This is a genomic window from Mesorhizobium sp. M0830 (assembly GCF_040319965.1).
Lineage (GTDB): Bacteria > Pseudomonadota > Alphaproteobacteria > Rhizobiales > Rhizobiaceae > Mesorhizobium.
On the sequence record NZ_JAMYOR010000001.1, the window covers coordinates 115,343 to 171,001 of the forward strand.

Here is a 55,659-nt window from a genome sequence, read left to right on the forward strand (position 1 = left end):
GATCAAGCTCTACAAGGCCTCGCTCGGCATGTAGGTTGGCTTATAAACCGTGGTTCGGCGGCGCAAAGCCGCCGGACCTGACCGGCCGGCAAAGGGCCTTCTGTGAACGGACGGGACGCGTGGCTAACCAGACTTTGCCCACCAATGCGTGGCCGGCAGACGCCGCCCCTTACGATCTGATTTCACCGAGCCGCAAACGCCTGGGCTGGGCTTTGATGGCTGCTGCAACTCTCGGTCTGCTGGCGGTGATCGCGCTGGAGATCCTGTACAAGACCGAAGCCGACACCGTCGGCTTCGAAACCTGGCGCCCGGTCGTCTACGCCTATGTGCTGTGGGGCGTGGCTATCGGCATCGGCCAGGTGCTGACGCGCGGCGAAGACGGCCAGCGTGCGCTGTTCCTGCTGCCGGCGCTGCTGTTCACCATCGCCATGGTGATCTTCCCGACGCTGTTCGGTTTCTACATCGCGCTCACCGACTGGAATCTCAGCTCCTTCAGTGGACGCAGGTTCAACGGGCTCGCCAATTTCTGGCAGATGCTGGGCGATCCCTACTACCGCAATGCGCTGTTCAACATGGTGCTCTATGTGCTGGCGGTGGCGGTCGAATATGTCATTGCCTTCGGCCTGGCGCTGCTGCTTAACGCGCAGATCCGGGCACGAAAATTCTTCCGCGTCGTCTTCCTCTTACCCTTGATGTTGTCGCCGGTCGCGGTGTCGTGGATGATCGGCAAATCGCTGATGGAATACCGGTTCGGACCGGCAGCGACGCTGGCGCGCCATCTCGGCTGGGAGAATCCAGCCTTCTTCAGCGATCCGATCATCGCGCGCATCGCAATCATGGTGCTGGATGCCTGGACGTTCATTCCGTTCATGATGATCATGCTGCTGGCCGGGCTGCAGGCGATGTCGCGCGAGGTGCTCGAAGCCGCCCGCGTGGACGGCGCCAATGTGTGGCAGACCTTCTGGCAGGTCACCTTCCCGCTGATGCTGCCGGTGTCGGTGACGGCGGTGATCCTGCGCATCATCTTCAAGCTGAAGCTTGCCGACATCATCATCACGGTGACATCGGGAGGCCCGGGCGGCGCCACCGATTCCGTGTCGAGCTTCATCTATCGCGAATACCGCGACCGCTCGAATGTCGGCTACGGAACCATGCTGGCGATGGCCTACCTAGTGATCATCATCGTGTTCGTCACGTGGCTGTTGAAATTTGCCAACCGTTTCGTGCGCAATGTGAATTGAAGCAGGGCGGGTCAATTGAAGCAAGATCGGGTGAATTGAAGCAAGATGAGCGTACTCACCACCGAATATGTAGCCTCGGAGATCCGCTCGCCGGCGAGCTTCCTCGCCAGCCGCTTCTTCATCTACGCGGCGCTGGCGTTCTGGGCGTTCGTCTGCCTGTTCCCGATCTACTGGACGATCACGACCTCGTTCAAAACCGCGGTCGACGTCACCCAAGGCCATCTGATCCCCTTCGTCGACTTCCAGCCGGACTGGAAGGGCTGGCGCTCGCTCGGCCTGTCGCCGGACTCGATCTTCCAGACCTCGACGGTGCGCGAGGAGTTCCTCAAGCGCTTCATGAATTCGGTGATCACCTCGGTCGGCGCATCGAGCCTGGCCATCGTCATCGGCAGCCTCGCCGCCTACGGGCTCACCCGCTATCGCTACCATTTCGCCTGGTTCAAGAACGAGGACATCTCGTTCTTCTTCCTGTCGCAGCTGATCCTGCCTCCGGTGGTGCTGGCACTGCCCTTCCTGGTGCTCTACCGTGAAGTCGGCCTGCTCGACACGCGCGTCGGGCTGATCCTGCTCTACACGCTGATGGTGCTGCCGATCGTCATCTGGATCATGCGCGACCAGTTCAACTCCATCCCGGTCGAGCTCGAGGAAGCAGCGCTCGTTGACGGGTTGTCGATCTGGGGAGCCTTCTTCCGCATTGTCATGCCGATCGCGCTGCCCGGCATGGTCGCCGCCTTCATCCTGGCAATGGTTTTGTGCTGGAATGAATATTTCTTCGCGGCCCTTTTGACATCGACCGATGCCAAGACCATCCCCGTCATGGTGGCGAGCCAGACCGGCTCGCAAGGCATCAACTGGTGGTCGATGGCAGCGCTTGCCACGGCGGCCATCGCCCCGCTTGCGGTCATAGGCATTGCGCTTGAGCGCTATCTGATCATGGGCATGACCGCGGGAGCGGTGAAGTAGGCATGGCGATGCCGGCCAGCGCCCTGATCGGCTGTTGATCGCCGAGTACAGTGTTGATAGGCGTGGGGCGAGCATGCCCCGAGTTTGTTTGCGCCTACATCGCCTCCGACGGCGCAAAGAAGCAATTTTCGTGCTCCTCTGTCGGATGCAGGCAGATGTGGAAGTTGTCGTCTCCTGACGGAATGACACTGTCGTAGGGAACGAAGTATCGGTTCTGGTGGGTGACTTTCTGATGGTCACCTGGCCGCAGAATGATCACATAGCCGTCGGCCTGCGGTGTTACGGTCATGCTGGGAATCCTGCCGCACTCTCCTGTCGTTGGATTGCCGTGACAGCAGGCTGGCGGATAAGTCCAGCCGCTATCGGCATTGTGCGCAAACACAGAAACATTCTGAACTGCTGCAGCCGTGACGATCACGCCTGCCAAGCTTGCCATACGTCGTTTTCCGACCTCGTGCACCGAGCGGCTCCAGGGCCTAAAGGCATTGCCGGAGCGATAGTATACCATTACCGATTGCTAATATATAAGAAGCGGTCTCCTGATAGTCCCGTTCGAAAGGAGCCCGCTAGCTTGAAAGCGTGGCGCGCAGGTGGTCGAGGATCATGGCGACACCCTTTCGTCCCAACTCCGCCGAAGCATCCTTGGCGCTCGCCGTGTACCAGCCGGTATTGTCGGCGTAATGGCTGGCATCCACCGTTTCAGGACATAGCGCCAGCATCAGCGAGGTCTCGCCAATGCCGGCATGGTCGAACGGGTACTTGCCGTTCATAGGCACCGGCATCAGTGGATGCACCTGCACCCAGTTGAAGAAATTGGCGCCTTCGGCGTGCTCGGCATAGTAGTCGGCCATCGCCTCGGAGCCCCACCAGCCTTCGCCGCGTTCCTTCTCGAGAAAGCGGAAGATCGCCTGGCGGCCGGCGGTCTTGAACGCCAGATCGGTCGGCATGCCGGCGGTGAAATTCTCGGTCTGGTGGTGGATGATGGCGTGGATGTTGCGAAAGCCGATGCGCAGCAGGCTGTAGAACAGCTCCTCGCCGAACGGTGCCAGCGCATTGCCGCCGACCTGCACCGAGCCGCTGCCCTCCGGCGGCGCCACAGCGTAGCTCGCAGCACCGTAGTAGAAGGGTGGCAGGATGACGACGTCCCTCTCCTTTTCGAACAGCTCCAGCGTCTTGATGACGGCCAGCGTGTCCATGCCGACCGCCATGTGCTCGCCATGGTATTCGAGCACGCCGAGCGGCAGGGCGAGCGGCCAGTTCTCGGCGATCGCCCTGCGGATCTGGTGAGGCAGCATCAGTTCGTAGCGCATGATCTATTCCATGTTGGTGTGGCGGGCGCGCATGGCGTCCGGCGACGCGCCGATCAAGTCCTTGAGCTTCAGCACCATCACCTCTAACAGCAGGAACAATGCGCCTTCAAAGACCGAACCCATCGGCAGCACCGACGTCTTCCGCGCTCCCTGGTCGCTGGCCATGGTCTGCGCGGGCATGAGCAGCGTGAAATCGGCGCGCTTTGCCGCGCTGCCATCGTCCTGGGCCGTCAGCAGCAGGTTGGTCGCGCCTGCATCGTGCGCGACCTGCATGAGGGTTAGCACGGTCGAGGTTTCTCCGGGTCCGGAACTGACCAGGAAGACATCGCCTGATCCCAAGGGCGGCGTGGTCATGTCGCCGACGACGGCGACCGGGAGACCCAAATGGTAGAGCCGCATGGCAAAACCCTTGACCTGCAAGGCCTCGCGGCCACAGCCATAGACGACGATCTGCCTGGCGCCGGCCAGCATCTTGCAGGCAGCATCGATCCGGCGCTCATCGACGCGCGCCAGCACGCTGCCGAGTTCGTCAAGCGCGGTCCCGAACAGGCCTTTGCTCTTGTCGGTCACGGCAAACCTGCCATTGAAAATCATCCTGGGAGTTGCGCTCTTGCTGCCACGAACAGCTTGATTTCGTTCATGCTAGCAATCGCGAAAATGCGTGTCCAACGCTGCGCGGCGCTTTTGCCTGATCACAGGCATGATAATGTCATGCAGACAAATCAAGTGAGGCAAACGGCAGGATATGAAGACACGGCATTTCGACCGCATCGGCAATGGCGGCATCAGCTTCACCGAACTCGGCTTCGGCACGGCGCCGCTTGGCAATCTCTACCGTGCCGTCTCGGACGAGGATGCCAACGCCACGCTGGAGGCCGCCTGGGCGACTGGCTGCCGCTACTACGACACTGCGCCGCTCTACGGGCTTGGACTGTCGGAAACGCGGCTCAACCCTTTCCTGCGCGGCAAGAAGCGCGACGACTATGTGCTGTCGAGCAAGGTCGGCCGCATCATGCGCGTCTGCCCTCCGGAAGAGCGCACCGGCATCGGCAAGTTCTTCGACACGCCTTCGCGCCGCGAGGTGTACGACTACAGCTATGACGGCGTCATGCGCTCGTTCGAAGCCTCGCTGGAGCGCCTCGGCGTCGACCGTATCGACATCCTCTTCGTACACGATGTCGACATCTTCACCCATGGCAGCAAGGAAGCGTCCGACCGGCGCATCGAAGAATTCATGCGCTCCGGCTATTACGGTTTGCTCTCGCTGCGCGACCAGGGCGTGATCAAGGCATTCGGCGGAGGCATCAATGAGTGGCAGGTTGCGCAGACGCTGGCCGAGCGCGGCGATTTCGACCTGTTCCTGCTTGCCGGGCGCTACACGCTGCTGGAACAGGAGGCGCTGACATCCTTCCTGCCGCTTTGCCAGGCGCGCGGCATCGGCATCGTTCTGGGCGGGCCCTACAACTCCGGCATCCTGGCGACGGGACCGAAGCCCGGCGCGTACTACAACTATTCCGAAGCGCCGAAGGACATCCTCGACCGGGTCGCCGCCATCGAAAGCGTCTGCAAGCGCCACGGCGTGCGCCTGATCGAGGCCGCGCTGCAATTCCCGCTGCTGCACCCCTCGGTCGTCTCGGTGATCCCCGGTGGCCAGCGGCCGAGCGAAGTCGAGAGCAACCGTTCGCTGCTCGATGCAAAACTGCCCGCAGCGCTTTGGGCCGATCTCAAGAAGGAAGGCCTCATGCGCACCGAGGCGCCGACCGCATAACCCAGTCGCCATGCGCATCGGCGTCGGGCACAAAAATGAAAAGCCGGGCAAGCCCGGCTTTTCTGGTCTCTGAAAAGAAAAAAGGCGCTTAGTTGACTGCGTCCTTGAGGGCTTTGCCGGCCGAGAACTTCGGCACGGTGCGTGCCGGGATCTTCACTTCGGCGCCGGTCTGAGGATTGCGGCCGGTCGACGCCGCACGCTTTGACACGGTGAAATTGCCAAAGCCGACAAGCCGGACATCGCCGCCCTTCTTCAGTTCGCCGCTGATCACGGAAAATACGGCATCGACCGCCGACTGCGCGTCACCTTTCGAAATGCTCGCGGCGTCGGCGACAGCGGACACCAGTTCGTTCTTGTTCATAAAAATTCCCTTCCATGAGAACACCGGAACTTACGACTCATCCGGCAGGAAACGGACTTTAGAAAGAAGCGTTGCCGCAACCAAGTCGCAAAGCCGTGAAAAAAGCGGAAAAAGCCCGGAATTCCGGGGTTTTTCACATGAAAAAGCCGGGCGCGAAGCCCGGCTCTCTGTTTGTGCATTGCAACCTTGGCGAAAACCAACGCATGGCTCCGAAAAACGCAGCCGGTTTTCGGAAAGGGCCATGCGCAAGTCCAAGTCCTAGAGCGTCCTTTGCTCGTCCAAGCGGACGCGCACCGCTCTAGTGCGCAAGCGTCTTCCCGGCATCGTCCGTGGTGTCGGTCGCGGCCGGAGGATTCACCGGCTCGATCCATTCGATCGCCTCCGGCATACGCACCAGCGCGTGGCGCAACACTTCACCGACCCGTGCGACCGGAATGATCTCCATGCCGTTCTTCACGTTGTCCGGAATGTCCGCCAGATCCTTGGCGTTGTCTTCCGGGATCAGCACCTTCTTGATGCCGCCGCGCAATGCGGCAAGCAGCTTCTCCTTCAGGCCGCCGATCGGCAGAACCCTGCCGCGCAGCGTGATCTCGCCGGTCATCGCCACATCCGCCTTGACCGGAATGCCGGTCAGAACGGAGACGATTGCGGTCGCCATCGCCACGCCGGCCGACGGTCCGTCCTTGGGCGTCGCACCTTCCGGAACGTGCACGTGGATGTCGCGCTTGTCGAACAGCGGCGGCTCGACGCCGAAATCGATGGCACGGGAGCGGACATAGGAAGCCGCCGCCGATATCGATTCCTTCATCACGTCGCGCAGATTGCCGGTCACCGTCATGCGGCCTTTGCCGGGCATCATGACGCCTTCGATCGTCAGCAACTCGCCGCCGACTTCCGTCCAGGCGAGCCCGGTAACGACACCGACCTGATCGTCAGCCTCGACCTGGCCGAAGCGGAAGCGCGGAACACCGAGGTAGTCGGCGAGGTTCGCCGCCGTGATGTCCACCGTCTTCTTCTTCGTCTTCAGGATCTCGGTCACCGCCTTGCGGCCGAGCTTCATCAGCTCGCGCTCCAGGCTTCTGACGCCCGCTTCACGGGTGTAGGTCTGGATGATGGCGCGGATCGCGTCCTCGCCGACGGAGAACTCCTTCGGCTGCAGGGCATGGTCGCGCACCACCTTCGGCATCAGGTGCCGCTTGGCGATCTCGATCTTCTCGTCCTCGGTATAGCCGGCGATACGGATGATCTCCATGCGGTCCATCAAGGGCGCAGGGATGTTCAGCGTGTTCGCCGTCGTCACGAACATCACGCTCGACAGGTCGTATTCGACCTCGAGGTAATGGTCCATGAACGTCGAGTTCTGTTCGGGATCGAGGACCTCGAGCAGAGCCGATGACGGATCGCCACGGAAGTCCTGGCCCATCTTGTCGATCTCGTCGAGCAGGAAGAGCGGGTTGGACTTCTTCGCCTTCTTCATCGACTGGATGACCTTGCCGGGCATCGAGCCGATGTAGGTGCGGCGGTGGCCACGGATCTCGGCCTCGTCACGCACGCCGCCTAGCGCCATGCGGATGAATTCGCGACCGGTCGCCTTGGCGATAGACTTGCCGAGCGAGGTCTTGCCGACGCCGGGAGGGCCGACGAGGCACAGGATCGGCCCCTTCAGCTTCTTCTGACGGCTTTGCACGGCAAGGTACTCGACGATGCGGTCCTTGACCTTGTCGAGGCCGAAATGGTCGGTGTCGAGCACGTTCTGCGCGAAAGCCAGATCCTGCTTGACCTTGGAGTTCTTGCCCCACGGGATCGACAGGATCCAGTCGAGATAATTGCGCACGACCGTCGATTCGGCCGACATGGGCGACATCGTCCTGAGCTTCTTCAACTCGGCTTCCGCCTTTTCGCGGGCCTCCTTGGAGAGCTTGGTTTTCTTGATGCGAGCCTCGATCTCGGCGGCTTCGTCGCGGCCGTCCTCGCCCTCGCCGAGTTCCTTCTGAATCGCCTTCATCTGCTCGTTGAGGTAGTATTCGCGCTGCGTCTTCTCCATCTGGCGCTTGACGCGCGAGCGGATGCGCTTCTCCACCTGCAGGACCGAGATTTCGGCCTCCATGAAGCCCATCGCCTTTTCCAGACGCTCCTTCACCGAGAGCGTGGCCAGCATTTCCTGCTTTTCAGGGATCTTGATGGCGAGATGCGAAGCGACCGTGTCGGCGAGCTTGGAATAGTCGTCGATCTGGCTGGCGGCACCCACCACTTCGGGCGAGATCTTCTTGTTCAGCTTGACGTAGTTTTCGAAGTCGGTGACGACGGAACGAGCCAGCGCCTCGACCTCGACCTCTTCCTCCTCCGGCTCGACCAGTGCCGAGGCGCGGGCCTCATGGAAGTCGGGACGGTCGGTGAACGAAACGATTTTCGCGCGCGAGGCGCCTTCGACCAGAACCTTGACGGTGCCGTCGGGCAGCTTCAGCAATTGCAGCACATTGGCGAGCGTGCCGATGTCGAAGATGGCATCGGGCTCGGGATCGTCGTCTGCGGCATTCATCTGGGTGGCAAGCAGGATCTGTTTTTCCTGACCCATCACCTCTTCCAGCGCCTTGATCGACTTCTCACGCCCGACGAAGAGCGGAACGATCATATGCGGGAATACCACGATGTCGCGCAGTGGGAGGACTGCGAAGACGCCGTCGCTGGGTGCCTTGGATATTTTGGCCATTGTCCAACCTTTCATGTCGCGGTCGCCAATCAGCCAACCGCGAATCTTATATTAACGACCGGGGATCGTTCCGCCTACCATCGTTTGTGACGGGATTTTTACAGCACAGAAATCGGGCACCTCGGCCTTCTCCATTTAGTTGGATGCACGATCCCCAAAGATCAAGGGGCGAGTCCAAATCCGTAGCTCCAGCGTGCCTGCAAGTGACACATTTGCGACGACCACACCGAACGTCCTGCAAAAAACCTGCGCGACAGCAAAACGGCGCCTTGCGGCGCCGTTTCAGAACTTCGCTGCGGGCTCATGTCAGGCGCTGACATTGCCCTTCTTTTCCTTCTGCTCGGAGTAGATATAGAGCGGCCGGGCGCTGCCGGTCACCACCTCCTCCGAAATTACCACCTCGCGCACGCCCTCGAGCGCCGGGAGTTCGAACATCGTGTCGAGCAGGATCGCTTCCATGATCGAACGCAGGCCGCGCGCGCCGGTCTTGCGCTCGATGGCGCGCTTGGCGATCGCCGACAGCGCGTTCTCGTGGAAGGTCAGGTCGACATTCTCCATCTCGAACAGCCGCTGATACTGCTTGACCAGCGCGTTCTTCGGCTCGGTCAGGATCTGGATCAGCGCCGGCTCGTCGAGATCTTCCAGCGTCGCCAGGACCGGCAGACGGCCGACAAACTCGGGGATGAGACCGAATTTCAGCAAATCCTCGGGCTCGACCAGGCGGAAGACATCGCCGGTGCGGCGATCCTCGGGCGAGGCGACAATGGCACCGAAGCCGATCGACGTCTTGCGGCCGCGATCCGAGATGATCTTGTCCAGCCCGGCGAAGGCGCCGCCGCAGATGAACAGGATGTTGGCGGTGTCAACCTGCAGGAACTCCTGCTGCGGATGCTTCCTGCCGCCCTGCGGCGGCACGGAGGCGACGGTGCCTTCCATGATCTTCAACAGCGCCTGCTGCACGCCCTCGCCCGACACGTCGCGGGTGATCGAAGGGTTGTCCGACTTGCGCGAAATCTTGTCGATTTCGTCGATGTAGACGATGCCGCGCTGGGCCCGCTCGACATTGTAGTCGGCCGACTGCAACAGCTTGAGGATGATGTTTTCGACGTCCTCGCCGACATAACCGGCTTCGGTCAGCGTCGTCGCATCAGCCATGGTGAAGGGCACGTCGATGATGCGGGCGAGCGTCTGCGCAAGCAGCGTCTTGCCGCAACCGGTCGGGCCGATCAGCAGGATGTTGGACTTCGCCAGTTCGACATCGTTGTTCTTGCCGGCATGCGCGAGGCGCTTGTAGTGGTTGTGGACCGCCACCGACAGCACGCGCTTGGCGTAGGGCTGGCCGATGACATAGTCATCGAGAACCTTGAGGATCTCCTGCGGTGTCGGCACGCCTTCGCGCGACTTCACCATCGAGGTCTTGTTCTCCTCCCGGATGATATCCATGCAAAGCTCGACGCACTCGTCGCAGATGAAGACCGTCGGACCGGCGATCAGCTTGCGCACTTCGTGCTGGCTTTTGCCGCAAAACGAGCAGTAAAGCGTGTTCTTGGAATCGCCGCTGTTGTTGCCGACCTTGCTCATTTTCATGTCCTTTCATGGCCGCCCGCCGATGGTCTGGCTGAAAGGGCGCATTCTCTATCTATCGCGGGAATCCGCCGCCGCCAGTGTGTCCCGGCTCCCGCAACGCTTCCCTACGAAACACAAATCAGAAAACGTGGCAATGATTCGCGACAACCCCGCATAAAGCTAAGCCGCCGAAACTCAACATAGGCTTAACGTAGGCAATCCTGTCCCCCGAGGGAACAGCCAATTGTGGCCGAAATGCCGCAAGACACGCCAAAAGCGCGTGATGGCGCCATCCAGCTGCCAATAAGCCCTTATACCAGAGCGACTTCTGCCGCCTCGCGCGACGAAATGACCTTGTCGATGAGACCGAAGTCCCTGGCCTCGTCGGCGGTCATGAAATGGTCGCGGTCGAGCGTCCTTTCAATCTCTTCGTAGCTTTTGCCGGTGTGCTTGACATAGACCTCATTGAGGCGGCGCTTCAGCTTGATGATGTCCTGCGCATGGCGTTCGATGTCGGACGCCTGGCCCTGGAAACCACCGGAAGGCTGGTGAACCATGATGCGGGCGTTCGGCGTGGCAAAGCGCATGTCCTTGTGGCCGGCGGTCAGGAGCAGCGAGCCCATCGAGGCCGCCTGGCCGATGCAGAGCGTCGACACGGCCGGCTTGATGAACTGCATTGTGTCGTAGATCGCCATGCCCGAGGTGACGACGCCGCCGGGCGAGTTGATGTAGAGATTGATTTCCTTCTTCGGATTCTCGGCTTCGAGGAACAGCAGCTGCGCGCAGACCAGCGTCGCCATGCCGTCCTCGACCGGACCGGTGATGAAAATGATGCGCTCCTTGAGGAGACGCGAGAAAATGTCATAGGCCCGCTCGCCGCGATTGGTCTGTTCGACCACCATCGGAACGAGGTTCATGTAGGTTTCGACGGGGTTTTTCATCAGATATCTCTTATCTCGCGGTGGGATTCCGGCGCCGGCAGTGCTGGCAGATCGGGCAGAATCGGTTCTGGATCGGTATTCCGTAAATAGGATGCCGGCTCATCCTTGTGCAAGGCCGACCCCTCCTAGCCATCTGGGTAAGTCGAATCAAGCTTCCTGACCAAGGATTCGCAGGGACAGGTGCTCCTGCGAGCCTATAGCCGTACCGCCATTACCGCAGGGTAGCTGTTTCTTGACCGCGTCCGAGGCATTGCCAGGACTAGGTTGGCCGCCGGCGGCGTTCAGGCCACCTCCGCCCGCAGCCAGCGCTTCAGGCCGGCGACATCGCGATTGCCGACGGCGGCGGCAACGCGCCGGCCAACCGCCGCGCCGAACTTGTAGCCATGGCCGGAGCAGGCCGAAACGATCAGGCATTTTCCTCGCTCATGGGCGAAGAACTTCTCGTCTGATGTGAAGGTGTAGGCGCAGGTGACGACCTTGGTCACCCTGTATTCCTCGATCCGGGCGATCGGCGGCGAGAACAGGTTACGGATCGCCTCGCCTTCGCCCGCCACCGGCTGACGGTTCCAATCGGCATCGCTGGTCGGCACCCTGTGCAGCCCGGAACCGAATTTCATACCGGCGCCGCCGGAGGGCGGGATCACATAGCCGTCGACCGCGCCGCCGATATCGAGGACAACCGGTGAAACCTGCCAGGCCGCTCTCAAGTCGGCCGGCGGTTCGACATAGGCGAGCGCGGTTCGATAGGTCTTCAGTTCGCCGTCCAGCTCCGGGAATAGTTTCAACACCCACGCTCCTGCCGTGACGATGATGCGGTCGGCCTGCATCGTGTCGCCGCTTTCGAGCACGAGGCGGCCGGCTTCGGCATCGATTGCCGTCACTTTGCTGTGCTCGTACACATTGGCGCCGTTGGCACGCAGCCAGGCGGCAAGGCCGGAAGCTATCTTGCGGCAGTGGAGCGCGCCGCCTTCCGGCGAATAATAGGCATAGCGGAACGTGCCTGGCTCGAGAAACGGCCAGCGTTTCACCGCCGCGTCCGGCTCCAGCAATTCGAAAGGAAAATTGCCCTCTTCGAGGCCCTCGCGGTATTCCTCGGCCTCGTCGCCCGGCTCGCGCGAAATGCAGACAAATCCGCGCGCATCGAGATGGCTTTCGCCGAGATCGGCCCACAAATCGTCCCAGGCCTGATAGGCTTCGGTGATCAGCCGGCCGTAGCCGGTTCCGGCGCGGTAGGCGCGGCGGATGATGCGATGATGGTCGCCCGACGCGGCCAGCGGATTGGGGATCGGTCCCTGCTCGACGATCGACACGCTGTGGCCGGCCTTGACCAGCGACCACGCGGTGGAGAGACCGGCAATACCCGCGCCGACAACGATCACATTCATCAAATCAGACTTTCCGCAGCGGTATCGGCTGGCTCAACGCATTGGGTTGCGGGCGCCAACATACGGTCTGGAAACAGGCTGGCAAGCCGCGCTATTGGTCTGGCATGAGCAAATTGGCGCCGCCCTCCCTGGCCTTTGATCCAGCCACTCGCCGCCTGCGGCTTGACCCGCACGAGCCGGCCTTTTTTCAGAACCCGTACGAGGCCTATGCCTTTCTGCACGGCGCATCGAATGCATTCTTCTGGGAGGAATTCGGCTTCTGGTGCTTTGGTGGCTTCGACGACGTCAACCGGCTGCTGCGCGACCGGCGCTTCGGCCGCCAGAACCCGGCCGGCATTCCAGACAGCCGCGGCATCGGCGAGGACCGCAGCCATCTCAGGGCATTCGACGGCATCGAAGCCAATTCGATGCTGGAACTGGAGCCGCCGGTGCACACGCGGCTCAGAACACTGGTCAACCGCGCCTTCGTCTCGCGGCAGGTCGAACGGCTGCGGCCGCGAGTCGAAGCGCTCGCCAACGAGTTGATCGACCGTTTCCAACCGGGCAAGACCGTCGACTTGTTGCCGGCCTTCGCGGCGCCGCTGCCGATCACCATCATTGCTGAAATGCTCGGGGTGCCGGTCGAGATGGGGCCGCAACTGCTCGACTGGTCGCACCGAATGGTTGCCATGTACATGCATGGCCGCACGCGCGAAACCGAGGAGACGGCCAACCGCGCGGCGGGCGAATTCGCCGATTTCCTGCGCGGTTGCGTCAACGAGCGGCGCAAGAACCCCGGCGACGACCTGCTGTCGCTGCTGATCTCGGCGCAGGAGGACGGCCAAAAACTGTCGGAGGACGAAATGGTGTCCTCGGCGATCCTGCTGCTTAATGCCGGTCACGAAGCGACGGTGCACCAGACCGGCAATGCCATCCGCTCGATCCTGGCGCAAGGCGGCGATGTCAGCCGCTTCTTCGGTTCACCCGAAGCGACCGCGGCCACGGTCGAGGAATGCCTGCGCTTCGACGCGCCGCTGCACATGTTCACGCGCTACGCCTACCAGGAGATCGAAGTTGCCCCCGGCATCGTCGTGCAGCCGGGCCAGACGATCGGGCTGCTGCTGGGCATGGCCAATCATGACCCGCGCGCCTTTGCCGAACCGCAAGCCTTCCGGCCCGGCCGTTCGGACCAGAAGAACGTGTCCTTCGGCGCCGGCATTCATTTCTGCATCGGTGCGCCGCTGGCCCGGCTCGAATTGCAGGTGTCCCTGAAAACCCTGTTCGAACGCCACCCAAAGCTCCATCTTGCCGAAAGCCCAAGCTTCCGCGACACTTACCACTTCTATGGGCTGGAAACGCTCGCCGTCGGCTTTTGACGATCGCGGGTTGGCCGCCGGCCTATTTCAACCATGGCGCCCTGTGCGGCTGCCTTGCCCGCGAAATGCTGGCCCAGGGCATCGGCCAGGAAGGGCTCGATCTCCTGGCGCAGTATTATTGCGACGAGATCTCCGATGCGGCCTGCCTCAGCCAGTTTCCAGTGAAATAGTCATACCCAGGCAGTGCAAGCTTGGCTCGATCCTCGCGGGGGAGCCTGAAAGCCGTTGCTGGCAGGCCCCTGTTGATCCATGCCAAATCGCAAGATCGGTCGAGCGCGATATATCCCGAAAGGCCTAACTGGTGTCGTCACGGAGGAAGAGACGTTGAAGGCCGCACTTGAAAACTACCAGGCCCGAATGCAGCGAGTGCTGGACCATATAGACCAGCATCTGGATGACGATCTGAGCCTGGAGGCGTTGAGCGGTGTCGCGGCGTTCTCGAAATACCATTTCCACCGGCAGTTCACGTCCACCTTCGGGGTGTCCGTGCATCGCTATGTCCAGCTCGCCCGCATGAAGCGTGCTTCGTACAGGCTTGCCGAGAGTGACGCCCAAAGCGTCACCGACATAGCCATGGATGCCGGCTACGACGCGCCGGATGCCTTCGCCCGCGCCTTTCGGCAACGGTTCGGACAATCGCCCTCGTCGTTCCGGAAGTCTCCGGACTGGGGGCCGTGGCTCATGGCCTTCGGGCCCCTCGAAAAAGCAAGGAACACGCTCATGCAGATAATCTTTGAACACGACGACGTGACGATCCGCGATGTGCCCCCGACGCCGGTGGCGATCATGGAGCACCGTGGAGACCGGGCGACGCTCCAGGACACCATCCAGCGGTTCATCGCCTGGCGGAAGGCCGCGGGCTTGTCGCCCGATACAAGCCCGACCTTCAACGTCTTCCGTTCCGAAAGGGAGCCCGCGGTCCCGGCTGACTATAGCATGGACATTTGTGCCGGGACCGACCAGCCGATCGAGGCGAATGACGCGCAGATGAAGGCTGGCGTGATCCCCGGCGGGCGCTGCGCGGTGCTGCGCTACCCCGGCAATACCAACAATCTCGAACCCGCAGCACTTTACCTTTATCGGGAATGGCTTCCGGCGAGCGGCGAGGAAGCACGCGACTTTCCGATCTATTGCCAACGGCATCTGTCCCATTTCCCGGAGGGGCCGCTACGCGAAGTGGTCGTTGAACTCTTTCTGCCTTTGAAATAACTTGGCAGGACAGCGGCTTGTCCCTTCCGCTCGCGAGAAGCGGACAGGTTGCTGTCCGTCGCTCCCGTCATGCCGCATTGATGAGTTCACGGCCCGCGCGGTCGGCAGGCCGCCAATGTCTGCTGTACCGCCGCGCGGAACCGCACCGGCATTTCGCCAGAATCGTTGCGACGCGAGATCAAAGCTTGATCACGTATTCCTTGCGAGTCGTTTCAAGCACTTCCCAGCTGCCATTGAAGCCGGGCCTCAGCACAAAGCTGTCGCCAGTCTTGACGGTGCGCGCTTGCCCACCGTCCTCCGCGATCACCGAAACGCCGGACAAGATGTGGCAGAACTCCCACTCGTCATAGACGATGCGCCACTTGCCGGGGGTCGATTCCCAGATGCCGGCATAGAGCCCGCCGTCGCGCTCCTCGACGTTCCAGGTGCGGAATTTGGGATCGCCCGAGATCAGCCGATCCGGTGCCGGCGCGCCAGATTCAGGCTCGACGCTGTCCGTCGATATTGTCAGGTAATGCGCCGACAAGACTTGCCTCCATGAAAAGAGCCGGCGCTGCGCCCGGCTCACCCCCACCCCGGCGCTGCGCGCCGACCCTCCCCACAAGGGGGAGGGTAAAAAGATCAGACCTTGGCGAGCGCCTGTTCGAGGTCGGCGACGATGTCGTTGACGTCCTCGATGCCGATCGACAGCCGCACCGTGTCCGGTCCCGCGCCGGCCTTGACCTTCTGCTCGTCGGAAAGCTGGCGGTGCGTGGTCGACGCCGGATGGATGACTAGCGACTTGGTGTCGCCGACATTGGCGAGATGCGAGAACAGTTCGAGCGCTTCGACGAATTTGACGCCGGCGTCATAGCCACCCTTCAGCGCGAAGGTGAACACAGCACCGGCGCCCTGCGGCGAGTATTTCTTCTGCAGCGCGTTGTTCTTGTCGCTGGGAAGGCCGGGGTAGTTCACAGACGCGACCTTGGGGTGGTTGGACAGCCAGGCTGCGATCGTGACGGCATTGTCGCAGTGACGCTGCATGCGCAGCGGCAAAGTTTCCAGGCCGGTCAGGATTAGGAAGGCGTTGAACGGCGAGATCGCCGGGCCGAGATCGCGCAGGCCGAGCACACGCGCGGCAATGGCGAAAGCGAAATTGCCGAAGGTTTCATGCAGGACGAGGCCGCCATATTCGGGGCGCGGTTCCGACAGCATCGGGTATCTGCCCGACTTCGACCAGTCGAAGGTGCCGCCATCGACGATGGCGCCGCCGATCGAATTGCCGTGGCCGCCGATGAATTTGGTCAGCGAATGCACGACGATGTCGGCGCCATGCTCGATCGGCCGGATCAGGTAGGGTGAGGCCAGCGTGTTGTCGACGATCAGCGGCAGGCCGTGCTTGCGCGCGATATCACCGATCTTCTCGATATCGACAAAGGTACCGCCCGGATTGGCGAGGCTTTCGATGAAGATCGCCTTGGTTCTGTCGTCGATCTGGCTTTCGAAGGTCGAGATGTCGTTGGTATCGGCCCACCGCACCTCCCAGCCATAATTCTTGAAGGCATGGCCGAACTGATTGATCGAACCGCCATAGAGCTTGTTGGCGGCAACGAAATTGTCGCCAGGCTGCATCAGATTGTGGAACACGATCACCTGCGCGGCGTGACCGGAGGCGACCGCCAGAGCCGCCGTGCCGCCTTCGAGCGCCGCCATACGCTCTTCCAGCACCGCCTGCGTCGGATTCATGATGCGGGTGTAGATGTTGCCGAAGGCCTTCAGCCCGAACAGCGAGGCGGCATGGTCGGCATCGTCGAAGACGAAGGAGGTCGTCTGGTATATCGGCGTGGCACGAGCGCCGGTCGCCGGGTCGGGCTTGGCCCCGGCGTGAACGGCGAGCGTATTGAAACCTGGCGTGCGGGTCACTGAAAACCTCCCTGAAAAACCTTCTGAAATTCGCCGGGCATTCTTGGCGAAGCCCGGCCTCGAATGCAAAGAAGAAAATACCCTTCCGTGCAGGACCTTCTATCAAGTGGCTGGAAAATATGGTGTTTGCCGGAATAATTTTGCGCTGTTGCCCCTCGCCTACTTCTGGCGCACGCCGAAACTCTGGAATCCCGACCGCATCAGCGGCTTCTTCGACGACAGCACGCCGGAGTTGACGCCGGTCCAGCCGATCTCGCCGGACAGTTTGCCGTATTCGATCTTGGGGCAGCGGTTCATCACCACCTTGATGCCGGCGGCCTCGGCGCGCGCGGCGGCCTCGTCATGACGGATGCCAAGCTGCATCCAGATCACTTTCGGCAAGGGGTCGAGCCGCAACACCTCGTCGATGATGCCGGGCACAGCCGCCGGCGCGCGAAAAATGTCGACCATGTCGATCGGCTCCGGAATGTCGGCCAGCCTGGCATAAGTCATCCGGCCGAGGATTTCCTTGCCGGCCTGGCCGGGATTGATCGGGAACACCGAAAACCCCTTGGCCAGCAGATATTTCAGCACGAAATAGCTAGGCCGCACATCATTGGCGGATGCGCCGACCATGGCGACAGTCTTCACCGAATTGAGGATGCCGGCGATGTAGGTGTTGTCGTAGCTATCATGGTTCATGGCTCGTCCTCATACAACGCCTCGTCGAGAAAGCCATCCGGGTCATTGCTGAAATCGCGCATCATGCGGAAATGGTCAGTATCGCGAAAATCGGCGGGTTCCAGCCCGAAGCGGCTGATGCGGAACAGCCGCGCCCCGGGACAGGCCATCAGCAACGGCGCATGCGTCGCCATGATCACCTGCGCGGTGCCCGACTGGTCCATGCGCCGCAGCATCTTGAGCAGTTCGATCTGGCGCGATGGCGAAAGCGCGCTCTCGGGCTCGTCGAGGATGTAGATGCCTTGCCTGCGGCAGCGCTCCTCGAAAAAGCGGATGAACCCCTCGCCATGCGACCAGGACAGGAAGTCCGGCGGCGGCGGCTTGAACGGATCGTCCAGCGCCGCCTGGTCGAGATAACGAGCCACGGAATAGAAGGATTCGGCACGAAAGAACCAGCCGGCGGTGACCTTCGGCAGCCAGTGGCCGCGGAATGTGTTCGCCAGTGCGGCGCCGCTCTTGTCGACGGCGCTGGAATGGTCGACTGGCCGGTAGCCCTTGCCGCCGCCGGCTTCGTCATAGCCGGCCAATGCGCCGATCGCCTCGAGCAGCGTCGATTTGCCGGTGCCGTTCTCGCCGACGATAATGGTGATCGGCGTGGTGAATTCGAGTTCGAAGTCGTGGCCGCGAAACAGCGGCAGGTTCCAGGGGTATTTTTCCCAATCCTCGACCCTCGCGGGGTCGAGCAGGATACGCTTGAGATAGGGTGCCTTGAGCCGCGTCAGCTGCTTGCGGTAGGCCATCAATCGGGCAGCGAGATCGTGCCGTCTTCCGCGATCGGAAAGGCCGGATTGTGCGCCACTTCCCAGACATGCCCGTCGGCGTCGGCGAAATAGCCATACCAGCCGCCCCAGAAGGCGCGCCCGGCCGGCTTGACGATGCGGCCGCCGGCTTTCTCCGCCCTGGCGAGGACTTCATCGACCTCCGTGTCGGAACGGGTGTTGTAGGCGAGATAGATAGCGGACGGTGCGCCGGAAAAGGCAACACCCGAATCCTCCTCGGCGCTGGCGCGCGGAAACAGGCCGAGAATGACGCCGCCCATCTGGAAGAAGGCGACACCCTCGGTGATGCCGGTGTGACGGGTCAGCCCCATCGCTTCGTAGAAGCGCACGGCGCGGTCGAGATCGTCGGTGGCGATGGTGACAATGGAGATGCGGGGTTCCATGGTGCTGCTCCTATTCGTCCGCCCACTCCGGCTTGCGCTTGCCGATGAAGGCGCCGATGCCTTCCTCCGCGTCGCGCGCAAGCATGTTCTCGACCATGACTCGGCCGGTGTAGGCATAGGCGTCCGCCAGTCCCATTTCGGCCTGCGCGTAAAAGGCTTCCTTGCCGGTCTTGACCACCAAAGATGATTTGGCAGCAATGGTTTGCGCGTATTTGGTGACAATCTGATTCAGATACTCACGCGGCACGACGCGGTTGACCAGGCCGAATTCCTTGGCGGTTGCGGCATCGATCGTTTCGCCAGTCAGCAGCATCTCCATCGCATGCTTGCGCGAGACGTTGCGCGACAGCGCCACCATCGGCGTCGAGCAGAACAGACCGATGTTGACGCCCGGCGTGCAGAAGGTCGCTTCATGCGAGGCAATCGCCAGATCGCAACTGGCGACCAGTTGCAGCCCGGCGGCGGTGGCGAGGCCGTCAACTTCGGCAATCACGGGCAGCGGATGACGCACGATCGCCTGCATCAGCGCGGCACAAGCCGCAAACGTCTCTTCGAAGAAGGCCTTGCCATGATCGGCATCGGCGCGCCGCGCGGTCATTTCCTTGAGATCATGGCCTGCGCAGAACACCTTGCCAGACGCCGACAGAACGATGACGCGAACGGCCTTGGCGCGTTCGAGTTCCGCCGTCAGCGCCGCCATCACCGCAAGCGACAGGGCGTTGGCGGGCGGGTTGGCAAGCGTCAGGCGCAGCACGCCCTTGTCCAGCCTTGCGGCAACCGGACCGTCAACGGCAGCAGGCTTGATGGCAAGGATTTCGGCCATGGATAGGGTCTCCGCGATTCCGCTTGAGGCTGGCAGAGTATCTAATACCGGATCTGATTTCGTCCAACACCGATCGCTTGCACCAAGGACGAAGGTGTTGCCAGAAATGCCGCGCTGCGCCCATACAGGTACGCACAAAACGAGAGACCGACATGCCCGCCCAGACCAAACTCAAGCCGGTGCTGACCGCGGCACAGGTCAATGTGCTGATGGAAACTGTCTATCCGCAGCTCAACGAGCAGTTCAAATATTACGAGGCGATCGAGGTGTTTCCGGGTGGTTGCACCGTGCGGCTTAATGCAGGCGAGCGGCATCTGCGTCCCGGCGGCACCGTGTCCGGCCCGTCGCTGTTCACGCTGGCCGACATTGGCGGGTATGTCTGCGTGCTGTCGCATGCCGGACCGGATGCGCTTTCGGTGACCACCAATCTCAACATCAATTTCGTCCGCAAGGCCGAGGCCGGACCGATCGATGGTCACTGCCGCATCCTGAAGCTCGGAAAGAGCCTGATGGTGTTCGACATCGACATGGTTGCCGGCCCGGAAGGCCACACGATCGCGCACGCCACCGGCACCTACTCGATTCCGCCGAAGCGAAACGACGATTGAATTTTTCTTTGATGTGTATATATATGCGCATAGGTGATTTTTGCTCGAACGTGACAGCCGCAAGATCGTAAAGCGCCTCAAGGAGGATGGGTTCGAAATGATTTCCGTGCGCGGCTCGCACCACAAATTCCGGAAGGGCGAGATCGTGTTGATTGTTCCGCATCCCGAGAAGGATCTGCCGACCGGCACTGCTCGCGCTATCGCCAAGCAAGCTGGTTGGATCAAATAGGCTGACGCCCGGAGACCGCAATGAAGAATTATTTCGCCTTGGTCGACAAAGACCCCGACAGCGCTTTCGGCATCCGCTTTCCCGACATTCCCGGCTGCTTTTCGGCTGCGGACGCGGCGGAAGACATCGTGCCCAATGCCGTTGAATCCTTGCAATTGTGGGCGGAGGATATGCCCGTTCCCGAACCGTCCAGCCACGAAGCGATTGTCGCCCTCCCCGATATACGCAACGCGCTTGCCGAAGGCGGTTACTTGGTCTCGGTGCCGCTCATCGACAATGACAGCGCGGTCGTTCGGGCGAACGTGACTTTCGAGCGCGGTGTTTTGCGGGCGATCGACGCCGCCGCCCGCGAGCGCGGCATTACACGATCAGCCTTCCTTTCCAGCGCCGCTCGCAGGGAAATAGAGGCAAAGCACTGAGGCTGCCCCAGACAAGCGGCCGCAGATCGGTGTGGTAAAATAATACCTTTTTCCTAAACCTTTGTTTTTGCTGCGCTTTACCTGGTATTCCCCTTTTCCTATGCCTTGACGCCATAACCACCCTCGCCTATAAGCCGCTCACGAAGCAGCGGCCCGCAAAGGCCGCCGTTTTGTTGTTGGCGGCGGGCAAGCGCTTTTCGCCAATCCAAGCAACAAGAAACGCCTTCCCTCGTGAAGGTCCGAACCGAAAGCAGAAAACATGACAACCTTTTCGCAGAAGCCTGCGGATGTGGTGAAGAAGTGGATCCTGATCGACGCCGAAGGTCTCGTCGTCGGTCGTCTGGCCACTGTCATCGCCAATCATCTCCGCGGCAAGCACAAGCCGACCTTCACCCCGCATGTCGACGACGGCGACAATGTCATCGTCATCAATGCCGACAAGGTTGTGTTCACCGGCAAGAAGTTCACCGACAAGGTCTATTACTGGCACACCGGCCACCCCGGCGGCATCAAGGAGCGCACCGCGCGCCAGCTGCTCGAGGGCCGTTTCCCCGAGCGTGTCGTCGAGAAGGCCGTTGAGCGCATGGTGCCGCGTGGTCCACTCGGTCGTCGCCAGATGAAGAACCTGCGCGTCTATGCAGGCGCCGAGCATCCGCATGTCGCCCAGCAGCCCCAGGTTCTCGACGTGGCCAAGCTGAATTCCAAGAACAAGAAGGTCGCATAAGATGGCTGAGCTTTCCTCGCTCGCAGAACTGGGCGCCGCCACCGGCAACACCAATACGCAAGCCGCGGCCCCCGTCCACGTCCAGAAGCTCGACAAGTCGGGCCGCGCCTATGCCACCGGCAAGCGCAAGAACGCCATTGCGCGTGTCTGGGTGAAGCCCGGCTCGGGCAAGATCATCGTCAACGACAAGGAATTCGCGACCTATTTCGCGCGCCCGGTCCTGCAGATGATCCTCAACCAGCCGATCATCGCCTCGAACCGTTCGGGCCAGTACGACATCGTCGCCACCGTCGTCGGCGGCGGCCTCTCCGGCCAGGCCGGCGCCGTGCGCCACGGCATCTCCAAGGCGCTGACCTACTACGAGCCGACGCTGCGCGCCGTGCTCAAGAAGGGCGGCTTCCTGACCCGCGACAGCCGCGTCGTCGAGCGCAAGAAGTACGGCAAGGCGAAGGCCCGCCGCAGCTTCCAGTTCTCGAAGCGCTAATCGCACCGCCGCTTCAGACAACCGAAAGGCCGCCTCCGGGCGGCCTTTTTGTTTGCGGCTCACCAATCACCCCATCCATGCCTTTGGCGTCACGACAGCTCAGGACTTGCCGGCCCTGATGAAATCGATGAACGCCCGCAACGGAGCCGGCACCAGGCGCCGGCCGGGATAATACAGAAACGGTCCGGAAAAACTCGGCCACCACGGTTCGAGAATGGGCTCAAGCGCACCGCTACCGAAGTAAGGGCGAAGCCAGCCCTCGAAGAGGCCGATGATGCCGGTGCCGGCGATGGCCGCATCGACGGCAAGGTCAGTCGCCCCGCCGATCCGCACGATCAAAGGCCCCGTCGGATCGACCCGGACCACCTCGCCGTCGCGCTCGAATTCCCATGGCAGCATCGCACCGCTGGCAAAGCGGCCGCGCACGCAGGAATGTCCAAGCAGGTCGCTCGGGTGTTCCGGCCGTCCATGGCGATCGAGATAGGCAGGGCTGGCGGCGGTGGCGAAACGCTGCACGCGCGGCCCGATAGGCACCGCGATCATGTCCTGCTCCAGCCGCTCGTCATAGCGGATACCGGCGTCGCACCCTACCGCCAGCACGTCGACAAAGTTCTCGTCGGCGATCACCTCCAGCCGGATACCGGGATAGGCGGCAAGGAAACCCGGGACGATGTCGGGCAATATCAGCCGCGCCGCACTCACCGGAACGTTGAGCCGCAACGAGCCCGCCGGCCTGTCGCGAAACCCGTTCACCACGTCCAGCGCCGCCTCCACCTCCGACAGCGCCGGGCCAAGCCGTTCCAGCAAGCTGAGGCCGGCCTCGGTCGGGACAACGCTGCGCGTGGTTCGGTTGAACAGCCTGACACCCAGCTGCGTCTCGAGGCGACGCACCGCCTCGCTCAAGCCGGAGGCACTGCCGCCGCTGGCACGCGCGCCGTCGCGGAAGCCGCCGGCGCGCGCCACCGCCACGAAAGCGTTCAGATCACTGAGGTCCATCATTGTTCGCAATTCCGCACAGCCTGTGTGAATTGTACCCGATTATCACCGGATCGAGCAGTGACTATCTCTGCCTCCTCAAAGGAGATCAATCATGTCCAATATTCAACAGGCCGGCACCTTCACCCTTGGCAGCCATACCGTGAAGCGGCTCGGCTACGGCGCCATGCAGCTCGCCGGGCCCGGCGTGTTCGGGCCGCCCAAGGATCATGACGCGGCGTTGGCCGTGCTGCGCGAAGCGGTTGCACAAGGCGTCGACCACATCGACACCAGCGACTTCTATGGTCCGCACGTCACCAACCGGCTCATCCGTGAGGCGCTGGCACCCTACCCCAGTGATCTCGTCATCGTCACCAAGATCGGCGCCAGCCGCGGTGCGGATGGTTCATGGCTGCCGGCCTTTTCTCCCGAAGCCCTGACCCAGGCGGTACACGACAATCTAGGCAATCTCGGGCTCGAAGTGCTCGATGTGGTCAATTTGCGCATCATGTTCGACACCCATGGCCCCGCCGAAGGGTCGATCGAAGCGCCGCTCACCGTGCTGGCTGAGCTTCAACGAAAGGGCCTGGTCAGGCATATCGGACTGAGCAACGTGACGGCTGCGCAGATCGCGGAAGGACGCGCGATTGCCGAGATCGTCTGCGTGCAGAACCAGTACAATCTGGCGCATCGCGGCGACGACGCCCTGATCGACGACCTTGCCCGCGACAGCATCGCCTATGTTCCGTTCTTTCCGCTCGGCGGCTTCAACCCGCTGCAGTCGTCGACGCTGTCCGATGTGGCCCAGCGCCTCGGCGCCACCTCGATGCAGGTCGCGCTCGCCTGGCTGCTGCGTCGCGCCCCCAATATCCTGCTGATCCCCGGCACATCTTCGGTCGGGCATCTCAGGGAGAACCTAGCGGCTGGCGAACTGGTGCTTTCGGACAACGTGCTCAGGGAATTGGATGGCATAGCGATGGCTGCTTGAGGGCCCGCTGAGGAGCAAGGCCTTCCTGTTAGGGCTCGGCAAGTCACCCCACCCGGCGCTTCGCGCCGACCTCCCCATCAAGGGGAGGTAGGGTGGCACGCTCCAGCACTTGCCAGGCCTTGCGAGATGGGGAGGTCGGCACGGAGCGCCGGGTGGGGTGCGGCGCCAGCGTTCCTAATTGATACTCGCCGTATTCGCGGGCTCAACCGGCCGCGCCTCGATGGCATAAGGCACGCGAAAACCGTTCGCCGCCAGCCAGCCGATGGCTGCCTTCGGCTCATCGGTCTGGATGATGGTGGCGCCGCGATCGGCCCAGAAGCCCCAGGCTTCGCGCGGCAGGCTGGCCTGGACTGCCAGTTCATCGCCGCGGCCGCCGGCAAGGAAGCCGCCCGGCTTGTTGACGATGGCGTAGGTGTCGGCCCAGATGTGCCAGTTGCCACGTACGGCAGCCGCGCGCATTCGCGTGCTGAATAGCGGCCCGCCGGTCTCGGTCAGCGTCTCAGCGCCCGCCCGCCAGTTGATCAGTTCGATCGCGCGCGGCGACAAGGCACGGTCGACCGTTTCGGCGAAACCGGCATTATGCACCGCGTCGTCGGCGATGATCGGCATGAACTGAAAGCCGCCGTTGATGGCGCTCATGGCGGCCTTGACCGTGGAAATCCTGTTCTGGTTCCACAGGTTCTCCTTGACGATGACCTGCTCGGCCATGCCGAGATCGCGAGCGACAGCGATCATGCCCGAGAGATCGCCGACGTCGAGCTTGTTATCGAGATTGATGAGAATCCTGTCTCGCGTTGCCGTCAGCATCTCGCGCAGCGTCGAGACCGTCTCATCGGTAACGATGCGGGTACCTTCGATCACCAGCCTACAGATCCTGAGTTCGGCCAGCGTGTATTTGACCAGCTCGCCCTTGCAGGTCGTGGTGCGATCGAGCCAGCTGTCATGCATGACGACGAACTCACCGTCCTTCGAACGCCGGATGTCGACCTCGACGATCTCAGCGCCCATGGCGATCGAGCCTTCGACGGCGGCAATCGAGTTTTCCGCATAAAGCGTCTTGCCGGCCTGCATGCTGCCGGCGCGATGCGCGGCCACCATCACGTGGTCGCGCCACTGGTTGGCATGGTTGAAGCGGTCGAGAATCTGGCTGGCGCGGGTCTCACCGGCCAACGACTGGCCAGAGAAGACCGCAAGTGCCGAGGAAAAGAATAGGCTGAGCCAGATGGTCCGCATCGAGAATCGCTCCTTGCCGGGACGAAATCGAGATAAGCGATGCCCGTGACAGGGAGGTGAACGCAGCCGGCTAGGATGCGTGGACACTTGTCTGAATCCAGAGGACGGTTGCCGCGATGTGACGATGGCAGGATAGTTTCTTGAATTGTGTGGCGAGGCGTTGGAACTGTTTGAGCCTGGAAAAAGCGACATTCGATCAGGTGACATTGGGCATAGGGGCGTTTGTCGATCGGGTATTTGCGCGCCCGTGACATCGCAATGACGCAACAGATCGGCATCTTGGGCCGCGTCGGCCATGACGACAGATGCTGGTCGCGTTTCCGGCGAGCCGAAGCATCTCTCAGGGTCACCCGTGGGGACAAGACTGATGCTATTGGGATTTGGCCGCCGCAGCCGCGAGCATCGCTTCTCCCATCCCATTGACGCCTTGGGCATTCAGCATTTCACCAGCGTTCTGAATATCGCGCACCTCTTTGTTCTGGCTGAGTTTTGATTTCCCAACCAGGCCGGTGATCTCGATCTCCAGGGCGACGATCGCCTTAACCATCGTGTCTATGAAGTCCCTCGGCGCGTCGCCCATCTTCCAAGGGGCAGGCTGCGAGGCTTCTTGCACATGAGTGAGCTTCGCCACGTTACGGCGCACATATCGCTCATCATCCCGGACAGTGATGCGTCCGTGGGCGTGGACGACGAGGTAGTTCCACGTCGGCACCTGCTTGTGGAGTTCGTGCTTGCTTGGATACCAGTTCGGCGAGATGTAAGCGTCGGCCGCACGGAAGATAACGAGGACTTCATCGCCATTGGCGACTTCCTGCCAGACTGGATTCTTGCGGGCAACATGGCAATTGAGGACGCCCTTGTCTCCCTTCGAGCGGTCGAGCTCAAATGGGACGTGGTTCGCGTCGAGGATGCCTTTGCTGTGGGTGACCAGGATGCCGAGCGGGTGTCTCTCGATAAGGTCGAACTGGGCGTTCTGATCGGGGACGGCAAAATGGGGCGGAACGTACAACGGTATTTCTCCTGTCGTGAGTGGCGGCTGTTAGTGATCGGCGAAATCTTACGGAACGGGCCCGGGCATCTTCGTTGCGGTCGACGAGCGCCCCGCATCTCGCTGTCCACCACGCTCAAGGACGGCCATCGAGAAGTGGGCGGGCACATCAGATGCCGCCGCGTATGTGTGCGGTTGATCAGTGACAAGCCGCGCACTCTCGCCCTGGCTCAAAATTACTGCATGGGTGCCCACCACGACACTCAGGGACCCCTGAGTCACCGAGATCAGCTCGCGCGTATCCGGACTATGAGCATCTGCGGAAAACACGTCGCCCGGCATAATGACCCAGCTCCACAATTCGAACATCGTGCGTCCCGAGGTCGATGAATGAAGTTGTGCAAGGCTTCCTTTGGCGCTTGTCCAAAGCGTCCTCGTCTCTGTCCGCTCAATAGGAAGGCGAACTGTAGAAGCATCGTCATTCAGCAAATCGGCCACGGAGAGCGAGAACGCCGCCGCCAGTCGGCAAAGTATGCCGATGCTGGGGTTCGCCTTGCCTTGCTCCAGCGAGACGACGGTTCCCTTGGACAACCCGCTCAGTTTTGCCAGTCGATCCAGGGTCAGATTTTGGTCGCGCCTCAAGTCTCGGATTCGAACCGCTATCGCTTTGCCAAGCATCTGCTCGGAATCCATCGCTGTCGTAACATCGGTCATTATATTGACTTAGTGCCTCGGCTCATCTATTGCGGTCAATATAATGACCGACGCGAATTTGCAACTGCGCCGTAGCGAGGAAATCATCGATGCGCCAAGGCGCCAGGCTGATTGCTACGAATGTCCGTGGGACTTGAGCATCCTCAGGACATTATCAACGACCTGATGCAGGCCCTAGGATGAGTGGACACTCGTCGATCGGGTATTTGGCATCGTAGGCCGCGTCGGCCAGGACGACCTTTGCGCGCAACCCTAGATCGAGGTGACCCAGGGGTGCCGCGATACCGAAATCATTGTCGCCCGCCAGGAGACGAAAAGCACGATAACCGCCCTCATGACGATCTCGGCGAGGGCCCAGTCGGTCCTGGCGAGGACCTGTCGCGCCCCTGCAATGGAATCATGCTGAAATCAGGCCCGCAAGGCGACAAATCCTGTCTTGGAGTGGCACTCGCGCAGCACCATTCCGTCTCGCCAAGCTGTGACTGGTATCTTCCCTGCCGCTTCTGTAGTTGTTGCACCCCGATGAAAACGAGGATCCGCAATGGCGAACAACAACATCGACAACGCCTTCACCGCCCGTTCCAAAATGGGCGCCGCGTTCGAGCCGACCTATTCCGGCGCGCTGTCGTTCATGCGGCGTAAATACACCAAGGACGTGAAGGGCGCTGACGCGGTGGTGTGGGGCATTCCGTTCGACGCCGCCGTGACCAACCGGCCTGGCGCTCGTTTCGGGCCGCAGGCTATACGCCGCGCCTCGGCGATCCTCGACAACGACCCGCAATACCCGTTTTCACGCGATCTGTTCGAGCATCTGGCGGTCGTCGACTATGGCGATTGCCTGCTCGACTCAGGCAACCACCAGAAGACGCCCGGCACGATCGAGCGCGAGGCGGCGAAGATCCTCAAATCAGGCGCCTTCCTGCTGACGCTCGGCGGCGACCATTTCGTCACCTGGCCGTTGCTCAAGGCGCATGCCGCCATCCACGGTCCGCTCGCCCTGGTGCAGTTCGACGCGCATCAGGATACCTGGCCGGATGATGGCAAGCGCATCGACCATGGCTCCTTCGTCGGCCGCGCTGTCAAGGAGGGCATCATCGATCCAGATCGCTCGATCCAGATCGGGATCCGCACCCACGCGCCCGACACGTTCGGCATCAAGATCCTCCACGGCCATGAAATCGAGGAAATGCGGGCATCCGATATCGCCTACGCCATCGTCGACCGCACCGGCGGCAAGAAGACCTATCTCACCTTCGACATCGACTGCCTCGATCCGGCCTATGCGCCGGGAACAGGCACGCCGGTAGCCGGCGGACCGTCCTCGGCGAAGATCCTTTCGACGCTGCGTCAGCTCAACCAGATCGACATTGTCGGCGCCGATGTCGTAGAGGTTGCGCCGGCCTATGATCACGCCGATATAACGGCGATCGCCGGCTCGATGGTGGCCATGCAATATCTCGGCCTACTGGCGGAGCGAAAGGCACGGCTTGAAGAGCTGAGCAACAACGGCAGCCATCAGGGTGCCGCAGTGAATCAAGGACAGGACATATAGTCCTGAATTAACAGGGAATTTGATCAGTCCATGAAACCGAAAATCTTCATCGACGGCGAACACGGCACTACCGGTCTGCAGATCCGGGCGCTGCTTGCCGAGCGCGGCGACCTGGAAATCATCTCGGTTCCCGCCGAGCGTCGCAAGGAAACGGCTGCGCGCGCCGAGTTCCTCAATGCCGCCGATGTCGCGATCCTGTGCCTGCCCGACGATGCGGCGAAGGAGAGCGTGTCGCTTATCGCCAACGACACTACCAAGGTCATCGATGCGTCGACCGCGCATCGCGTGGCGGAAGGCTGGGCGTATGGTTTCGCGGAGATGGACAAGACGCAGGCGAAGACAATTGCCTCGGCAAAGCGCGTCGCCAACCCCGGCTGCTGGCCGCAAGGGCCGATCGCCACGCTGCGGCCGCTGGTCACCGCTGGTCTGCTGCCCGCCGATTTCCCGATCACCGTCAATGGCATTTCGGGCTACTCGGGCGGCGGACGGCCGATGATCGAGGACTATGTCGCCAAGGGCGAGGACGCCTCGGAATTCCTGCCTTATGGCCTCACCTTGCAGCATAAGCACGTGCCGGAACTCAGGGCCTACGCCAAGCTGTCTCATGATCCGATCATGCAGCCGGCGGTCGGCAATTTCGCGCAGGGTATGATCACCGTGGTGCCATTGCAGCTTGGCGGTCTCGATCATGTGCCGACGGGTGCGGAGCTGCATGCGGCGATTGCCGACCATTTCGCCGCGATCGAAGGCGGCGTTGTCGAGGTGGCGCCCTACGCGCATTCGGAGCGCATGCCGGAGATCGATCCGGAGATCTACAACGGCACCAACCGGATGAAGGTCTACGTCTTCGCCAACGACAAACGGGCGCAGGCGCTACTGCTGGCGGTCTATGATAATCTCGGCAAGGGTGCGTCGGGTGCCGCCGTCCAGAACATGGACCTGATGCTCGGCCTTTGATGGACGCGCCAGTCTTTCCGGCACGCTGGAAGGTCAGCGTGCCCGAACTGATTGCCGAGACCTTTTCGAGCCGCATCTGGAAAGTTTTCCGGCAAGACGGCTCGCCGGCAATCGTCAAGGCACTGAAACCCTTCGACGATGTCGCCGACGAGCTGCGCGGCGAGCACTATCTCGCCTGGCGGGGCGGCGAAGGCGCTGTGCGCCTGCTTGGCCGCGACGGCCACTCGATGCTGCTCGAATATGCCGGTGAAATCTTGTTGGAGCAGGTGCTCGACGAAAAGGGCGACAACGCCGCCACTGGGATTGCGGCCGATGTGATGGCAAAACTGTTTTCGCCTGGGAAATATCCCTTCCCGCCCGAGCTTCAGCCACTCAGGGAGCGGTTCGCAAGCCTGTTCAAAAAGGCGAATGCCGACCGCAATGCCGGCGTCGACAGCCTCTATGTCGAAGCCGCCGTCATCGCAGATCGGTTGCTTGCCAATCCACATGACATCAGGCCACTGCATGGTGACCTGCACCACGAAAATATCCTGCACGGGCCGCGCGGCTGGCTGGCGATCGACCCGAAGGGCGTTCTCGGCGATCCCGGCTTCGACGCCGCCAACATGTTCTACAACCCGCTCGACCGGATCGATCTCTGCCTTGGCCCGGAGCGGATCGCACATATGGCCGAGACCTTTGCCAGAACACTGGGCCAGGCCCCACCCGCCATTCTGGATCACGCCATCGCTTATGGTTGCCTGTCGGCGTCCTGGCATCATGAGGACGACAACGCGGTCGAGGAGAATCGCGAATTATCGATCGCCGAGGCGGTCCGGTCGGTGCGGGCAAGCTTCTGATCGCCACGGCCAATCAATCCGCCCTGCGCCGGGGCGTTGCGTCAGGCGGAATTTGACGGCGAGAAGACGCTCCGTTCAAACGAATTCTGGATGTTACTGGCCGACCGGCTCGGAATCAGTTCCTGAGCGCGATTTCGTGCGGCAGCGGATAGGCGCCCTTGGTGCCGCGCCAGTGGGCGGCGGCAAATCCCAGCAGGACAAGCGCGAAGGCCTGATGCGCCAGCGCCATATGCAGCGGCACATGCGTCAGCAGCGTGCTGATGCCAATCGAGGCCTGGACCAGCACGGCCAAAAACAGCAGCGTCGCACGGCGAGCGTGTGTTGAGCCTGGCAGCCTCCGGCGCGTGGCGATCATGTGCCACAAGGCCACGACGAACACCGTGTAGGCGCCGAGCCGATGGACGAACTGCACCGTCTTCGGATTCTCGAAGAAGTTGCGCCATGCCGGTTCGAGCAGCAAGAGATCGCCCGGGATGATCTTGTCGTCCATCAGCGGCCAGGTGTTGTAGCTCAAGCCGGCGTCGAGCCCGGCGACAAGCCCGCCGAGATAGATCTGAACCAGCGCCAGAAGCACGATGAAACCGGCCAGCCTCTGCGTCGACCGGTCGGCGGCAGGCTCCGAATGCGGCGCAAGGCCCCGTGCCACAACCATGGTCGCTGTGAAGATCAGCGCCGCAAGCGTCAAGTGGGTGGCCAGACGGTATTGGCTGACGGAGACCCGGTCGACCAGGCCGGAGGCCACCATCCACCAGCCGATGGCCCCCTGCAGGCCGCCGAGGAAGAGAATGCCCAAAAGTTTCGTCCCCAGGCCGCGCTCGATGCGGCGCGTCGCCCAGAAAAACAGCAGCGGCAAGGCAAAGACCAGGCCGACGCTGCGCGCCAGGATGCGGTGCGCCCATTCCCACCAGAAGATCGACTTGAACGCCTCGATGCTCATGCCCTTGTTGAGCTCGGCATATTGCGGGATCTGCTGATAGAGCTGGAATTCCTCTTGCCACTCGGCGTCGTTGAGTGGCGGGATCACGCCGTGGATTGGCTTCCACTGCGTGATCGACAGGCCGGAATCGGTCAGCCTGGTAGCGCCGCCGACCAGCACCAGCGCAAACAGCACCAGCACCACCACATAGAGCCAGCCGCGCAGCAGGGCCCGATTGTGGAGGTCGCGGTCGCGGGCCACAAATGGCTCGGCAGCTGGTATGGCAGCCATGGTCTTGTCCCGGCAGGTTGGTTTGGCGGATTGGTGGACCATCGCACTCGTGCTGGCAAGGCCATGCAGCGCGGCACGCCGTCGCGCCGCGTCTCACCGGTTGCACAGCTTCGCGCCAGGGCCTATGCGAGGCCAACACTCTGAGTTTGCCCGGTCCCTTGTCCGAGTTGCCGGCATCCTCGACAGGAGACCAACCATGCCCCTGCGCCTGAAAAAGCTGATTGGAATGTTTCTGCTGATCGCGCTCGTCATCATCTATGCGCTGGTCGCATCGATCTTCGCGGTCGCCCAGCTGTCGGAGTCGGGCCCGTGGGTGCATTTCCTGTTCTTCCTGCTCAGCGGCTTGCTCTGGGTGCTGCCGGCGATGGGCATCATCAAATGGCTGATGCTGGAGCCACGGATCAAGCGCTAAGCGGAACCCGCCACCGTCAGATGGTAACGAGCATCTTCCCTGCATTGGCGAGCGGCGTCGTCACGCCCGACAGCATGGTGCGGATATGGGCGAGGCTCTGGTAGCGGCCGTTGACTGAAATGCGCGGCAAGGCATGCAGGAACCCGGCATGTTCGGCGCGCAGCACACCGTGGCGTGTTGTTACGGCGGATGCATAGCCCGAGTCGCGGGCAAAGCGGACTTCGCGACAGCCAACAGCACTTGCATAGCCATAGGGGTAGGCGAAATGGCCGGGCTTTTCGCCCAGTTCCGCCTGCAACATGGCGCGCACGGCGCCGGTCTCCTGCCGGGCGTCGGCTTCTGAAAGCCGCTTCAGATTGCTGTGGTTGATCGTATGAGCGCCGATCGTCACCAGCGGATGCGCGGCGATGCTGCGGATTTCGTCCCAGTTCATCAATGTCCGCAAGCGCGGGCCGTCGGCGTCAACGCCATTTGAGCGAGCCAGGTCGCGCAGCACCGCTTGCAGATCCTCTTCGCGGACTTCGGAGGTGAGATAGGCATGCAGGCGTGCATTGGCCTGCAGTTTCTTCGCAGGTGTCGAGCAATCGATCGTCAGTGGACCGTTCGGTCGCATCAAAGTGAGGCTATCGCGCGCGTTGACGATGTCCTCGACCACATCCCACCACAGGTCGGCGGTGCCGTTGATCAGCCCGGGCGCGACATAGATGGTGATCGGCGCACCGTGCTTCTCAAGCAACGGCAGCGCCTCGGTCATGTTGTCGCGATAGGCGTCGTCGGCGGTAATGGTGGCGAACTGGCCACCCTTGCCGCCTGCCTTGATGCGCTCGACGGCTTCGTCCATGGCGACGAAGGCATAGCCGCTCGCCTTCATGTCGGCGATCATGGCATCGAGGAAGCCGGGCGCGATGTTCAAATGGCGGTTGACGCTGTGCGGCTTTTCCGGCGTCGCGGTGACGCGGTGCAGCATCAGGATAGCGCCAATGCCGCCGATGAACGGCTTGGCCAGCGGTGCAAGGCCGGTATAGCGGGCGAAGTTCAGCGCCAGTTTCCGGATTGCCTCCCCGCCGTCGATCATTCATTCACCTTTTGCGCCTAGGCTGATCCAAGCACGGAACGCGCCTGCGCGAAGCCCCAAATCGCGATCAATATGCCCTAAGGATTGAGGTATGGTTGACGCAACCGCGTCATTTGACGGCAATCGGCTTGCTGCGACCGAGGCGTCGCCGCGCGCCTTGCCGCAGGACCATGCCGGCTTCTCCATTTCAGTGGTGTCGGCGGACGGGCTCGCGGCCTATGCCGAGTTCTGCCGCTCGGCCCTGTTTGGGCCGGCGCAAAGTGCTGGCTGGGTCCTGAACTGGGCTGCACAGGTCAGGCCGGATTTGATCGTCGCGACATTGAGCGCCGACGGCAAGCCGGTTTTTTCGCTGGCGCTGGAGGTCACCGCCAGCGGTCCTTTCCGCGTCGCCCGCTTCATGGGAGGACGCCACGCCAATGGCAACTTCGTCGCCGCGGACCCGGGCTGGCTGGCCAAAGCGGATATCCTGGCCGTCCGATCGATGCTGGCGGCCATCGCCAAGGAACGTCCGGACATCGATCTCGTCGCGCTGGAACGATTGCTGCCCAATCTTGACGGCGTCGCCAATCCCCTCGCCTCGCTTGACCATTTTGCCAGCCCCAATCTGTCGCTGGCCGTCGACCTTGTCGGAGGCTTCGATGCGCTGCTTTCTCGCGCCAGCGGCAAACGCAAACGCAAGAAGCACCGTTCGCAGATCCGGAAATTCGAAGCCGTCGGCAGCCATCGCCGGATCGAGGCGCGCACGGCCGACGAGGTCGCAAGGCAGCTCGATGCCTTTTTCGAGATGAAGGAATTCCGCTTCCGCAAGATGGGCATCACCAACGTCTTCGGTGACGAGTTGGTGCGAAGCTTCTTTCGCGCGCTGTTCACGCAAGCGCTCGCGGAAGACGTACCTTCTTTCGTGCTGCACGGGCTAGAGGTTGCCGGCAAGTTGCGCGCTGTCACCGGATCGAGCCGCTCGGGCAAGCGCCTGATCTGCGAATTCGGCGCGATTGCCGACGACGACCTCGGCCATACCAGCCCCGGCGACTTCCTGTTCTTCGACAACATCCAGGAAGCCTGCGCGACCGGCTTCGAGGTCTATGATTTCTCCGTCGGCGACGAAGCCTACAAGCGGCTGTGGTGCGATATCGAGACCCAACATTTCGAAGTGCTGATACCACTGACCCGGAAGGGCCGCGTGCTGGCGCTGATGCTCAGGCAAGGCGCGCGGCTGAAAGCCTTCATCAAGAACAACCCGACGATCTGGAAACTGACCAAGATGTTGCGCCGCAAGGCGGCGGGACAGGCGGCATCCACTGCCGGCGAAGACGACAGCTAGCTCTCAGAAATCGAGGGCTTCTCTCAGCGCCGGGCCGGCCCTGACGCGCAAATCCAGATCGGCCTCGATATGATCGAGGTGGTGCAGCATCAGCAGGCTCGCCCGCCCGCAATCTCCACTCCCCAGCGCGCCGACAATTTCCGTGTGTTCGCTGTGCCCACAGGCGGATATGCCAGACCGCCCGTAAAGCGCGATGACCAGTGACGAGCGCGCCACCAGCTCCTCCATGAAGCGCTGCAGGATGGCATTGCCGGCGACGGCGGCGAGCAACAGGTGGAAATCGCCCGACGCCCTGATTTCGGAACGCCGCGCATTCGGCCCACGCTCGGCAATGAAGCGGCCCTCCTCGTCGAGCTGCGCCTTGAATGCAGCGATGTCGGCAGCGGTGACGCGGCCGCAGGCGGCGATGGCAATGCCCGGTTCGATCAGCCGTCGCGAGGCGAACACCTGGCGCGCTTCCTCTGGCGATGGGTTGGCGACGAAGGCGCCACGGTTTCGCTCGGTGCGCACCAGCCCTTCGAAGGACAGCATCTGCAGCGCCGCGCGTGCCACCGTACGGGAGACGTCGAACAGCGTGCCGACCTCGCCTTCCGACAGTTTGGTGCCCGGCGCCAGCCGGCGGTCGACGATGGCGTCGCGTAGCTGGTCGCGGATCGCCTGGGCACGATCCTGCGTGGCGCTGTCGGTGGCGGAATAGATCTGGTCGGCAAAGTTCATGGCGGCAATTCTTTCCGTCCCCTTCTAACGCGACTCTCGACGTCAGCACGAGAGGCAAAGTGGACACGAAGATAAAAAAGATTGCATACGATTTGTGTATAGATCGCAGACAATCGCCCATAATTTGTGCAACGCACAAACCGCCCATTTGATAGGCGACACCCGAAAATCCTGATTTCCCCGACAATTCAAATGCTTGGTCGGCAGCATGGCGACTGGCATGCATGATGCATCGGTTAAAGCGACCAAACGGGGATGCCTGATGTCCAAAGCCGCCGAAATCGACATTGTGTCCGTTTCGAAATTCTATGGAACGACGACCGCCGTCGAGGGCATCAGCCTCAAGATCCCGGCCGGCACCTATTGCTGCTTGCTCGGCCCTTCCGGCTGCGGCAAGACCTCGACGCTGCGCATGATCGCCGGCCATGAGAACATTTCCAGCGGCGATGTCCGCCTTGGCAATGTGGTGGTGACGGACTTGCCGCCGGCCAAGCGGGGCACGGCGATGATGTTCCAGTCGTACGCGCTCTTCCCGCATCTCGACCTCATCGACAATGTCGCCTTCAGCCTCAAGATGAAGGGCGTCGACAAGGAAAAGCGTCGTGCCAAGGCGCTCGACATGCTGAAGCTGATGCAGATGGAGGCTTATGCGACACGCCGGCCCGCACAGCTTTCCGGCGGCCAGCAGCAGCGCGTCGCGCTGGCGCGCGCGCTGATTACCGATCCCGAGGCGCTGTTGCTCGACGAGCCGCTTTCCGCGCTCGATCCGTTCCTGAAGATCCGCATGCGGGCCGAGCTGAAAAAGCTGCAGACGTCACTCGGCATCACCTTCGTCCACGTCACCCACAGCCAGGAGGAGGCGATGGCGCTCGCCGACCTGATCGTGGTGATGAATGACGGCCGCATCGAACAAGCGGCGCCGCCGCGCGACGTGTTCGAGCGACCGGCCACTGCCTTCGTCGCCCGCTTCATGGGCGACCATAATGTCATCTCCGGCCGGGTCACCGGCGAACGCGGCGCCATGGTCACCTTCGACGTGAATGGCGGCGGCTCGCTTGCCGCCAGCGGCCAACCACGGGACGTGGGAGCGCCGATCGACATCGCCATCCGCACCGACCATGTGCGCATCGGCGAGGCGCCCTCGCCCGGTCTCGGCTTCACCGGCATCGTCTCCAACGTCGAATATCGCGGCGCCACGGTGAAGCTGTCGGTCACCGGCGCCGGCATCGACGATTTTACCGTCATCGTCGACGATTCCTACTTCTTCGCCAAGCCAGTCGCCATTGGCAACGCCGTTCCGCTCGCCTGGGATTCCGAGGATGCCATCATCCTCGGCCGCCTGCATTCATGACGTCAACCAAGCAAAACAAGATAGGGGAATAGGATGACAAACACTACGCAAACCAAGGCGGGCATTTCGCGCCGCTCGCTGCTCAAGACGGGTGCCGCTGCCGTTGGCCTTGCCGCCGGCTCCGGTGCCATATCAGGCTTTCCGACCATTTGGGCGCAATCCAACATCACGTTGCGCCAGTTCGGCACCGGCGTGTCGAACCTCAACGCCATCGCCGACAAGTGCAAGGCTGATCTCGGTATCACACTGGAGATGACGGCGACAGATTCCGACGCGGCCGCCCAACGCGCAGTGACACAGCCCGACAGTTACGACATCGCCGACATCGAATACTGGATCTGCAAGAAGGTGTTCCCGAGCGGCGTCCTACAGCCGATGGACGTCAGCAAACTGAAGTACTACGACGAACTGGTGCCGCTGTTCAAAACCGGCAAGCTGACGCCCGACAGCGTCATCGCGCAGGGCACGGCGCCGCACACGGTCGGGTATGTCGAAGCGCAGGACTCGAAGACCTTCGCCAAGGCACCGACCAACTGGTTCACCATGGTGCCGACCATCTACAACGCCGACACGCTGGGCATCCGCCCCGACCTCGTCGGCCGCGACATCACCACATGGGCCGATATCATGGACCCGGCCTTCAAGGGCAAGACTGCAATCCTCAACATCCCCTCCATCGGTATCATGGATGCGGCGATGATCATGGAAGCCACGGGCAACATCAAATATGCCGACAAGGGCAACATGACAAAGGACGAGATCGACAAGACGATCGACTTCCTGATCAAGGCCAAGCAGGCCGGTCAGTTCCGCGCCTTCTGGAAGTCCTTCGACGAGAGCGTCAATTTGATGGCGTCGGGCGAAGTCGTCATCCAGTCGATGTGGTCACCAGCCGTCGCCGCCGTGCGCTCCAAGGGCATCGCCTGCCGCTTCCAGCCGCTCAAGGAAGGCTACCGCTCATGGGGTGGCGGCCTCGGTCTTGCCGCCCACCTCAAGGGCGCCGAGCTCGACGCTGCTTACGAGTACATCAACTGGTACACGTCGGGCTGGGTCGGCGGCTATCTCAACCGCCAGGGCTACTATTCGGCCAACATGGTCTCGGCCAAAAAATTCATGACCGAGGACGAGTGGGGCTACTGGATCGAAGGCAAGCCAGCCAAGGGCGAGATCAAGGCACCGGACGGCACGGTCATGGAGAAGGCCGGCGCGGTGCGCGACGGCGGCTCGTTCGAGGAACGCATGGGCAAGGTCGCCTGCTGGAACTCGGTCATGGACGAGGACCGCTACATGGTGAAGCGCTGGAACGAGTTCATCGCGGCTTGATCTAGTCAGCGCCCTTTCTCTTCCCCTTCTCTCCTTTGGGAGAAGGGGATTGGCGCGCAGCGCCCGCACCACAAACCTGCACCGAGAGCATTAATGACAGTCGCGCTCGACCGCCCCGCAATTGCCGCCGCCGCGAAACCAGCCCGACGACGACGCTTCGCGTTCGGCGGGGTCACGCCCTATCTCCAATCGGCGCCACTGGCGCTGATCCTCGGCGCATTCCTGCTTCTGCCCATCATCATGATCGTCGTCGTGTCCTTCTGGGATTACGACTTCGCCGCCATGTATCCGGATTTCCTGACCACCAATTATTCCGACGTTCTGGGCTCGTGGGTTACCTGGAAGACCTATCTCAACACCATCAAGTTCGCCGCCATCGTATGGGCGCTGACCTTGTGCATCGGCTTCTGGGTCGCCTATTTCCTCGCCTTCCACATCCGCACCACGGCCATGCAGATGGTGCTGTTCCTGGTCTGCACCGTGCCTTTCCTGACCTCCAACATCATCCGCATGATCTCATGGATTCCGGTGCTCGGCCGCAACGGGCTGATCAACTCGACGCTGGTGCATCTGGGGCTGGTGCCGAAACCGATCGAATGGTTACTCTATTCCGAATTCGCGGTCGTGCTCGCCATGGTTCATCTTTACACGCTGTTCATGGTGACGCCGATCTTCAACACGCTGATGCGCATCGACCGCTCGCTGGTCGAGGCCGCGCGCGACGCGGGCGCGTCCGGCTGGCAGGTGCTGTGGAACGTCATCATTCCGCTGGCCAAGCCGGGCATGGCGATCGGCACCATCTTCGTCGTCACGCTTGTCATGGCCGACTTCTCAACCGTGCAGGTGATGTCGGGCGGCCAGAGCGCCTCCGTCGCGCTGATGATGAAGAACCAGATGTCGTTGCTGCAGTATCCGGCCGCCGCCGCCAATGCGGTGGTGCTGCTGGTGCTGGTGCTGCTGATGGTCGCCGGCATCCTGCGCATTGTCGACATTCGCAAGGAGCTCTGACGTGAGCCACGAAAAACGCACTGTCGGTTTCTACGTGCTGGCGGTCTTCTTCACGCTGTTCGTGTTGTTCCTCTACGGCCCGCTGTCAGCGATCCTGATCCTCTCCTTTCAGGGCGAGACCGGCGGCCTCACCTTCCCGCTCAACGGCGTGTCGCTGCACTGGTTCGCCAATCTATTCGAGCGCCAGGCGGTCGGCGATTTCGGCGGCAGCTTCAAGCGCTCGCTCGTGCTGGGCGTCATGGTGATGATCGTCACCGTCGTGGTGTCACTGCTGGCGGGCCTCGCCTTCCGCCAGAAATTTCGGGGCGCCACCACGCTGTTCTACCTGGCTGTCGCCAGCCTCGTCGTGCCCTCGATCATCATTTCACTGGGCATCGGCGTGGTCTTCCAGCAGATCGGCTTTCGTCCGGCCTGGTACACGTCCGCTTTCGGCGCGCATCTGACCTGGACCTTGCCGTTCGGCGTACTGATCATGTTTGCAGTCTTCAACCGCTTCTCGCCGGCCTACGAGGAAGCCGCACGCGACCTCGGCGCCACCTCCTGGCAGACCTTCGCCCATGTCGTGCTGCCGATGATCGCGCCGAGCTTGATCGGCGTCGGCCTGTTCGGCTTCACGCTGTCCTACGACGAATTCGCGCGTACGCTGATGACCTCAGGCACCTTCAACACGCTGCCGCTCGAAATCTATGGCATGACCACCAATGTCACGACGCCCGTGCTCTATGCGCTTGGCACGGTGACCACGGTGTTTTCGTTCCTGGTGATCCTGGCGACGTTGGGCGCCATCCTCTATGTCGGCCGCCGCCGGGCGAGAGCGTGACCGTGCAGATACTTGTGGTAAACCCAAACACGACCTCGAGCATGACCGAGACGATCGCCGCCGCAGCACGCGCGGTCGCCGGTGCCTGGACGGAGGTGGTTGCCGTCACTTCGTCCATGGGACCGGTATCGATCGAAGGCTATTATGACGAGGCGCTGGCCGTGCCGGGCCTGCTGATGGAGATCGCCGCCGGCGAGCGTCGCGGCGCGCAGGCGGCCATCATCGCCTGTTTCGACGACACCGGCCTGGATGCGGCACGCGCCATGGCCGGTATCCCTGTCATCGGTATCTGCGAGGCGGCGCTTTCCATCGCCGCTTTCATTGCCCAGCGCTTCACCGTGGTGACAACCACCGAACGCTCGCTTGTACCTGTCGAGGGGCTGGTGCAGCGCTACGGCATGGCGGGACGCGTCCGCGTGCGCGCTGCGGACATATCCGTGCTTGCGCTGGAGGACCCGGCATCTGGCGCGGTCGGAAAACTGCGCGACGAAATCGCCCGAGCCATCGGGGAGGATCGCGCCGAGGCCATCGTGCTCGGCTGCGCCGGTATGGCCGACCTTGCGCATCGGCTACAGGCGGAGTTCCAACTACCGGTGATCGACGGCGTCGGCGCAGCACTCAAGCAGGCCGAGGCGCTGATCTCGCTCGGCCTGTCGACATCGAAGCGCGGCGCCTATGCAAGCCCGCTGGCCAAGCCCTATCGTGGTGTGCTGAAATCCTTCTCACCCGGAATAGCCGCTGCGGAGTGAGAGCCATGAAGCCGACCATCCGGACGCTGTCGCTGCAGGAGCTGGCTGTTCTCGTCGACTGGGCGGCCGCGGAAGGCTGGAACCCCGGCCTTGAAGACGCGGCGATGTTCCAGGCTGCGGATCCCGAAGGCTTCATCGGCGCCTTTGTCGGCAACGAAATGGTCGCGGCAATCTCGGCGGTGGCCTATGGAATCGAGTTCGGCTTCATTGGCCTTTACATCTGCCGGCCGGACATGCGCGGCAAAGGCTACGGCAAGGCGGTGTGGAACGCCGGCATGAAAAGGCTTGCCGGCCGCACCATCGGCCTCGACGGCGTCGCAGAGCAGCAGGCGAATTACCGGGCCATGGGCTTCAGTCCGGCCTACGAGACCACTCGCTACAGCGGGCGCAAGGTGGGCCCATCGGGCAGAGCCGACGGACTGCGGTTGTTGACGACAGAGCTCGTGCCCGACATCATCGCCTATGACGCGCATTGCTTTCCCGCGCCCCGGCGTGCCTTCCTACAGCGATGGCTGCAGGCGCCGCATCACGGGCTGGCGGCGATCAATTCGCGTGGCGCCAGCGGCTATGGCGTCGCGCGGCGGTGTCGGTCCGGCTTCAAGATCGGTCCGTTGTTTGCCGACGATATGAAAATCGCCCTGCAATTGCTGGAACGACTGGCTGGTGCCTGCGAGGGCGGCGATCTGAGCATCGACGTTCCATCCACCAAACTGGACTTTATCGCAGCGCTCAATGCGGCCGGTTTTGTGCCGACCTTCACCACCACCCGCATGTACAAGGGCCCGCCCCCGAAGCTCGGCCTGCAACGATTGTTCGGCGTGACGACGCTGGAACTGGGATAGCGACCGTACGGACCTCTGATCGGCCTTTGCGAAGGAACTCCTTCAGGCGGCAGTGCGCCGTCCCGGCACCGGATTGCCGGGCGGCTCGTGGCCGAGCGGCGTCACCAGCGTCAGGTCGGGATAGCCGCTTTCGATAAGCTTGACCGCGGCCTGTGTTACGTCGTCGTCCGACTCCAGCATGGAGAGAAAGACCTCGGTGGCATCGCCGGTCAGACGGCTGATGCCTTGCGCGTCGGCTGGTCCGCATTCGACCACGACCAGATCATAAGCCGTTGTCAGCGACTGCATGATGATCGGCAACCGGTCGGCGGCGCGCATGGCGCGGACCGGATCGGCGGTGCCGACGGGAATGACGTGACAGTCCGAGTAGAGATCGGCGTGGATGACGTCGCTGAACTGCGCCTCCGAAGCGAGCAGGTTCGTGATGCCGGGGAAAAGTCCACTGTTCAGCATCGGCCGTGAGGCGGCCCCCGACGCGGTGAGATCCAGCAACAGGACGCGCAGGCCGGCGTCGGCGACCTCGCGTGCTACCAGGACCGCGGACGCGGCGGCCTCGTCGCCCTCCGGCGAGACGAAGATGGCGCGCGCGGCACCGCTGGCGATCAGCTTTTCGGCAGCCTTCTCAACGTCGATCTCACCCAGCGTCGAACGCACCGGTTCGGGCTCGACAGCCGTCTGCTTGGCTGCCGCTGCCTCGGCCATTGCGACCATATCAGGCGATTCGGCCATGGCGGGCATCGTTGCGTAGGGCTTGGCCTCCGCCGCAGCCGGGCGGTTCCCCATCTCCGGGCGAAGGACGGGATCCCGGAGGACGGCGGGTTCCTGGCGGACAACCGGCATTGCGACCATGTCAGACGCCATATGGGGCATCGCGACCTCATCGATCCGTTCGAAGCGGGAACCGGTCGCCGGACGCATCGCACGCCCGGAAAACAACTCCCGCAGAAGCGTCACGATGGCCATGATCAGCAGCGATGCGGCGAAAGCGGCGCCAACGATAGGTCCGACCTTCGGGAAATAGGCCTCGGAGGGAACCGAAGCCTTCGAGGCGATCCGGGCGTCGACCGGCAGATAGTTGCGATCCTGGCGCGAGGCCGCTTCGCGGTAGTTGGCCAGATACAGCTCAAGCTGCTGCCGTTTGGCGGTAGCGTCGCGCTGCAGCGCGTCGAGATCGACCTGCTGTTCGCCGGCTTGCGCCGAAGCCGCCTTCAACGTGTTGACGTCGGCGACAAGCTGGTTCTCGCGGGCCTTTGCCGTCTCGGCCTGCATCAACAGGCCTTTCATGATCTTCTGGGCCTCGCTGCGGATCTGCGCGTCGAGATCGGCCAGTTGCGATTTCAGCGCGCGAATACGTGGATGATTGCCAAGCAACGTGGTCGACAGATCGGCGATGTTGGAGCGCAATTCGACCTGTCGCTCGCGCAAGCGCTGGATCAGGTCCGATGACAAAACCTCCGGCACGGCATCCAGCGAACCGCCAGTCTGCAGCGCCCTGCGCACACCGTCAGCGGTCGCTTCGGAAGCGGCGCGGTTGGCGCGCACTTTCGACAGTTCGCTCGACAGTTCCGAAAGCTGCTGGGTGGCCAGCACCGAATTGTTGCCACCCATCAGAAGATCGGACTGTGAGCGATAGGCGGCGACCTTGGCCTCGGCATCCTTGACCTGCTTCGACAGGTCGGCGATCTCCGGTGCCAGAAAGTCAGCAGCGGCGTTGTTGGATTCGAGCTTTGCCGCCCCTTGCCCCGCTATATAGGCGGCAGCAATGGCGTCCGGTATGGCGGCCGCGAGCTTGGGATCTTCCGACGAGAACTCAATGGCAATGATGCGGGTCTTCTCGACACCATAGACGTTGAGCTTCTCGTGCATTTTCTTGAGGACGCGTTCTTCCGCCGGAATCTCCATCGGATCGCTTTTCAAGCCGACGAGGACCAGGGCGCGGCTCAACGGCGACATGTCGAGCGCGTCGTCGAACTCGGGCAATTTTTCCAGACCAAGCTTTTGTGCGACCTGCTTGAGGATTTCGTTGGAGGAAATTATCTGGACCTGGGTGGCGACGCCCTGTTCGTCGAGAATTGGCTTGTCGGTGTCATTGTTGTTGCTGGCCGGCCGCGTGTAGACAGATTCGCGTGGTGCGATCTCCACCTGCGTCTCGGCCTTGTAGTGGCGGGTTGCCAACGAAGCGAAAGCGAATGCCAGCCCTGTCACCGACAGCACGACGACGACTATGCGCAACCAGTTCCTCGCCAGGCTGGCGAAGAGCTGCCTGAGATCGACATCGACATCTGCGGCCGCGGACTGAACGGACATGCATCCCTACTCCGATACTGGGTCAGGATGCACCGTAAACAACTATGGTAACTCAGCCGTTAAGAACACGGTAAGTTTCCGTTAGGGTTTACTGGCGAGTGAAAAACAAACCTGCAAAAAAACGCAAAAACTCTTGCCGATGCGCCATGCGTCAGCCCCTCCCTTTACCGGTCATTAACCCTAACAGGATGATAACGAACCCGATCCCTGATGTTTGCTGCGACGCCGCAGCGGCAAGTCGAAGGTACCTGTCCGGTCATGAAAAGCACTGCTCCCCTGTTTCGCGCTCTGCTTGCCGTGTCGATGCTTGCTGGCTGTTCCAGCTATCGGCCGACGCCGGCAGCCTTCCACGAGGTGCTTGATCAGCCCTATCGTCTTGGCGCCGGCGACCGCGTCCGCGTCACAGTGTTCGAGCAGGACGGGCTGACCAACACGTACAGCGTCGACCAATCCGGGTACCTCTCCTTCCCGCTTGTCGGCGCCATACCGGCACGTGGCCACACCGCGCAGCAGATGGAAAAGCAAATCGCCGACAAATTGCGGCAAGGCTATCTGCGCGATCCCGACGTTTCGGTCGAGATCGATCGCTACCGGCCGATCTTCGTCATGGGCGAAGTGGGTGCCGGCGGCCAATATTCCTATGTCCCCGGCCTAACTGTGCAGAAGGCAATCGCCATTGCCGGCGGCTTCACGCCGCGCGCCAACCAGGAAAGCGTCGACATCACTCGCGACATCAACGGCAAGGTGATGACCGGCCGCGTGGTCACCTCCGACCCGCTGCTGCCCGGCGATACCGTCTACGTCCGCGAACGCCTGTTCTGACGAACCACGTGGCGGACACCCTCAGGATCGTCCATTGCTTTCGCTCACCCGTCGGGGGAATTTTCCGCCATGTGCGCGACCTGACCGAGGCGCAGGTCGCTGCCGGGCATTCCGTCGGCATCGTTTGCGATTCGACGACGGGCGGCGAGTTCGAGGAACATCTGTTCGAGCAGATGAAGGACATGCTGGCGCTCGGCATCCATCGCACGCCGATGCAGCGCCATGTCGGCCCGGGCGACCTTGCCTCGGCCTGGCGCACTTACAGGATCATCAAGGAATTGCGGCCGGACGTTTTGCACGGGCACGGCGCCAAGGGTGGCGCCTATGCCCGTCTGTTCGGCTCATTGTTGCGGGTATCAAGGTCTCGCGTAGCCCGCCTCTATTCGCCGCATGGCGGCTCTCTCCACTATGACGAGAACACGACCACCGGAAAGCTGTTCTTCGCGCTCGAGCGCTTCATGGCCCGCTTCACCGACTGCCTGCTGTTTGTCTCCGACTATGAGAGGCGAACCTATCGCCATAAGGTCGGCGAACCGCCCATTCCCAACACCCTTGTCTACAACGGTCTGCGCGCCACCGAATTCGAGCCGGCGATCACCGAGCCCGACGCTGCCGATCTGCTCTATATCGGCATGATGCGCGACCTGAAGGGGCCGGATATCTTTATCGATGCTTTGGCGCTGGCCGGCCCCCAGTTCGGCCGCGCGCTGACCGCGGTCATGGTCGGACACGGCGACGACCTGCCGCGCTACCACGTGCAAGTAAAACGCCTGGGGCTTGAGCGTCATGTCCGCTTCCTGCCGCCGATGCCGGCCAGGGACGCCTTTGCACTGGCGGCGCTCGTCATCGTTCCCTCACGCGCCGAAGCCATGCCCTATATCGTGCTGGAAACGCTTGCCGCGGGAAAGCCGATGGTCGCCACCGCAGTCGGCGGCATTCCGGAGATCTTCGGCACGAGTTCCCCTGCGCTGATCCGGCCCGACCCGGTCGAGCTTGCCGACAAGATAGGCCAAGCGCTGGCCGACCCTGCTGCCTATATCAACCTGATGCCCGATGGCGCGAACCTCAAGGCGCGGTTCGGCGCCGATGTGATGGCCGCCGACATCGAAAAGGCCTACTTCGCAGCGCTCGACAGATAGCCGTTTCAAAACCACAGGTTGTTTCAAGGGTTTCTTAGCTCTCTTTTGCTATTCACCGTCGGGAAGCTTGCGGAAAGCCCCATGAACGAGATCGACCCCGCGCGCCGCTTTTCAGCAGAGGCGGTGCGTAAATTCGACGGCCCGGCCGATGGCGATACTCCCATCGGCATGAACGATGTCGCCCGCCAGGTCGCTACGCAGTACAGGCGCGATACGATGTCGCCGATCATGGTCAGCGGCGTCCTGCGCATGGTCGAATTCGGCTTGCTGCTGCTGTCTGGGCTCGCCGTCTATTTCCATTTTGTCGGGTTCTTCAACTATCTCGCCTGGCAGTATCCGCTGACGATCGCCGCCGCGTCTTTCCTGGCCGTGGTTCTGCTCGACGTTACCGACTGCTACCAGGTTGTTTCGCTGATGCGGCCGATCGCTAATTTCAGCCGCATCCTGCTGGCCTGGGCTGGTGCCTTCGCGCTGATGGCGTTGACCGCGTTCGCCATGAAGATGGCGCAAGACTATTCGCGCCTTTTGTTCGGCAGCTGGTTCGTCATCGGCTTCGTCCTCATCTTCGGCCTCAGGCTGGTGATGTCGAAGTTGATCCGGCGCTGGGCGCGCGATGGTCGCATGGAGCGGCGCGCCGTTATCGTCGGCGGCGGCAAGGCGGCGGAAATCCTGATCCGCTCGGTCGAAAAGCAGCCCTACAACGACATCCGCATCTGCGGCATCTTCGACGATCGCGGCGACAAGCGCTCGCCGCCCATCGTCGCCGGCTATCCGAAGCTCGGCACCATCTCGGAACTGATCGAATTCGCCCGCATCGCCCGCATCGACATGCTGATCGTGTCGCTGCCGCTGACCGCGGAATCGCGCGTGTTGCAGCTGCTGAAGAAACTATGGGTGCTACCGGTCGACATCCGGCTGTCGGCGCATTCCAACGCGCTGCAATTTCGCCCGCGCGCCTATTCCTACATCGGCTCGGTGCCGATGCTCGATATTTTCGACAAGCCTATCAACGATTGGGATTCAGTCGCCAAGCGCGCCTTCGATATCGTCTTCAGTCTCATCGGCATCGTCGTGTTCTCGCCGGTGATGCTGGCGACCGCCATCGCCATCAAGCTGGACAGCAAGGGGCCGGTGCTGTTCCACCAGAAGCGGCACGGTTTCAACAACGAGATCATCGAGGTCTACAAGTTCCGTTCGATGTATACGGACAAGGCCGACCCGACCGCCAAGCAGACGGTGACCAAGAACGACCCGCGCGTCACCCGCGTCGGCCGCTTCATCCGCAAGACCTCGATCGACGAGTTGCCGCAGTTCTTCAACTCGCTCTTGGGTTCGCTGTCGCTTGTCGGTCCGCGCCCGCATGCCATCGCGGCGCAGTCGCACAACCTGCTCTACAACGAAGTGGTCGACGGCTATTTCGCGCGCCATAAGGTCAAGCCCGGTGTCACCGGCTGGGCGCAGATCAATGGCTGGCGCGGCGAGATGGACACCAACGAGAAGATCCGCATGCGGACGGAGTACGACCTCTATTACATCGAGAACTGGTCGCTGCTGTTCGACTTGCGCATCCTGTTCCTGACGCCGGTGCGGCTGCTCAACACGGAAAACGCCTATTGAGCGCGATCAGCCATGATTTGCCGCGCGCGGCGGTCAACGCCAAGCTGATCGCACTGGTCTCCTCATGCGCGGTCTTCCTCGGCATATTCCTGTCCGGCTTCGTCATCAGCGAACCGGCGCCCTACGAGCTCTACATGGCGGGGTTGATCGCCATCTGGGCCCTGTTCGGCCTCAGGGTGTCGCGTGCGGCAATGCCGCTCCTGGTGCTGCTGGTGACGATGAACATCGGCGGCATGATGGCGATGACGCAGATGTCGGATCTCGCCACCACGCCGCTCTATCTCGCCGTCTCGTTGTTTCTTGCCTTCACCGCCGTGTTTTTCGCCTCGGTGACGGCGGTGCAACCTAGCCTCTACCGGCTGATCTTCGTCGCCTATGTCGTGTCGGCGGTGATAACCTCGCTGCTTGGCATTTCCGGCTATTTCCACGCCTTTCCGGGCGCGGAGATGTTCACCAAATACGACCGCGCCGCCGGCGCTTTCCAGGATCCGAACGTGTTCGGACCATTCCTGGTGCTGCCCGGCATCTATCTGCTCTATCTGCTATTGACCGGACCGGTCACACGTATGCCGCTGTTGGCAGTGCCGCTGCTGATCATCACGGCGGGCATCTTCTTTTCCTTCTCGCGCGGCGCCTGGGGCATGTTCGCCGTCTCGGCTGTCCTGCTCACCGGCTGCCTCTTCCTGCAGAGCGCCAGCGGCATGTTCCGGCTGCGCGTGGTGGTGATGACGATCGCCGCGCTGGCACTGCTGGTCGTCGCCATGATCGTCATCCTACAGCTGCCCGGCGTCTCGGAAATGTTCTCCAACCGCGCCCATCTCGAGCAGAGCTACGACACCGCTCGCCTCGGCCGCTTCGCCCGCTACGGGATCGGCTTCCAGATGGCGATGGAGCATCCGTTCGGCATCGGCCCGCTGGTCTTCGGCAAGATTTTTGGCGAGGACACCCACGACATCTGGCTGAAGATGCTGATGGACTATGGCTGGCTCGGCTTCGTGTCGTTCCTCGCGCTCGTCTTATGGACGATATCAGCCGGCTTCCGAATCCTGCTGCGCGACCGGCCGTGGCAGCCCTATCTCCTGTGCGCCTATGTCGCCTTCATCGGCAATATCGGGCTCGGCACCTTCATCGACATCGACCACTGGCGCCACGTCTACCTGCTGCTCGGCCTGATCTGGGGCGCCATCGCGCTGGAATACCGCCATCAGCGGCTGTTGCGGCCTGCCCGGGTTCAAGCAAGAAGCTAAAGGCCTAACCGATTGGAACTTTGGCTGATCTGGCCGGATTCCAGCCAATGCGGACTCGGGGGAAGTCCTGCTTCAAAATGGTCGGAGTGGCCGGATTCGAACCGACGACCCCTTGACCCCCAGTCAAGTGCGCTACCGGGCTGCGCTACACTCCGGACCGGTCGCGATGTATCGTGATAACCCCGGTCGGGTCAACCGAAATTCGGCGCCTATCATGCCGGTACGATCGCGGCTGCCGGCGAGCCCTGCAATACCGGGCCTGACCTACCCTTGGCAGACATCGACCCACTCAGCACCGGTAAGATCGATCATACGCTGTGGCGCGATCCGCACCGCGGCATTGGTGGCGCCTGCGGCCGGCACGACCTCGTCGAAATCGCGCAGCGATACATCACAGAAAGTCGGCAGTGGCGCCGGCAGGCCGAACGGGCAGACACCGCCGACTGGATGGCTCGTCGCTTCGACAACCTCAGCGGCGTCGAGCATGCGCGGCTTGCCGCCGAACTGGTCCTTGAACTTGCGGTTGTCCAGCCTGGCGATACCGCTGGTCACCACCAGCATGGTGCGATCACCGACGCGCAGGCAGATCGTCTTGGCGATCTGCGCCGGCAGCACGCCATGCGCCTCCGCCGCCAAGGTCACCGTCGCCGAACTCGCTTCCGTGACGATGACATCGATGTCGGGTGCGCGGGTGGCGAAGAAGGCACGAACGGATTCCAGGCTCATCGTCAAATCCATGATTCAAAAGTTGATGAACGGCAGAGTGACTTCCAGCGGATTTTGGCCGCCGCGCGTATGAACACGCGCGACACACAAATCGGCAAGCCCCAGACTGAAGCGAACGCAGCGGCAGGTACAAAGAACCCGCCAAGGAGGCCTTGGCGGGTTCCTTGGAACACCTGGTGCAGATTATGACAGGGATCGACCTTGCGCGGCCGGCGTTGGCACGGCCGGCGTGATCAGGGCCTCCTGGGGAAGTCGAAGCGCGGACACAATACGACGCAGCTTCAACGGATCGGTCACCTTGCCGCTCTCGATATCCTCAATCTCGTCGACCGCCAGACCGCACGTCAGGGAAAGCTTTTCCACGCTGTAGCCGCGGGCCTCCCGCATCGCTCTGAGGGTGCTGTAATCAGGCCCGCTCCCGTTGATTGCCGATTCGGGGCGGGCTTCGCTTTTTGCATTATGGGGCATTGGCAACTCCATGACTGAAAGGTTTGATCAAATGAGGAGTGTTGCCTGAGACGACCGGGAAGATGCCCGCTCGCCAGCGATTTGCCAAGAGCCAAACGGACCGTCACGGGATCGTGAACCAGCCGCCTGCGAGGCGCGGCGTTTCGGCCCTGGCGATGATGACGGCGGCGGCCCTGGATTGCGCAGAAACAGTCCGGAAACAAGATTCTACAATCGGGAGATACTGACGAAAAAATTCAGGGGCGTAATCCCATTCGCAGCGATCGGATCACCGACCCGATGACCTGCTAAAAAGGAAACGATCCATGAAGAAGTCCCTTCTCTCTGCCCTCGGGCTTGCAGTTGCACTTGCTTTCACGGTGCCGGTGATCGGCGCAACGAGCGCGGATGCGGCCCCGATGGCAAGACATCATCGCCATCACCATCATCGTCACCACCACCACCCTGTTTGCCACCATGGGATGCATCGCCGCCATCACGTTCATCACCACCACATGAAGAAGATGATGAGGAAGGCCTACTAAGCATGCCAACCAGAAGACCGGCCTTGGCTACTTGTTCAAGGCTGGTCTCCTCTTGGCACTGCGGCGCGACACGATGCGGGCGCGTCGATTTCGTCGAACGACAGCGTCGGGGATCTTCAGCATCCGAATGACCGGGCCTACTCCTCAGCGCCGGCTGAACAGCAGGCTGGCGACGAGGCCAACCACCACAAGGCCGACCGCAGCGGCTACCGCCGGATGATCGCGGGCCGACTTCTCTATCACTCTGCCCCGTTTGCGGATTGCCGGCATGGCATCGCGCAGACGTTCGGCAAGATCGGAATAGGTGTCGAGCGCGGCATCGCGACCGTCCTCGTAGTAGGCACCGCCTCGCTTGGCCACTGCCTTTCTCAGGCTGGCCAATTCCTTGGTCAGAGCCGCGACCTGTCTGTCGATATCCATGCCAGAGAGGGTCGAAGATGATGCCATGATGTGTTTCCTTCACGTTTAGAAGGAAGCGTAACGCCTCATCGGAAGACGGGTTCCGGTTTTCGAAATATCGATATCGCTTCGGGCAGCTCTATCTCTTTGTTTTTACGCAATTTCCAAGGGAAAGCGCTATGCGCTTTTCCCGGGAAAACCGTTTCACACTTCTCCTGGAACTGCTTTAGCGCACCTGGTCAAGCAGGCGCTTGCATTCCAGAAGGTCGAACAGCGCTTCCTGCAGCAGCGCGCGATTGTCGCGCGAGAGTTTCGACGCGTCCGGCTGCACCGGACCGTCCTCGTCGCTCTTGCCAAGGCCGAAAAAGCGGCGGCTGGGTTTGACGCGCGGCTGGCCAACCAGTTCGTCGTCCATGCCGCGCGGCTGGGCCGCGGGAGTCAACGGCACTTGATCGGCCTGCTTTCGCTGCGAGATCGCCTCGACGGCCGCCATGTCGCCACTGCCGATGGCGACCAGGAAATGGTTGCCGTTCTCGCGCAACAGCTTCTGCACGCCCTTGATGGTATAGCCCTGGTCGTAGAGCATGTGGCGGATGCCCTTGATCAGTTCGACATCCTGCGGCCGATAGTAACGACGACCGCCGCCGCGCTTCATCGGCTTGATCTGGGTGAAACGCGTTTCCCAGAAGCGCAGCACATGCTGCGGCAAATCGAGATCCTCAGCGACCTCGCTGATGGTACGAAAGGCGTCGGGGCTCTTGTCCATGGGCGAATCCTCACGCTGGACGATGATCCGGCTTGTCCTGCCGAATCGGGTCTCATTTCAGCGGTTTATGAAGCAATATTCAAGCCCGGCGTCATGGCGGCGGCGGTTTTCAACCGCGCGATGGTCTACTTGCCGCTTTTGGCCTTGCCGCTTTGGTGGGAGCGCAAGATACGGTTCTTCAGGACGTTCGACGACTTGAAGGTCATCACCCGGCGCGGCAGGATCGGCACTTCTTCGCCGGTCTTCGGATTGCGGCCGATGCGCTCGTTCTTGGAGCGAACGTGGAACGTCGCGAAGGACGACAGCTTCACCGTCTCGCCACGGACGATCGCCTCGCAGATTTCGTCCAGCACCGCTTCGACGAGTTCGGCCGATTCAGTGCGCGACAGGCCGACCTTCCGGTAAACCGCCTCGGCAAGGTCGGCGCGCGTAAGTGTCTTTCCCCCCATCCGACCGTCCCATCAGCTCAAAACATAAAATTCGGCACAACAACGATAGAGCCTAAGTAATTGATCCGGCAAGGTCAAGGACCGAAACCGGACCGTTTGGCACTTACCAGCGAACCAGGACCGCACCCCAGGTGAAGCCGCCACCCATGGCCTCCAGAAGCACCAGATCGCCCTTCTTGATGCGGCCGTCCGCGACGGCCACCGAAAGCGCCAGGGGCACGGAAGCAGCCGAGGTGTTACCGTGCAAATCGACCGTGACCACCACCTTTTGCTCGGCTATCCCGAGCTTCTTGGCGGAAGCGTCAATAATTCGTTTATTGGCCTGGTGCGGCACGAACCAATCGAGGTCATCGGCGGTGATGCCGGCTTGCGCGAACGTCGCTTCGATGACGTCGGTAATCATGCCCACCGCATGCTTGAAGACTTCGCGGCCCTCCATTCGGAGGTGGCCGACGGTGCCCGTGGTCGACGGCCCGCCGTCGACGAAAAGCTTGTCCTTGTGAGTACCGTCCGAGCGCAGGCTGGCCGCCAGCACGCCACGGTCGGCGATTGCGCCAGTCCCCTCGCCGGCTTCCACGACCACGGCACCGGCGCCGTCGCCGAACAGCACGCAGGTCGAGCGGTCGCTCCAGTCGAGGATGCGCGAGAACGTTTCCGAGCCGATGACCAGGACGCGCTTGGCGAGGCCGCCGCGGATGTAGAGATCGGCGGTGGCCACGGCATAGACAAAGCCCGAGCAGACCGCCTGCAGATCGAAGGCAAAGCCGTGATGCATGCCGAGCCGGTTCTGGATATCGACAGCGGTGGCCGGGAAGGTGTTGTTGGGCGTCGAGGTCGCCAGCACGACCAGATCGATGTCGGCAGGCGTTAGACCCGCATTGGCAAGTGCTGCGCGCGCCGCCGCCTCACCGAGCGAAGCCGTGGTCTCGTCATCCCCAGCGATATGGCGCTGGCGAATGCCGGTGCGCTGCGCGATCCACTCGTCGGATGTTTCGACCATGCCTTCGAAATCGGCATTCTTCATGATTCTGCGGGGCAGCGCGGCGCCCGTGCCGCGCACGACTGATCTGATCAAAGTTCTTTCCTATTCCTTTGCGTCGGTAACGACGTCGGATTTCCTGTTTGCCTGGGCATGCGGGTTGCGCGCATGGAACAGGTGGAGGTCGGCCTCGATGCGGTCGAGCAGATTGTTGCGCACCATATCATAGCCAAGCTCGATCGCCGCGGCGAAGCCGTCCGAATCGGCACCGCCGTGGCTTTTCACCACGATGCCGTTCAGTCCAAGGAAGACGCCGCCGTTGGAGCGGCCGACATCCATCTTTTCGCGCAGGCGATCGAAAGCGCCCTTGGCGAAAATGTAGCCGATCCTGGCCATCAGCGTCCGGCTCATCGCCGCGCGCAGATAACCACTGATCTGGCGCACCGTGCCTTCCGCCGTTTTCAGCGCGATGTTGCCGGCAAAGCCTTCGGTGACGACAACGTCGACCACGCCCTTGCCGATGTCGTCGCCCTCGACGAAACCATGATAGTTCATCGAGGCCATGTTGGCTTCGCGCAGCATGCGCCCGGCCTCCTTGACCTCTTCCTGGCCCTTGATCTCCTCAACCCCCACATTGAGCAGGCCAACGGTCGGCCTGGCGACGCCGAAGACCGAGCGCGCCATGCCGGTGCCCAGAATGGCAAAGTCGATCAGCTGGTGCGCATCGGCGCCGATGGTGGCGCCAACGTCCAACACCACGCTTTCGCCCCGCAATGTCGGCCACAGGGCCGCGATCGCCGGGCGATCGATGGTGGCCATGGTGCGCAGGCAGAATTTCGACATCGCCATCAGCGCGCCGGTGTTGCCGGCGGAAATGCAGGCGTCCGCCGTGCCGGCCTTGACCGCTTCCACCGCCTTCCACATCGACGACTTCCAGCGGCCCTGGCGCAGCGCCTGGCTCGGCTTGTCGTCCATCCTGACCGCTACCTCGCAATGGAAGAACTCGGTGACCGCTGCGAGCTTCGGAAATTTGGCGAGTTCCGGGCGCACGACCTCCTCACGCCCGAAGATGACGAAGCGGATGTCGGGACGGCGGGTCGCGACGGTCATGAGCGCCGGAATGACCACGGCTGGTCCGTGATCGCCGCCCATGGCATCGATGGAAATCCTGATCACGCGGTATTTATCTCACGGTTAGGCGGCAGGTCGCTTCAGCGACCCCGAAGGTTCGGCGAAAATAACGGTTTTGGGCTGCCGCACAACCGGCTTTTCCGTCACGGGCGAGGTTTTCAGGATTTTCCCAGCAAGGATCGCAGTTTTTGCTGAAATTCATTCTCCGCCGGTTCGGTCTCGCTGCCGGCCGCCAGCGAGGCACCCTGCTTGCGCGGATAAGGGTCGATGGCCAGTCCGAAGTACTGTTCGGCAAGTGCCCCGACATCGATCGTGTCACCGGAAAACGTTTCGGGACTGTCAGGGCCTTCGGCGTCGAGCAGGATCTCGCCGCCACCCTCGAAACCCTGCCGTCCAAGCTTGGAGTCCTCAGGCAGCAACAGCGCTTCGACCGGTTCGTCGATATGCGCCTCGACGGGCTCGAGCGTGACGATACAGGCCTGGGTGATGTCGGCTTCGACGCGACCGCTGACCTTCACGCCATTGCGCTTCCATGACGCCACCAGAAGCTCGGCGCGATAGGATTCGACCGAAATCAGCCCGTGCTCCTCGGCCAGCGCTGCACGCTGTGCGGCATCGGCCTCGATAACCACCGGCAGACCCTTCTGCGGCAGGCGAGTGACGTTTGCGCGGAAGGATACCGGGCTTTGCAGGTCAACGTGCTTCATTGTTCAATCTCCCTTGGCGACGGGAAACGCCAGCGTGCCGGCGACAATCGATTCGGATGACTGCGCGGCCAGTTGATCGCGAGCATCGGTGACGTAGTTGGCAAGGAGCGATGCTTCCGGCCAGGCGCCGGAGTCGGGCCGGACATTGCGGGCAAGGGCTGCGGTGAGCCCGTTGCGGTCATTTCTTTCCAGCGCATCGTCATATGCGGCGGTTCGGCCATAAAACATCCTTGCCAACTTTTTCATGCGCTTGGGTACACCGACATCGCCAACGCCCAATTCCCGCAGCGAATGATCCACGTCGAGGAAGAACTCGTCGATCAGCACCTGGGCAGCCTCTTGCGCCACGCCACCCTCGCCGCGCAACCGGTGCTGGAACAGGAACATGTGCAGCGACAGCATCTCGAAACGGCCAAGCGGCGTGTCCGGCACATTCCAATGGGAATAAAACACGGTCTGCCGCGCGGCCGCCACGATTTGTGCGTAAAGCGCCTCGGTGATAGCGCGGTTGGCGTGGCGTTCGCGGCCAAAAAGGCGCTGGAACATTGGGGATGGTCTCCTGGGGACCGTTTGTTGAAGTGGCCTTGTTGCATCGGCAAGCAAGCTGGTTTACCGGTTTCGCGGCCCAGCGCAAGTTGCGGCCAGCTAATGGAGTTGTTGTTGCGCGCGCTGAATTTCAAGTCGACCTACTCGTCCAGGCCCGCCGGCGCAATCTCGCTGCTGGTTATCATTTCGGCGCTTTCCGCCTGCCACACCTCCAAGATGATCGGTGACCTCAGCCCGAGCGAGACGCTGACGCAAGGGTATGTCATCGACCAGCAGGCAATCGATTCGGTGCCCGTCGGTTCAAGCCGCGAGCAGGTGCTGCTGGCGCTCGGCACGCCGTCGACGACGGCGACCTTCGACAATGAGGCATTCTACTACATTTCGCAGACGCGCAAGCGCTACGTGGCCTTCGACAAGCCGAGGCTCATCGACCAGAAGGTGCTGGCGGTCTATTTCGGCGCCGACGGCCGCGTCACCCAGATCGCCAAATATGGCTTGAAGGACGGCAAGATTTTCGACTTCATCTCGCGCACCACACCGACCGGCGGCAAGGACCAGAACTTCCTCAGCCAGATCATCAACGGCGCCAGCAAGCTGGCCCCCGGCGTTCCCGGCGGCGGCACTCCCTGATCTCAGACCGCCTTCCCTTGAGGAGGGCAGCACCATCTCAGGCGACCAAAAACCCGCGGGAGCGATCCTGCGGGTTTTTGTTGTGGCCACGGTCAAGGCGAGACGGCGGTATGCTCGCCAAACAGAATTGGGGTGGCCGACAGTCGAGACGCCGGCCAGGCTTGGACGCTTGCGTTATCGCGAACGCAGCGAAGGCCGGGCCAAGAAGAAGCACTGAGGGATCGGCGTCGTTATCGTTCAATAGCAAAACC

59 protein-coding genes, 1 tRNA gene and 1 pseudogene (1 of these 61 running past the window's edge) are annotated in these 55,659 nt (G+C 62.1%); 29 read left to right on the top strand and 32 right to left on the bottom strand.

Annotated features, from left to right (window positions below; all coding sequences use genetic code 11):
* From NKI20_RS00410 to NKI20_RS00420, 3 genes are all read left to right on the top strand, one after another.
* Positions 1-34: the end of an ABC transporter substrate-binding protein gene (locus NKI20_RS00410; protein ID WP_352827332.1), read on the top strand. 1,643 nt of this gene lie to the left of the window's left edge; the window shows 34 of its 1,677 coding nt (coding positions 1,644-1,677); the start codon falls outside the window, past its left edge; the stop codon is at positions 32-34.
* An 85-nt stretch (positions 35-119) separates the two neighbouring features.
* Positions 120-1,241 (top strand): carbohydrate ABC transporter permease, encoded by a 1,122-nt coding sequence (locus tag NKI20_RS00415; RefSeq protein WP_352726527.1) that lies wholly within the window; start codon positions 120-122, stop codon positions 1,239-1,241.
* 45 nt (positions 1,242-1,286) lie between these two features.
* Entirely contained in the window at positions 1,287-2,204 is a 918-nt protein-coding gene (locus NKI20_RS00420) for a carbohydrate ABC transporter permease (protein WP_023759834.1), read from the top strand.
* 94 nt (positions 2,205-2,298) lie between these two features.
* On the opposite strand, the gene NKI20_RS00425 is transcribed toward NKI20_RS00420, so the two are convergent.
* The 3 genes from NKI20_RS00425 to NKI20_RS00435 form a co-directional block, all read right to left on the bottom strand.
* Entirely contained in the window at positions 2,299-2,640 is a 342-nt protein-coding gene (locus tag NKI20_RS00425; RefSeq protein WP_352827334.1) for a hypothetical protein, read from the bottom strand.
* Between the two features lie 130 nt (positions 2,641-2,770).
* Positions 2,771-3,514 (bottom strand): creatininase family protein, encoded by a 744-nt coding sequence (locus NKI20_RS00430; RefSeq protein WP_352827335.1) that lies wholly within the window; start codon positions 3,512-3,514, stop codon positions 2,771-2,773.
* 3 nt (positions 3,515-3,517) lie between these two features.
* Positions 3,518-4,084 (bottom strand): SIS domain-containing protein, encoded by a 567-nt coding sequence (locus NKI20_RS00435; RefSeq protein ID WP_352827337.1) that lies wholly within the window; start codon positions 4,082-4,084, stop codon positions 3,518-3,520.
* Between the two features lie 175 nt (positions 4,085-4,259).
* On the opposite strand from NKI20_RS00435, the gene NKI20_RS00440 reads away from it, so the two are divergent.
* A complete protein-coding gene (locus tag NKI20_RS00440) occupies positions 4,260-5,282 on the top strand; it encodes an aldo/keto reductase (protein ID WP_352827338.1) in 1,023 nt (340 codons plus the stop codon).
* 88 nt (positions 5,283-5,370) lie between these two features.
* On the opposite strand, the gene NKI20_RS00445 is transcribed toward NKI20_RS00440, so the two are convergent.
* The 5 genes from NKI20_RS00445 to NKI20_RS00465 all read right to left on the bottom strand — a co-directional run bounded on the left by NKI20_RS00445 (position 5,371) and on the right by NKI20_RS00465 (position 12,245).
* Positions 5,371-5,643: an HU family DNA-binding protein gene (locus NKI20_RS00445; RefSeq protein ID WP_352827339.1), complete on the bottom strand. Its 273-nt coding sequence runs from the start codon at positions 5,641-5,643 to the stop codon at positions 5,371-5,373.
* Between the two features lie 298 nt (positions 5,644-5,941).
* The gene (lon, locus tag NKI20_RS00450; RefSeq protein WP_352827340.1) at positions 5,942-8,353 is read right to left on the bottom strand and encodes an endopeptidase La; all 2,412 of its coding nucleotides are present in this window, start codon (positions 8,351-8,353) and stop codon (positions 5,942-5,944) included.
* 306 nt (positions 8,354-8,659) lie between these two features.
* Entirely contained in the window at positions 8,660-9,934 is a 1,275-nt protein-coding gene (gene clpX, locus NKI20_RS00455; RefSeq protein ID WP_023759839.1) for an ATP-dependent Clp protease ATP-binding subunit ClpX, read from the bottom strand.
* Between the two features lie 296 nt (positions 9,935-10,230).
* Entirely contained in the window at positions 10,231-10,860 is a 630-nt protein-coding gene (gene clpP, locus NKI20_RS00460) for an ATP-dependent Clp endopeptidase proteolytic subunit ClpP (RefSeq protein WP_352827343.1), read from the bottom strand.
* 281 nt (positions 10,861-11,141) lie between these two features.
* Positions 11,142-12,245 (bottom strand): NAD(P)/FAD-dependent oxidoreductase, encoded by a 1,104-nt coding sequence (locus NKI20_RS00465; protein WP_352827344.1) that lies wholly within the window; start codon positions 12,243-12,245, stop codon positions 11,142-11,144.
* 104 nt (positions 12,246-12,349) lie between these two features.
* Between NKI20_RS00465 and NKI20_RS00470 the strand changes: the two genes are divergently transcribed.
* From NKI20_RS00470 to NKI20_RS00480, 3 genes are all read left to right on the top strand, one after another.
* Positions 12,350-13,600: a cytochrome P450 gene (locus tag NKI20_RS00470; RefSeq protein ID WP_352827345.1), complete on the top strand. Its 1,251-nt coding sequence runs from the start codon at positions 12,350-12,352 to the stop codon at positions 13,598-13,600.
* On the top strand, positions 13,597-13,770 hold the full coding sequence (locus NKI20_RS00475; RefSeq protein ID WP_352605304.1) for a hypothetical protein: 174 nt from the start codon (positions 13,597-13,599) through the stop codon (positions 13,768-13,770). Before NKI20_RS00470 ends, NKI20_RS00475 begins: the two co-directional genes overlap by 4 nt.
* Before the next feature lie 154 nt (positions 13,771-13,924).
* Entirely contained in the window at positions 13,925-14,809 is an 885-nt protein-coding gene (locus NKI20_RS00480; protein WP_352827347.1) for an AraC family transcriptional regulator, read from the top strand.
* A 178-nt stretch (positions 14,810-14,987) separates the two neighbouring features.
* Here NKI20_RS00480 and NKI20_RS00485 read toward each other — a convergent pair whose 3' ends face one another.
* The 6 genes from NKI20_RS00485 to NKI20_RS00510 form a co-directional block, all read right to left on the bottom strand.
* Positions 14,988-15,335, bottom strand: a complete 348-nt coding sequence (locus tag NKI20_RS00485; RefSeq protein WP_352726517.1) for a cupin domain-containing protein — start codon at positions 15,333-15,335, stop codon at positions 14,988-14,990.
* Positions 15,336-15,430: 95 nt separating this feature from the next.
* Positions 15,431-16,711, bottom strand: coding sequence for an O-acetylhomoserine aminocarboxypropyltransferase (locus NKI20_RS00490; RefSeq protein ID WP_352827350.1), 1,281 nt, complete (start codon positions 16,709-16,711; stop codon positions 15,431-15,433).
* Positions 16,712-16,870: 159 nt separating this feature from the next.
* The gene (locus NKI20_RS00495; protein WP_352827353.1) at positions 16,871-17,392 is read right to left on the bottom strand and encodes a CoA-binding protein; all 522 of its coding nucleotides are present in this window, start codon (positions 17,390-17,392) and stop codon (positions 16,871-16,873) included.
* A complete protein-coding gene (locus NKI20_RS00500; protein ID WP_352605296.1) occupies positions 17,389-18,171 on the bottom strand; it encodes an AAA family ATPase in 783 nt (260 codons plus the stop codon). Before NKI20_RS00500 ends, NKI20_RS00495 begins: the two co-directional genes overlap by 4 nt.
* On the bottom strand, positions 18,171-18,593 hold the full coding sequence (locus tag NKI20_RS00505; protein ID WP_352605294.1) for a VOC family protein: 423 nt from the start codon (positions 18,591-18,593) through the stop codon (positions 18,171-18,173). Before NKI20_RS00505 ends, NKI20_RS00500 begins: the two co-directional genes overlap by 1 nt.
* A 10-nt stretch (positions 18,594-18,603) precedes the next feature.
* Positions 18,604-19,416 carry an enoyl-CoA hydratase gene (locus NKI20_RS00510; protein WP_352827357.1) on the bottom strand — a complete coding sequence of 271 codons (813 nt, stop codon included), beginning with the start codon at positions 19,414-19,416 and terminating at the stop codon, positions 18,604-18,606.
* Positions 19,417-19,568: 152 nt separating this feature from the next.
* On the opposite strand from NKI20_RS00510, the gene NKI20_RS00515 reads away from it, so the two are divergent.
* The 5 genes from NKI20_RS00515 (at position 19,569) to rpsI (ending at position 21,880) form a co-directional block, all read left to right on the top strand.
* Positions 19,569-20,024 carry a PaaI family thioesterase gene (locus NKI20_RS00515; RefSeq protein ID WP_352827360.1) on the top strand — a complete coding sequence of 152 codons (456 nt, stop codon included), beginning with the start codon at positions 19,569-19,571 and terminating at the stop codon, positions 20,022-20,024.
* Between the two features lie 40 nt (positions 20,025-20,064).
* A complete protein-coding gene (locus tag NKI20_RS00520) occupies positions 20,065-20,253 on the top strand; it encodes a type II toxin-antitoxin system HicA family toxin (protein WP_352827362.1) in 189 nt (62 codons plus the stop codon).
* Positions 20,254-20,273: 20 nt separating this feature from the next.
* Positions 20,274-20,672: a type II toxin-antitoxin system HicB family antitoxin gene (locus NKI20_RS00525; RefSeq protein ID WP_352827365.1), complete on the top strand. Its 399-nt coding sequence runs from the start codon at positions 20,274-20,276 to the stop codon at positions 20,670-20,672.
* 259 nt (positions 20,673-20,931) lie between these two features.
* Positions 20,932-21,396, top strand: coding sequence for a 50S ribosomal protein L13 (gene rplM, locus NKI20_RS00530; RefSeq protein ID WP_023759853.1), 465 nt, complete (start codon positions 20,932-20,934; stop codon positions 21,394-21,396).
* Between the two features lies 1 nt (position 21,397).
* The gene (rpsI, locus tag NKI20_RS00535) at positions 21,398-21,880 is read left to right on the top strand and encodes a 30S ribosomal protein S9 (protein WP_023759854.1); all 483 of its coding nucleotides are present in this window, start codon (positions 21,398-21,400) and stop codon (positions 21,878-21,880) included.
* Positions 21,881-21,979: 99 nt separating this feature from the next.
* Here rpsI and NKI20_RS00540 read toward each other — a convergent pair whose 3' ends face one another.
* On the bottom strand, positions 21,980-22,879 hold the full coding sequence (locus NKI20_RS00540) for a LysR family transcriptional regulator (RefSeq protein WP_352827369.1): 900 nt from the start codon (positions 22,877-22,879) through the stop codon (positions 21,980-21,982).
* Positions 22,880-22,970: 91 nt separating this feature from the next.
* On the opposite strand from NKI20_RS00540, the gene NKI20_RS00545 reads away from it, so the two are divergent.
* Entirely contained in the window at positions 22,971-23,843 is an 873-nt protein-coding gene (locus NKI20_RS00545; protein ID WP_352827371.1) for an aldo/keto reductase family oxidoreductase, read from the top strand.
* 174 nt (positions 23,844-24,017) lie between these two features.
* On the opposite strand, the gene NKI20_RS00550 is transcribed toward NKI20_RS00545, so the two are convergent.
* The 3 genes from NKI20_RS00550 to NKI20_RS00560 form a co-directional block, all read right to left on the bottom strand.
* Entirely contained in the window at positions 24,018-25,076 is a 1,059-nt protein-coding gene (locus NKI20_RS00550; protein ID WP_352827374.1) for a glycerophosphodiester phosphodiesterase family protein, read from the bottom strand.
* A 370-nt stretch (positions 25,077-25,446) separates the two neighbouring features.
* Positions 25,447-26,085, bottom strand: coding sequence for an FMN-binding negative transcriptional regulator (locus tag NKI20_RS00555; RefSeq protein WP_352827376.1), 639 nt, complete (start codon positions 26,083-26,085; stop codon positions 25,447-25,449).
* A 48-nt stretch (positions 26,086-26,133) separates the two neighbouring features.
* Positions 26,134-26,778 (bottom strand): helix-turn-helix domain-containing protein, encoded by a 645-nt coding sequence (locus NKI20_RS00560; RefSeq protein WP_352827378.1) that lies wholly within the window; start codon positions 26,776-26,778, stop codon positions 26,134-26,136.
* 541 nt (positions 26,779-27,319) lie between these two features.
* Between NKI20_RS00560 and speB the strand changes: the two genes are divergently transcribed.
* The 3 genes from speB to NKI20_RS00575 are packed head-to-tail and all read left to right on the top strand — an operon-like array spanning position 27,320 to position 30,126.
* A complete protein-coding gene (gene speB, locus NKI20_RS00565) occupies positions 27,320-28,330 on the top strand; it encodes an agmatinase (RefSeq protein WP_023759860.1) in 1,011 nt (336 codons plus the stop codon).
* A gap of 30 nt (positions 28,331-28,360) precedes the next feature.
* Positions 28,361-29,287 carry an N-acetyl-gamma-glutamyl-phosphate reductase gene (gene argC, locus NKI20_RS00570; protein ID WP_352605275.1) on the top strand — a complete coding sequence of 309 codons (927 nt, stop codon included), beginning with the start codon at positions 28,361-28,363 and terminating at the stop codon, positions 29,285-29,287.
* Positions 29,284-30,126, top strand: a complete 843-nt coding sequence (locus NKI20_RS00575) for an aminoglycoside phosphotransferase family protein (protein ID WP_352827382.1) — start codon at positions 29,284-29,286, stop codon at positions 30,124-30,126. Before argC ends, NKI20_RS00575 begins: the two co-directional genes overlap by 4 nt.
* A 115-nt stretch (positions 30,127-30,241) precedes the next feature.
* Here the strand turns inward: NKI20_RS00575 and NKI20_RS00580 are convergent, their stop codons facing one another.
* On the bottom strand, positions 30,242-31,333 hold the full coding sequence (locus NKI20_RS00580) for a COX15/CtaA family protein (RefSeq protein ID WP_352827384.1): 1,092 nt from the start codon (positions 31,331-31,333) through the stop codon (positions 30,242-30,244).
* Between the two features lie 196 nt (positions 31,334-31,529).
* On the opposite strand from NKI20_RS00580, the gene NKI20_RS00585 reads away from it, so the two are divergent.
* Complete coding sequence (locus NKI20_RS00585; protein WP_352827386.1) at positions 31,530-31,745, top strand: DUF2842 domain-containing protein; 216 nt, start codon at positions 31,530-31,532, stop codon at positions 31,743-31,745.
* A gap of 16 nt (positions 31,746-31,761) precedes the next feature.
* On the opposite strand, the gene NKI20_RS00590 is transcribed toward NKI20_RS00585, so the two are convergent.
* Positions 31,762-32,820, bottom strand: coding sequence for a polysaccharide deacetylase family protein (locus tag NKI20_RS00590; protein WP_352605271.1), 1,059 nt, complete (start codon positions 32,818-32,820; stop codon positions 31,762-31,764).
* A 91-nt stretch (positions 32,821-32,911) separates the two neighbouring features.
* On the opposite strand from NKI20_RS00590, the gene NKI20_RS00595 reads away from it, so the two are divergent.
* Entirely contained in the window at positions 32,912-34,141 is a 1,230-nt protein-coding gene (locus NKI20_RS00595) for a GNAT family N-acetyltransferase (protein WP_352827389.1), read from the top strand.
* Positions 34,142-34,144: 3 nt separating this feature from the next.
* Here NKI20_RS00595 and NKI20_RS00600 read toward each other — a convergent pair whose 3' ends face one another.
* The gene (locus tag NKI20_RS00600) at positions 34,145-34,858 is read right to left on the bottom strand and encodes a GntR family transcriptional regulator (RefSeq protein WP_352730531.1); all 714 of its coding nucleotides are present in this window, start codon (positions 34,856-34,858) and stop codon (positions 34,145-34,147) included.
* 262 nt (positions 34,859-35,120) lie between these two features.
* Between NKI20_RS00600 and NKI20_RS00605 the strand changes: the two genes are divergently transcribed.
* The 6 genes and pseudogenes from NKI20_RS00605 to NKI20_RS00630 all read left to right on the top strand — a co-directional run bounded on the left by NKI20_RS00605 (position 35,121) and on the right by NKI20_RS00630 (position 40,951).
* Complete coding sequence (locus NKI20_RS00605; protein ID WP_352827392.1) at positions 35,121-36,209, top strand: ABC transporter ATP-binding protein; 1,089 nt, start codon at positions 35,121-35,123, stop codon at positions 36,207-36,209.
* Between the two features lie 33 nt (positions 36,210-36,242).
* Positions 36,243-37,532, top strand: a complete 1,290-nt coding sequence (locus NKI20_RS00610; protein WP_352827395.1) for an ABC transporter substrate-binding protein — start codon at positions 36,243-36,245, stop codon at positions 37,530-37,532.
* Positions 37,533-37,712: 180 nt separating this feature from the next.
* Positions 37,713-38,540, top strand: a pseudogene (locus tag NKI20_RS00615) (ABC transporter permease); the annotation flags it as partial.
* Between the two features lies 1 nt (position 38,541).
* Complete coding sequence (locus tag NKI20_RS00620) at positions 38,542-39,360, top strand: ABC transporter permease (RefSeq protein ID WP_352827398.1); 819 nt, start codon at positions 38,542-38,544, stop codon at positions 39,358-39,360.
* Between the two features lie 2 nt (positions 39,361-39,362).
* On the top strand, positions 39,363-40,109 hold the full coding sequence (locus NKI20_RS00625) for an aspartate/glutamate racemase family protein (RefSeq protein WP_352827621.1): 747 nt from the start codon (positions 39,363-39,365) through the stop codon (positions 40,107-40,109).
* A 5-nt stretch (positions 40,110-40,114) separates the two neighbouring features.
* The gene (locus NKI20_RS00630; protein ID WP_352827401.1) at positions 40,115-40,951 is read left to right on the top strand and encodes a GNAT family N-acetyltransferase; all 837 of its coding nucleotides are present in this window, start codon (positions 40,115-40,117) and stop codon (positions 40,949-40,951) included.
* Positions 40,952-40,993: 42 nt separating this feature from the next.
* Here the strand turns inward: NKI20_RS00630 and NKI20_RS00635 are convergent, their stop codons facing one another.
* Positions 40,994-43,258: a GumC family protein gene (locus NKI20_RS00635; RefSeq protein ID WP_352827403.1), complete on the bottom strand. Its 2,265-nt coding sequence runs from the start codon at positions 43,256-43,258 to the stop codon at positions 40,994-40,996.
* Positions 43,259-43,516: 258 nt separating this feature from the next.
* Here NKI20_RS00635 and NKI20_RS00640 point away from each other — a divergent pair, with 258 nt between their 5' ends.
* The 4 genes from NKI20_RS00640 to NKI20_RS00655 all read left to right on the top strand — a co-directional run bounded on the left by NKI20_RS00640 (position 43,517) and on the right by NKI20_RS00655 (position 48,083).
* A complete protein-coding gene (locus NKI20_RS00640; protein ID WP_352605257.1) occupies positions 43,517-44,080 on the top strand; it encodes a polysaccharide biosynthesis/export family protein in 564 nt (187 codons plus the stop codon).
* A gap of 8 nt (positions 44,081-44,088) precedes the next feature.
* Positions 44,089-45,219: a glycosyltransferase family 4 protein gene (locus NKI20_RS00645; protein WP_352827405.1), complete on the top strand. Its 1,131-nt coding sequence runs from the start codon at positions 44,089-44,091 to the stop codon at positions 45,217-45,219.
* Between the two features lie 81 nt (positions 45,220-45,300).
* Positions 45,301-46,836, top strand: a complete 1,536-nt coding sequence (locus tag NKI20_RS00650; RefSeq protein ID WP_352605253.1) for an undecaprenyl-phosphate glucose phosphotransferase — start codon at positions 45,301-45,303, stop codon at positions 46,834-46,836.
* Positions 46,833-48,083, top strand: a complete 1,251-nt coding sequence (locus NKI20_RS00655) for an O-antigen ligase family protein (protein WP_352827407.1) — start codon at positions 46,833-46,835, stop codon at positions 48,081-48,083. Before NKI20_RS00650 ends, NKI20_RS00655 begins: the two co-directional genes overlap by 4 nt.
* 78 nt (positions 48,084-48,161) lie before the next feature.
* On the opposite strand, the gene NKI20_RS00660 is transcribed toward NKI20_RS00655, so the two are convergent.
* From NKI20_RS00660 to NKI20_RS00705, 10 genes are all read right to left on the bottom strand, one after another.
* Positions 48,162-48,238 (bottom strand) — tRNA-Pro (locus NKI20_RS00660).
* Positions 48,239-48,347: 109 nt separating this feature from the next.
* A complete protein-coding gene (locus tag NKI20_RS00665; RefSeq protein WP_352605249.1) occupies positions 48,348-48,809 on the bottom strand; it encodes a YbaK/EbsC family protein in 462 nt (153 codons plus the stop codon).
* Positions 48,810-48,992: 183 nt separating this feature from the next.
* Positions 48,993-49,277 (bottom strand): helix-turn-helix domain-containing protein, encoded by a 285-nt coding sequence (locus tag NKI20_RS00670; RefSeq protein ID WP_023759881.1) that lies wholly within the window; start codon positions 49,275-49,277, stop codon positions 48,993-48,995.
* Between the two features lie 668 nt (positions 49,278-49,945).
* On the bottom strand, positions 49,946-50,248 hold the full coding sequence (locus tag NKI20_RS00675) for a hypothetical protein (protein ID WP_023759883.1): 303 nt from the start codon (positions 50,246-50,248) through the stop codon (positions 49,946-49,948).
* Positions 50,249-50,426: 178 nt separating this feature from the next.
* Positions 50,427-50,966: a MerR family transcriptional regulator gene (locus NKI20_RS00680; protein WP_023759884.1), complete on the bottom strand. Its 540-nt coding sequence runs from the start codon at positions 50,964-50,966 to the stop codon at positions 50,427-50,429.
* Between the two features lie 125 nt (positions 50,967-51,091).
* Complete coding sequence (locus NKI20_RS00685) at positions 51,092-51,415, bottom strand: integration host factor subunit alpha (protein ID WP_023759885.1); 324 nt, start codon at positions 51,413-51,415, stop codon at positions 51,092-51,094.
* Positions 51,416-51,518: 103 nt separating this feature from the next.
* Positions 51,519-52,490 (bottom strand): beta-ketoacyl-ACP synthase III, encoded by a 972-nt coding sequence (locus NKI20_RS00690; RefSeq protein WP_023759886.1) that lies wholly within the window; start codon positions 52,488-52,490, stop codon positions 51,519-51,521.
* A 9-nt stretch (positions 52,491-52,499) separates the two neighbouring features.
* Complete coding sequence (gene plsX / locus NKI20_RS00695) at positions 52,500-53,570, bottom strand: phosphate acyltransferase PlsX (RefSeq protein ID WP_023759887.1); 1,071 nt, start codon at positions 53,568-53,570, stop codon at positions 52,500-52,502.
* A gap of 113 nt (positions 53,571-53,683) precedes the next feature.
* On the bottom strand, positions 53,684-54,232 hold the full coding sequence (locus NKI20_RS00700) for a YceD family protein (protein WP_352605248.1): 549 nt from the start codon (positions 54,230-54,232) through the stop codon (positions 53,684-53,686).
* A 3-nt stretch (positions 54,233-54,235) separates the two neighbouring features.
* The gene (locus NKI20_RS00705) at positions 54,236-54,778 is read right to left on the bottom strand and encodes a ubiquinol-cytochrome C chaperone family protein (protein WP_352827411.1); all 543 of its coding nucleotides are present in this window, start codon (positions 54,776-54,778) and stop codon (positions 54,236-54,238) included.
* Between the two features lie 114 nt (positions 54,779-54,892).
* Here NKI20_RS00705 and NKI20_RS00710 point away from each other — a divergent pair, with 114 nt between their 5' ends.
* Positions 54,893-55,408 (top strand): outer membrane protein assembly factor BamE, encoded by a 516-nt coding sequence (locus tag NKI20_RS00710; RefSeq protein ID WP_352605246.1) that lies wholly within the window; start codon positions 54,893-54,895, stop codon positions 55,406-55,408.
* The last annotated feature ends 251 nt before the right edge of the window (positions 55,409-55,659 follow it).

What these genes read in the sequence shown, in the direction of transcription:
- NKI20_RS00420 (WP_023759834.1), top strand. Translation starts at nt 1,287, where the DNA reads ATGAGCGTACTCACCACCGAATATGTAGCCTCGGAGATCCGCTCGCCG.
- NKI20_RS00425 (WP_352827334.1), bottom strand. Translation starts at nt 2,640, where the DNA reads ATGGCAAGCTTGGCAGGCGTGATCGTCACGGCTGCAGCAGTTCAGAAT.
- NKI20_RS00430 (WP_352827335.1), bottom strand. Translation starts at nt 3,514, where the DNA reads ATGCGCTACGAACTGATGCTGCCTCACCAGATCCGCAGGGCGATCGCC.
- NKI20_RS00440 (WP_352827338.1), top strand. Translation starts at nt 4,260, where the DNA reads ATGAAGACACGGCATTTCGACCGCATCGGCAATGGCGGCATCAGCTTC.
- NKI20_RS00445 (WP_352827339.1), bottom strand. Translation starts at nt 5,643, where the DNA reads ATGAACAAGAACGAACTGGTGTCCGCTGTCGCCGACGCCGCGAGCATT.
- lon (WP_352827340.1), bottom strand. Translation starts at nt 8,353, where the DNA reads ATGGCCAAAATATCCAAGGCACCCAGCGACGGCGTCTTCGCAGTCCTC.
- clpX (WP_023759839.1), bottom strand. Translation starts at nt 9,934, where the DNA reads ATGAGCAAGGTCGGCAACAACAGCGGCGATTCCAAGAACACGCTTTAC.
- clpP (WP_352827343.1), bottom strand. Translation starts at nt 10,860, where the DNA reads ATGAAAAACCCCGTCGAAACCTACATGAACCTCGTTCCGATGGTGGTC.
- NKI20_RS00465 (WP_352827344.1), bottom strand. Translation starts at nt 12,245, where the DNA reads ATGAATGTGATCGTTGTCGGCGCGGGTATTGCCGGTCTCTCCACCGCG.
- NKI20_RS00470 (WP_352827345.1), top strand. Translation starts at nt 12,350, where the DNA reads ATGAGCAAATTGGCGCCGCCCTCCCTGGCCTTTGATCCAGCCACTCGC.
- NKI20_RS00495 (WP_352827353.1), bottom strand. Translation starts at nt 17,392, where the DNA reads ATGAACCATGATAGCTACGACAACACCTACATCGCCGGCATCCTCAAT.
- NKI20_RS00500 (WP_352605296.1), bottom strand. Translation starts at nt 18,171, where the DNA reads ATGGCCTACCGCAAGCAGCTGACGCGGCTCAAGGCACCCTATCTCAAG.
- NKI20_RS00505 (WP_352605294.1), bottom strand. Translation starts at nt 18,593, where the DNA reads ATGGAACCCCGCATCTCCATTGTCACCATCGCCACCGACGATCTCGAC.
- NKI20_RS00510 (WP_352827357.1), bottom strand. Translation starts at nt 19,416, where the DNA reads ATGGCCGAAATCCTTGCCATCAAGCCTGCTGCCGTTGACGGTCCGGTT.
- NKI20_RS00515 (WP_352827360.1), top strand. Translation starts at nt 19,569, where the DNA reads ATGCCCGCCCAGACCAAACTCAAGCCGGTGCTGACCGCGGCACAGGTC.
- NKI20_RS00525 (WP_352827365.1), top strand. Translation starts at nt 20,274, where the DNA reads ATGAAGAATTATTTCGCCTTGGTCGACAAAGACCCCGACAGCGCTTTC.
- rplM (WP_023759853.1), top strand. Translation starts at nt 20,932, where the DNA reads ATGACAACCTTTTCGCAGAAGCCTGCGGATGTGGTGAAGAAGTGGATC.
- rpsI (WP_023759854.1), top strand. Translation starts at nt 21,398, where the DNA reads ATGGCTGAGCTTTCCTCGCTCGCAGAACTGGGCGCCGCCACCGGCAAC.
- NKI20_RS00540 (WP_352827369.1), bottom strand. Translation starts at nt 22,879, where the DNA reads ATGATGGACCTCAGTGATCTGAACGCTTTCGTGGCGGTGGCGCGCGCC.
- NKI20_RS00545 (WP_352827371.1), top strand. Translation starts at nt 22,971, where the DNA reads ATGTCCAATATTCAACAGGCCGGCACCTTCACCCTTGGCAGCCATACC.
- NKI20_RS00550 (WP_352827374.1), bottom strand. Translation starts at nt 25,076, where the DNA reads ATGCGGACCATCTGGCTCAGCCTATTCTTTTCCTCGGCACTTGCGGTC.
- NKI20_RS00560 (WP_352827378.1), bottom strand. Translation starts at nt 26,778, where the DNA reads ATGACCGATGTTACGACAGCGATGGATTCCGAGCAGATGCTTGGCAAA.
- speB (WP_023759860.1), top strand. Translation starts at nt 27,320, where the DNA reads ATGGCGAACAACAACATCGACAACGCCTTCACCGCCCGTTCCAAAATG.
- argC (WP_352605275.1), top strand. Translation starts at nt 28,361, where the DNA reads ATGAAACCGAAAATCTTCATCGACGGCGAACACGGCACTACCGGTCTG.
- NKI20_RS00580 (WP_352827384.1), bottom strand. Translation starts at nt 31,333, where the DNA reads ATGGCTGCCATACCAGCTGCCGAGCCATTTGTGGCCCGCGACCGCGAC.
- NKI20_RS00585 (WP_352827386.1), top strand. Translation starts at nt 31,530, where the DNA reads ATGCCCCTGCGCCTGAAAAAGCTGATTGGAATGTTTCTGCTGATCGCG.
- NKI20_RS00590 (WP_352605271.1), bottom strand. Translation starts at nt 32,820, where the DNA reads ATGATCGACGGCGGGGAGGCAATCCGGAAACTGGCGCTGAACTTCGCC.
- NKI20_RS00595 (WP_352827389.1), top strand. Translation starts at nt 32,912, where the DNA reads ATGGTTGACGCAACCGCGTCATTTGACGGCAATCGGCTTGCTGCGACC.
- NKI20_RS00600 (WP_352730531.1), bottom strand. Translation starts at nt 34,858, where the DNA reads ATGAACTTTGCCGACCAGATCTATTCCGCCACCGACAGCGCCACGCAG.
- NKI20_RS00605 (WP_352827392.1), top strand. Translation starts at nt 35,121, where the DNA reads ATGTCCAAAGCCGCCGAAATCGACATTGTGTCCGTTTCGAAATTCTAT.
- NKI20_RS00610 (WP_352827395.1), top strand. Translation starts at nt 36,243, where the DNA reads ATGACAAACACTACGCAAACCAAGGCGGGCATTTCGCGCCGCTCGCTG.
- NKI20_RS00630 (WP_352827401.1), top strand. Translation starts at nt 40,115, where the DNA reads ATGAAGCCGACCATCCGGACGCTGTCGCTGCAGGAGCTGGCTGTTCTC.
- NKI20_RS00635 (WP_352827403.1), bottom strand. Translation starts at nt 43,258, where the DNA reads ATGTCCGTTCAGTCCGCGGCCGCAGATGTCGATGTCGATCTCAGGCAG.
- NKI20_RS00640 (WP_352605257.1), top strand. Translation starts at nt 43,517, where the DNA reads ATGAAAAGCACTGCTCCCCTGTTTCGCGCTCTGCTTGCCGTGTCGATG.
- NKI20_RS00650 (WP_352605253.1), top strand. Translation starts at nt 45,301, where the DNA reads ATGAACGAGATCGACCCCGCGCGCCGCTTTTCAGCAGAGGCGGTGCGT.
- NKI20_RS00665 (WP_352605249.1), bottom strand. Translation starts at nt 48,809, where the DNA reads ATGAGCCTGGAATCCGTTCGTGCCTTCTTCGCCACCCGCGCACCCGAC.
- NKI20_RS00670 (WP_023759881.1), bottom strand. Translation starts at nt 49,277, where the DNA reads ATGCCCCATAATGCAAAAAGCGAAGCCCGCCCCGAATCGGCAATCAAC.
- NKI20_RS00675 (WP_023759883.1), bottom strand. Translation starts at nt 50,248, where the DNA reads ATGGCATCATCTTCGACCCTCTCTGGCATGGATATCGACAGACAGGTC.
- NKI20_RS00680 (WP_023759884.1), bottom strand. Translation starts at nt 50,966, where the DNA reads ATGGACAAGAGCCCCGACGCCTTTCGTACCATCAGCGAGGTCGCTGAG.
- NKI20_RS00685 (WP_023759885.1), bottom strand. Translation starts at nt 51,415, where the DNA reads ATGGGGGGAAAGACACTTACGCGCGCCGACCTTGCCGAGGCGGTTTAC.
- NKI20_RS00700 (WP_352605248.1), bottom strand. Translation starts at nt 54,232, where the DNA reads ATGAAGCACGTTGACCTGCAAAGCCCGGTATCCTTCCGCGCAAACGTC.
- NKI20_RS00705 (WP_352827411.1), bottom strand. Translation starts at nt 54,778, where the DNA reads ATGTTCCAGCGCCTTTTTGGCCGCGAACGCCACGCCAACCGCGCTATC.